The organism is Dysgonomonas sp. 37-18, from assembly GCF_001899125.1.
Taxonomy (GTDB): Bacteria; Bacteroidota; Bacteroidia; order Bacteroidales; family Dysgonomonadaceae; genus Dysgonomonas.
Genome location: NZ_MKVC01000047.1, coordinates 172449 through 230119, shown reverse-complemented (window position 1 = coordinate 230119; position 57671 = coordinate 172449). Strand labels below are relative to the sequence as shown.

Sequence of the window (57671 nt, the reverse complement as noted above, 5' to 3'; positions counted from 1 at the left end):
GAATGAAATTTCTATTATTCCCCCTATTATTATTCGTCCTCCAGTAAATAAGCAAAAATTGATGTATCATAATACCCTCTTTATAGACAAATCAACATTTGTAGACAGCAGTTTTGAGGCGTAAAATATAATTTCGGAAATAAATTAACTAAACATCAAAAGCCATGTCAGAATATCAAGAAATTGAAGAACAGCAAAGCAGAAAACCTCTTATTGAAATTTATAATGAGTATTATATCAAAGCTCCTTTAGGAAAAAGATTCTTAGCGATATTCATAGATATCCTAATAATTACAGGCTACTTTATTCTCTCGTATCTAATTACATTAAGATTGCTTATATCTTCTATACCTTATTATTATACGAATAATTACAGTGCTCTTGAGTTGTATTTCAATCAGGGCAATATTAAAGATAACATTGAAACCAACTGGTACATTGTGTTTATAATATTTGTGTTACTGCCCCCACTCCTTTATTTTCTGATTAAAGATGGTTTAGGGCAAGGTCAGAGTCTTGGTAAAAGAATAGTAGGATTACAGGTAATTTGTCTGAAGAATAATATCCCTTGTACAAAGTCAAAATCTTGCTTGAGAAATCTTATTTTATTACTACTGAGTATAATAGCGCTTATCCCTTTTATGGGATGGTTTGTTGAACTTATAGCAGTTATAGCGAACAAAGAAGGTAAGAGACTGGGAGACATGATAGCAAAGACACAAGTAATCAGTAAAAATCCATAAAGTAAATTCCATGAAAACATTCACTCAATGTGCCCTCTTATTCATAATTCTCCTATTAGTAGTGGGCTGTTCAAAAAAAACAACATCAAGCGAAGATATCGAAAGAGGGAAAAAAGCATTTGCCGAATTTTACCAAATGGACGCAGATACCTGTATTCAACTGGATAGTGTACACTTTTTATTCACGAAAATGTTTGAAAGACCTCGACAGGGTGATGGAGACTCAGTGTATGTTTATATACTTAAGGTCAATAATAATGAATGGTCTCCCTTGCTTTCTAAAGGATTGATGCGGGGCATGTCTTACCCTCCTGTCGTATCTGCCGAGGTTGTAAGTCTTGAAAACAAAGAATATCTATACATGGAATATGACTTTGGGGGAGGAAGTATGGGGAATAATGACACAGACTTTATCCTTTACGATCTTAAAGATACGAATAATGAATACACGCTATCCTTTGAATACTATCCACCCGATGTTGATGGTACTTCATCTGTAGCACCCAGTGAAAATTTGAAACGAGGAAGTACTTTGTTTACATTTCTTTATGATAAACTCCAAAGTAACGAACTGTTTCTAAAAAATGGAGGTATAGCTAAAACTGAAGATACGCCTCCCATGTCGGGATGGAAGTGCTACAATTTGCTCGGCCGTGTGAGGTCCGTGAAATATGCAGACGGTACTTACTTAGAATTCAATGTGGATGGAAATTTGACTAAGAAAACTACCGTGTGGGTCTTCGAAGATGGAAGCAAGCATATAAATACAGTGACCAATATTTATTCAAGTTTGAATGAATATTCCAATGGTGGGGCATATGAATATAAAATCGAATATGGAAAGAATACAAGAAACGAAATAGAACAGGGAGGTGAATATTTTCGTGACAGTTTCACCTTTGACAAACAAGGGCGGCTTAGCAAATATCATCCAAATGTTGGTTTTGACGCTGTAACTATTGAATATAAATACAGAAGCGAATCAGACCTATTTCCCTACAAAGAGGTTGAGAATGCCGGATATGAAGGAGGAGGGGGCTCATCCTCCAAAGTTTCTACCTTCGAATATCTGAAAACAGATATGAATGGCAATTGGATGGAACGAAAGGTTGATTGCAAAATTTCAGGAGTGGACGAAGAGGACAAAAAAAGCTATAATACGACAACTTTCAGTGAGATACGAGAAATAACGTATTTCTGAGAACCAATAATTAAAAAAGATGAAACATATTAATTTATTGATTATCATATTGGCGACAAGTCTGTTTTGCTCTTGCCGACAGGAAAAGAAGGCCGATAATAATCTTATCCCAGTGAAAACAAATCAGGATGGATGGATCTTTATAAATCAGAAAGGAGAAACAGTTATAAAACCTGTACAGAAAATACATAAAGCCTCATTTTTCTACGACGGCATTTCACTTATCGAAATCGCAGATGAGATGTCGCAAACACTATCCTCTCCACTCACCTTTCTTAATATAAACGGTGAACTCATTAATAATAAAAAATACAAATACGCAACAATTTTTAATGATGGAATTGCTTGGGTCGTGGAAGAAAATGGATACCCTTCAGCTATCAATAAGAAAGGTGAAACTCTGTTTTCCTTGAAAAATAGTAAAAAAACAAAAGTCTTTTCAGAGGGACTTGCTCCTGTTTGTTTTAAAGAAGATGACATTGAGACTTGGGGCTATCTAAATAATAAAGGAGAAATGGTTATTTCGCCAATATTCGTTGCTTGCGACCAGTTTAGCGAAGGGTTGGCTTCGGCAACAATTGATGAAAAAGTAGGATATGGGTATATCGACAAAAAAGGCGAGTTTGTTATCCAACCTCAATTTTCAGTTACCTATATGTTTAATGGCGATGGATTAGCTGTAGTTGCAATAGGAGACTATGATAGAAAATACGGAGTAATAGACAAAAGTGGAAAATATGTTATTTCACCTCAGTATGACCGGATTGTACCCGACGGAGATCTGTTCATTGTAGAAGATTCCGGAGTATACGGTTGGCTGGACTCTCAAGGGAAAACTGTGATTAATCCTCAACTCAAAGGCTTGGGGCCTTTCAATGGATCTAATGTCGCTCCAGCATCTATTGATGGGTCTAAATTCGGATTAATTGACAAAAAAGGCACATATATCCTTAATCCTCAATATGGAAGTATATGTTCATTTATAGGCAACATAGCCCCTTTTTTAATGAGTGGAAAATACGGATTTATAGATAAAGAAGGAAAGATTGTTATTAATCCTCAATATACCGATATTGCCATCGATTACATGATGTGGGCTGTGGGATACGACTACACAAAACTATTATCTGTCGAAACCGACTATTGTGATATAGAATCTATTTGCAAAAATTTTGTAATCAATTCTAATAAAGGTACATTCAGAGGAATAGGAAATAATACAGTTTTTGCCAGTATTAAAAACCAATACAATAATTTATCCTATAATTCTGCAACTTCACGGAAATTCGATGATCCAATAGATTTGGGTAATGGAGTTTCTATAAAAAATATCGTTTTTGGATTTTCAACAGAATTATCAAAATCCTCTTACAATTATTATGAAGGAAAATATGAGACAATAGAGGCTAACGATGCTGATATAGAATCAATAGGTTATACTTTAACTATAGACCAATATTCGCGGGCAAAAAATAAAGGAAAGAGTATAGCCAAAGAAATTGCCAAAGCCATAAAGAATACATGTGGTATGACAATCCAAACAGAAGAAAATAAAGGTAGAGAACAAGTCGAGATAAGCCTAGAATCATCAGACATGGATGTTTCGATTACTGGCAATGAATCAAGAATAGCAATTATAGTATCATTTGATAAATAAAAAATAATGAGAATCTTAATAATCACAATACTTACAATGTTTACTCTATCTGCAAGTATATATGGACAGAGAAGGTCTATAAAAGACATAAAAAGTATAGAGGTGACTCAGCCTGAAGCAAAGAGAACACAAGGTTGTGACCAAGCTCTCCAGATCATCAAAATTACAATTGATACCGAATATACAAGAATTGATTTCGTATACAGGCCAGACAATCCGTATGGAGTTAATATTCCTCGACAGCCACATCTGTATCTGCAGATAAAAGCTGATGATGGGAATATATATAAAGCATTGCAAACCGGAGGTATGAAAAATTATGGCAATAATGTAAAACCCGATAAACCGGAATGGTTTTCGGTTATTTTCGAAAAAATGCCTTTTGATATAATTGCTTTCGACTTAGTAGAAGGAAAACCGATAGAAGGTGTATACAAGCTTCCTAAATGGAATTTTTATGATGTAAGGATAAAAACAGAAAAACAAATACGCGCCGAAATTAATCAACTAGAAAAAAAGGCTGAGAAAGGTGACGCAGACGCCGCATTTGAACTAGGACAGAAATATGAAATAGGAAAAGAAGTTGCACAAAATATAGACCAGGCTAATCAATATTATTTGAGAAGTGCTCAAAATGGGAATGTAGAAGCCAAAGAAAAAGTAGCATTCGCTTATTTTACAAGCGAATCAAGGACTATTACTACTCTAGAGTTAGCTACCTCTTATTTAATAGATGCTGCTAAAAACGGATCGGGTTCAGCTCAGGCTTACCTCGGAGGTTTATATGAAATAGGAGCTTCCTTGGAAAAGAATTTGGAGGAATCCGCAAAATGGTATGAGGCATCTGCCTATAGCGGAAATTCCTATGGTCAATTTTGGCTTGCACAAAAAAGCAAAAAAAACGGAGATTATGCATCTGCCGCACAATGGTATGGAAAGGCAATAGCACAAGAAGATTATATAACTCCATACGCTCAAAATTCACTAGGCGAATTATATTACTTTGGACGAGGTGTAGAACAAAGTTATGAAACTGCATTTCTATGGTTTCAGAAATCGGCGAACAATGGTCATTTAAACGGGAAAAGCAGTTTAGCTCATATGTATGAATATGGCTATGGAACCTCTCAAGACAACGAAACTGCCGTTGATTTGTATGAAGACATAATCGCGACTGTCGATAATGATGATTTGAAAAGTAGCTCATTGAATGCGCTGGGTAATATTTACTCACGAGAAAATAGTTTCTACAACTTGGAAAAGGCTGTAAATTATTATCAAAAAGCAATAACATTAAATAGTAATATATATTCTATGTATTCTATAGGTAAAATGTATAACGACGGTAAAGGTGTCCTTAAAAATCCGGCTAAAGCCAAAGAATATTTAGAGCAGAGTGCGCAGAGTGGATATAATGCAGCACAATATGAATTAGGCTTACTATATAAGGCGAGTAAAGACTTACAATCTGCACTCAAATGGTTTGAGAGAAGTGCTGAGAATGATTATGCTGCAGCTCAATACGAATTGGGTCTCATGTACTTTTATGGAAAAGGTGTTGCCAAAAATAATGGAACAGCAGCCCAATGGATCGAGAAGGCATATAATGCCGGAAACGAGGATGCAAAAAAGGTATGGAATGGATTAGAACTTTGGAAATATAAACAATGAAAAAGATAATTCTTGTTATAATTCTTTTTTTTATCGGGGTTATAACAACACTGAATGCTCAAAATATTATTTACAGTCCATCAATATCATCACGAACTGATAGTCGGACTACAATTAATTCAATTGAGCTAAATGATAAAAATAAAGAAATAATTATAAATATTATTTTCTCAAATAACTCTTCAACCTCAACTGGAATATGGATGGATTATAGAAAAGTTGAGCTAATGCAAGATGGGATATCTGTTGCCTGTAAAAGAATAGAAGGATTATCTCAACGAAGAATAATCATCGAAGGAGGAGATCAAAAACCACTTGCTCTAATTTTTGATGCATCATTATTTAAAGAAGACTCAACATTTGATATTATTGAGAGGGAAGCCAATGGTTGGACATTCCGTGGAATTCAAGGAATAAGATTTAATTCAGGTCGAATTGGCGAAGTTCGACGGGAAGTCGAACTTGGCGACAAATATGCATTGAATAAACTAGGTATGATGTATTACAATGGAGACGGAGTTCCTTTGGATTACGATAAAGCTTTAGAGTTATTTAAGAAAGCCGCTGAAAAGGGACTACCTGTTGCATATTCAAATGCCGGCACATCATATCTTTGGGGAGTAGGAACCGATATAAATGCCGAAAAAGCACGGCAATGGTTCGAAGCAGGAAGTAAGCTTGGAGATTCAAGTTCTCAATATTATTTAGCCACGATGTATAAAAATGGAAATGGTGTTTTGAAGAACCCAATAAAAGCAAAAGATCTATTTCTAAGAAGTGCGAATGCGGGACATATTAATGCTCAATATGAACTAGCATTGATATATAAACAGAATAATCAACTCGTAGAAGCTTTTAACTGGTTAAAAAAATGTGCAGGTGACAATAAAAATGCTCAATACGAATTAGGACTTATGTATTATTATGCAAAAGGCACAAATAAAAATAATCAATTGGCCGCATTTTGGGTTAAAAAAGCTTATGAAAACGGAAACAGTGAGGCGAAAAAAGTATGGGATGGATTAGAATTATGGAAATATGAAAATAAATAGCATATTAAGAAATATATAAAATTGCGTTTTGCTCAAACCCTCTTCTAAAGAAAATCAATTAATAATACAAATAGAAATCATAACTACTTATGGCAATAATAGACGTAGTCAGTTGGTCACCACAAGGAAATAAAACAATTTATGCATATTGCTTTCCAGAAACAAATCTGAGTACTTATACTCAATTGCTTATACAAGAATCACAAGAGGCAGTTTTGTTTTCGAAAGGACAGATTATAGGTAAATTCGGTCCGGGAAAACACACCTTGAGTACAGAGAATTTACCCATTCTGAGGAATTTATTTGGTATCCCTTTCGGAGGTAAAAATCCGTTTATGGCAGAAATATGGTTCGTTAACAAATTACAACCTTACAATATTGATTGGCAAACAGATAGCATGTCTATTCACGATGCGGATTATAATACTCAACTTCCGTTAGTGTCAAAAGGACGGTATGGGTTGAGAGTAAAAGATGCCGAAAAGTTCTTGATAAAAATAGTCGGTACAAAAAATGAATTTACGCAAGACGATCTAACAAATCAGTTTTTTGGAGAATTCTCGATCAAAACCAAATCGACGATCCTCCAGTTTATGCTTAAAAACAAGATAGGATTTAAATCTGTATCGGCGCATCTGGATGAGCTATCTCAATATTTGAAAGGCACAATGTTATCATTCTGGGATAATTTAGGCTTAGACCTGACTCAATTCTACATTACAAGTATTGATATTGATACTTCAAGCGAAACCGGACGGAGGGTAGCGGCTGCCATTTCACAACAGAGTGCGATGTCTATTACCGGGCATACATGGCAGCAAGAGCAGATGTTTGGTGTAGCAAACAATGCTATTGATGGTCTAGGAAATGGGGGGCTTATCGGAGGTTTGATGGCTATGAATATGATGGGTGGAATGGGAGGTGCTGCAGGTGGCGGAATGATGAATCCACAATACAGCCAACCCTCTTTCGGCGGTAATAATAGACAGGAAACCCAAGGACAAACAACACAATCCACAAAGCAAGTGCGAGAGGTCTATTGTTCCAATTGTTCCCGTAAATTCCCCAACACATATGGTTTCTGTCCGCATTGTGGCGATACTTACAATCCTTGCCCCAAGTGTGGAACCGATAATGATAAAAATGCAAAACGCTGCGTAAGTTGCGGTACACCTCTACAGTGCGAATATATTTTGTGTCCTAATTGTAATGCTCCATTAGTTCCCGGTAGCACTTTTTGTGGAAATTGCGGGAAACAAGTACAGTCAGATGACAGTTGCGCCCGTTGTGGATCTGCATTAGCTCCAAATGCAAAATTTTGTCCCAGATGTGGAAATAAACGATAAATATAAAGAGCTATGGAGACAAAAAAAACAATATCATGGCTTTCTCTTTTATTGGGAGAAACATTGATTATAACTGCTTTTATCTTATTCAGAGGCAAGCAGACAGATAATATTCTTGCACTGAATATTGTTGTTTCTACAATTATTTATGGGCTGTTTTTTGTTGATATTCTCATTCCGTTAGTCGATTATAACGACAAATCAAGCAAAGCAATCGGATCTATTGGTGTTCGCTGGCTAGCTACGTGGCTATATGCGATTATAGCAGTTGCGGCAATGATTATAAGTAATATTGCTTTAGATGTAGTTTTCTCTACACAACTCATTATCCATGGCATACTGTTCTTCTTATTGTTGCTTGGCTTTGTTGCTGCGCTCCATTCGTCCGATAAAGTAAACGAAGTTTATGCGCAAGAGACAGCTAATAGTAATGGAATCAATGAAATGAAATCGGTTATGCAAGGTTTGAAATACAAAATGAGTAATAATTTAGAACTGCCGGACTACTTTATAAATCGTATTAACGAACTCGAAAAAAATCTAAGATTTGTTTCACCATCTAACAAGCAGGAAGCCAATAATCTGGAAATTTCATTCATAGATACATTGAATAACATTAGCATCGAAATTTACGATTTTGCCATGAATGAAGAATCCATAAAAAAGAATCTCCAAAAATGTGAATGGATCTATCAACGCAGGAAAAATATTTATTCAAAATAAAATAATAAGGATATGACAGGTAAAATTTTCCCCGAATCGAATAATATTTATCAAGACCTAGCAAAAATATTATTCAAATACTATCGCCAAGCTGCCGAAAAGATAGTGCAAGAAGAGGAGCGTATCGAAAAAGAAATTGCTATTCTCGAAGAAGAAAAAAGTTTTAAAGACCAAGAACTTTCGAAAACAATTTATTGGTTGTTTACTATCATTCTTTTCTTCGTTTACTTCATTAAGAAAAACCAGATTACGAAAGAAATTGATGATTTAGATAGTCGGATTAATGAATTTAGGAAACAACACTCCGAAATATTTCGCGACTATAAAGTAAGCAAACTGGGCGTAGCATATGTCCCCGTTGCCGACCAGATAAAGTACGAAGACAAAAGTTTTATCATTGATTATACCGGTAAAGTTAATGAGTCGGAGATCACTTTGCAACTCTCACGCCAGAATGATTTGCTGGTTGAAACGATTGCCGATCTGGAGCAGTTATCCTCAGAAGCCCCGATCGTAGAAACCTCTAAAAATACAGAAACGATTGATACGGATGACTATTCTACGTCTATTCAGCAAATAAATCAACATGATTATTTTGGAAAATTAGAACGTTCCCTGCGAACAATTTCCTATTGCATGGATGATCTGGACACTACTTCGGTGTCGTTGCCATTGGTAGCCGATAAGAGTGATTATCTACAATTATTGAACGAATATGCAACCTCTGATATTCCTGATAATGCTCCCATTGTCGAAGTTTTTGATAAGGGAAAATATGCTGGTAGTATCTCCAAGTTTCAAGAATTAAACAAATTGAAAGATGCGTTATCGAACAAAACTTCTCAGTTTGAAGATGTATTGAAAGGGCTGATGATGACAATGGCTAATTCGGTACAGGCAATTTCGTCTCTGAAAATAGCATCCACAGATAAGGTAGTATTTGAATCAAATAAGGTGCTTTATCAGATTCTGAAATCACCGTACAATCATTATTCTCCGGCACTTGAATTCTCTGAAATTGAAAGAATCCGCAACGAAAAATTTGATTACAGCGAATCGGTACAAGGATATGAACCATTCCAACTAAAGCCGAGTTCAAGGGTTAAATACAATTTGCTTTCGGACATGTGGACAGCCGAAGATGGCAGCACTACTAATTTTCCGTTTGGTGTTCATCAAATTTATGAAGAGATAGTTGCTCCTGTTGTTCAAAACCTAATGCAGGAAAATCGAATTGAACGGTTGAAAATATATAACCATATCAAAGACCAAAAAATTGATTACCTAAACAAATGGCATCAAGAGACAGATAATTTTTATCTTGCAAACCGTGCTGAGAGTGCGGATATAATCAATCTGATGCGAGAAAGCCTACGGGAATATGTGGCTGCATACAATACGTTAGTTTCCTATCAAAAAACGGAGGAAAATATGGAGAAATCAGGCGGTTCACTAGATTCGGCTGTGATTGATGTTATTGATAATTCGAAAGAAACGCTTGCTGCTTTTGAAATACAATCCAAACAGTTCAAGACAGTTCAAGATGATTTTGAAGATTATATGGTACGTTTGAAAGATGATATAGATATTAAGGCTAAGCGGTTTGGACATATCGAATATTACGACGCTAAACTTCGTGATGGACATTCCAGCGAAATTGCCGTTGCAGCAAACGAAGTGCGTGATTTGGACGACCGTAGGAAACCATTAGCTTCAGTTAACGCTTTATTTGCTAAAATATCCGAATTACCTCCTGTACCTCAGGTTGAAGATATCATTTTTGAGCATATATCGCTCAACTTACCCAATATAGCAAAAAGTGCATTACAAGAGTTAGGAGGAGTTCCGATTAAGGAGGAGCCTCAAAATAAAGAAAATAAAGATCATGCTTCCGAAGATAATCATTATACTTCTGAAGAAAAGTCTAATACAGCTTGCTATGAAGAAGTTGTTACAAAAAAACTTGAAATAGAAGAGGTGATCGATAACCAACATCATATGAATACTGAGCATAGTGTGGGAGAAAAAGGTAATTCGGAAATAGAACTCGAAGACAGGGCCCTACATATTTATAGCGAAGAAGAATTAACAGCATTGCCCGATGAAAGATTAAAAGAAATATGTAAAAAAATGGGAATAGAGTATAATGACACCGATTTTGATAAAGACTACTTTATTTCAGAAATTCTTTATGTTCAAGGCAATAATAACGAATAAGAGAGAACAATTATGGCAAGTATAGATTGTGTATTAGATACGACTCCGATGGCACAAGAGATTGGTAGTGTTTCCAATCATGTGAAAGCGACTACGACCGCTGTAGTTGCTATGCAAACCGCAGTGGTACTAGCTGAGAAAAATGCAGCAGAGCATGTATGTAACAATGTAAACAAAGGATTTCATACGCTTATGCTTTCCCAAATTTCCCAGAAAAGGGCAAAGTGTCAAAGCGATGTTGATTCGCTTTTGATGCTACTTAATCAGCAGCAAAAACAACTTTTAGCGATTAAAGGGCGAATGGAACGAGACTATAATATGCTGTCGAATCGTTACCTGAAACTTTTTAATGGATTGAATACCATTTTAAAACAACGGGTTTTTGAGTTAGATAGACCTGTAATTAATTTTGCTATTCGTGATATTGAAAAAGTATCCAATAGGACAAAATATCTTACAGCAACAGTGCCTCTAACTCAATTGGAATCATTGTCAATAAGCCAAAAAATTCTGGCCTCCAATGTGAAATATCGCGGATTAAATGTCATTGATTCTATGACACGATTTCTTGGAGGAATGCAAGAACAGAAAAAACTTACCGATCGAATTTTGCTCAATAGAAGCAAGAAACCAGAGGATTCAACATTACTGATACCTATTATCATTAGTGAAATGAATTATGATAAATCTGATAATAAAAATATCGAAATTACTTTGAGTAATAGAATATTGAACAGACAATCAGAGACTATTCTAAAAAATGCAGTAATGCCCCATGTCGAAAATTTGCAAGGGCAAAAAAACATGAGCATAAATAAAGATGTACAAAGTGAATTCAGTAAGCTGGTTTCATCTTCCAATATTTCGCAACGGGTAAAAGACCTGACGAATAGTCTGTTTGCTACAAATAATTACCCAAATATCTAAAACTAGTTATGAGTTACAAACGATCATTTCGTAAAACGATTCCTGTACATTATTCGGGTTCCAAAACTGTATCGGTTTCGGAAGGAACACGTTCTGTTACTGTAAACTACAGCGGTACTGTTTATGAAGATGTCAATGTAAATATTGATGTTGACACACGCTCTTTTGATACAGGCGTGGCAAGTTGTAACAACAGTGTAAATCTGCTTACCGGAGCAGTTGTAGCGGCCCAAACGGCTCAGATTGTATCAATTGATCTGAATGCAAAACAAATAGGAAATACAATTGTCGAAGGATTTTTCAAAACCATTCGGACTGAAATAAGTCAACAAATAATGGAATTGTCTCAACAAATAAATTCCAATCTTATGCATTTGCGAGAATTGGCAAAAGCGTGTGAGGCAAAGAAAAAACAAATGGAAGTTGACTATAACAGGAAATCGAATCAATATCTCAAGATTTTTGATGATTTGAATAAAGAACTGGAAAATCGAATTTTTGAGCTAAACAAGCCAGCCTTTATATTCAAAAGGAACAGCGATAACCATACTGCCAGGACATCGGGGAATGACTTGGTAAGTACAGTCGCTGTGTTTGGCAAAGAAGGAGGCGAACTTCAAGCCAAGATAAGCACTTCTATTGCAAAAAAGCGAGCATTGGATACAATTAACCAAGTAAATGTGTATTTATGGAAACAGAAAAAAACAGAAAATGCCATTGCTCAAAGTATGCTGAATTCAAATGTCGCAGCCTCCATATTTGCCCCGGTTTGCTTTTTGGAGACTGTGGACGAAAAAAATCAAATCAACAAAAAAGTGTATCAATCCAGTCTTTTGTCACAAATAAATTCCAATAATATTATCGAAAATATAAAAGCCAAGAGTTGGACTAATATTCCAAAAGAAAGTAAAGAAAGCATTCAGCGCTATTTCAATACCGAAATAAGCAATTCTTTTTCGTCAAATGACTTACGTAATAATAGAGTAAAAGATATGGTTGTAAAGCTTTTGGATTTAAGCTCAACTAAAAATATTTAATCGATAAATATATATTAAAATATGAAAGAATTAAAAGAAATTCGTTTCAACGAAAGCAACATACAACTTAAAGATAATTTAGTACGAAGTGCTATTCTACCAGAGAAAGCTGCCGAGCTCAATCGTTCCATCACTATTCAAGGAAATACTGTTGTAGAAGGTGCTGTTTATGCCCACAAACTGGAAATTCAGAATGGTGATTTAGAAATACAAGGTGCTGTTTTCACCCAACTGGAATTATATGTGAATAGTGAAGCAAAAGGTAATATTACTTTCAAAAAAAGTGTAGGCTCAGCTCATTCTATCGTATCGCGCACTCCAAATTGCAAAATTACTTTTTATTCGGATATTAACGCCAAAAGTGTTACTCTTTACAATGCTTTTGTTGCAGGTAGTATTTATGCCGATGAAATTATTCTTGAGAATAGCATCGTTATTGGTGGCGTTTTTGCAACACAAGAAATAGACCTGACCAATTCCATTATCGGAACATTTAACACACCATCTGCCCGAATTGCACAAACCATTAGTTTACTATTGCCTAGTGCATTTTCGATAGAAAAAATAATTGCAACCGCTGATGCTAAATTATTTAATTTGAGTCTGGCCGATCTGGGAGCTTTGTATAAAGGAATCCCCCAATCCCCTAACTCTGGGAAGATAGAAATGGACATCAATACTGATGAGGTAAAAACTACACTTGTGAACGAAGATATCCAGAAAACCTTACATAGCTATACTGTTATAGGGAAAGTTTTAGCTGCCGATTTGATAGATACGGATAAATTTCAAAATCATTTTTTACTTACCGCAGCAAGCTTAGGTTCGCAATTGCTGAAAACATATGATATGGGAGTTGATAATGATGGTAATCCTGTAGCATTAACATTCGAAAAAATCCAGGATTTCTTTTTCAATATTTTGCTTGGGAAAATAGAAATTCAAAGTATTGATGGCAAATTTGATATTTCAGAGATAACCGGTAGACTTTAGCTAGATGGAAACAAAGAAGTGTGATCATTGCGGCAGAACAGTTTTAGCAAACTCAAAAGTTTGCAAACACTGCGGGCAATCGTTTGTGTGTGAAGATATAGTTTTGGATGAGACTGTTAAAACTGAATCAGAACAATTGCAAACAAGCCAATCGATAGAATCAGAGAAAAACGAAGATACTATCCAGCAAAGCATAGATAATGCTCAACCGCTGGAAGAAATAAGAAAACGCAAAAAATGGTACTTATTAGCGATTGTAGGCATTCTTGTCGTTAGTTTTTCTATTTATTGGATAAGCAGAACACATGGAGAAGAAGTTAGTGCAGTCATAAAAATTGAGGAAGAGTCGGAGTTGAAGAATAATGAGGATGAACCTGAAATGAAAGAGAATATTGAATTTATCGCTCCTGAACTTTCATCTGATAAAGAAGAAAAAAAGGAAGAAAGAAAAGAGGATAATGAAATAAGTTTTACTCTTTCAGCACCTAAGGTTACCGTGAAAGGAGGGCAGATTCAGATTCAATATATTTTAATGAATGATAATGAAGCAACCAATATACAAGTACCTGATAAAATAAGCGGTTTTGAAATTAAGTACGGTCCTTCCGTTAGTCAAAATTACACGAGTAGATTTGTTAATGGAGTAAAAAAGACTGAAGAGTCTATAACACACAGCTATGTTTTAATGGCCACAACTGAAGGGGTATTTAAACTACCTGCTGCAACCATAAAATGTAAGGGGCGTATTTATACTTCGAATACAGCTCTGATAAAAGTATTGCCATCTAATGACGGTACTTCATCCAAGAATCATTCATCTTCAAACTCCAAGTATATTAAAATTACTCCTAACGATGTAATGCAAAACTATGAGACTGCTATTGATATAAAAGAATTATCAGATAATAAAAAAACTGAAATACAGTTGAATGATAAGAGAATATATAATGAAGTTGAAGTAATGCCAAGTTTTCCTGGAGGAGAAAGTGCATTAAGCCAATTTATTTCAGCAAACTTAAGATATCCAGTTGTTGCTCAGGAATCAGGAATACAAGGACGTGCGATTATTCGCTTCGTTGTAACTAGGACAGGGTCAACTTCAGATGTAATAGTTGTCCGAGGCTTTGATCCATCTTGTGATAAAGAAGCCGTAAGAGTAGTAAAGGCTATGCCTAAATGGAATCCTGGTATACAGGATGGAAATCCTGTAGATGTTTATTTTACGCTGCCAATTAGTTTTACACTGACTAGAAATTATTGATTATTCAGTAATAATTCTAAATTGGTTGTTCTATAATATTTGATACAAATTTATAATAGAGTTTATATTGAATATGTGATTAAAGTTTATGAGTACAATAATTCTCTAAACGCACTTGTTATGTCATGGGGACAACAAGTGAAGATATATAGCTATAGTGTAGTAAAAAATATTGGTGCGGTAAGGCAGAGTAGGTAACAAGCAAGGTTGACAAACGATTCTAAGGACGGTTAGAAAGCTATGCCCAATATGGGAAAACAAAATATTATGAAGACTTAATAAATAATTATGAAAGAATATTAATTAAAGAAATGGAGTATTTTAAAACTTGATTAAATAATAAGGAAAAGAGTTCGTGTTATTTTTTCTCAAAACTTCAGTAGACAAAATATAACAGCAACCAATGCTTTTGATAAAGATTTGAAAGAAGTCTTAGGTGAAGGCGATTGGTAAATAATTAGACATAATTAAGAGATTATATAAAATTGTATTTATGAAGAACTTATTAATTATATTTTTGTTAGTAGCGTTTGTAGGATGCCACAAAAATAATCCAGAAGATTTGCTCGGAGAGTGGAAAGAAATCGAAGAAATAGAGGGTAGTCCAGGGTGTTATAGATATTGCATTTTTACCCCCGGAATTTATCACATGTCTATGATTTACGAGAATAATAAGATTAAACGACCTGATCAATTTAAGATTGATATCAATGAGACACAATTTGAGATATATGCATGGTATAATGAAATTAAAGATGTATGGGTTGATGGAAAGAGAAGTAAGTATGATATATTCAAATACAAAATAACTCATAAGGGTGAAAACGTATTTCTCGATTTTGGAGGAAATACTTACAAAAAAATAAACAGATGACTTATATATACAGATTTATACAGCTTATAGATCTATATAATCGGTGTTATCAAAAGTAAAAGACGAGACAACGACCTTACTGACAAAAAAAAATATGAGAATACGGTATAACATATAGTATATTCCTGATATATTCTGGAAAGACAATCCTATTTATTTTATTAAGACGTTTATCAGATGAATGGAAACCTATATGGTAATATATTAAAAAACCACTCTTAGTATTCTATTTTAATTTTTATAGAGGACACATGTCTTTTAATATCGAATCAATAATATGATTAATTAACGAAAGCATATTAGTACAATTTACGTATAAAAATTTAAACTATGGAAATTACAGTTTGGGGTATTCTTAAAATTATACTAGGTATATGGCTTGCTATTGGTACTTTTCGCTTCTGTCTTAGTACTGTTGGTATGATATGGGGTAATATTATGTTTGGTGTTGTAGGTTTTATTTTGGGAGGTGTGATTGCTTTTCTCTCAAAGAAGTTCCTAATCTCATTTCTGCCAGTTTGGTATATCACAATTCCAATCGGGATGGCAATAGGAGTCTCTATAGACAATATTATAAGACTAGGTTTTGTGGAATATATAAAGACTAATTTATTAGGACTAGGCGAGGCTTTTTTAGACTCTTTCTTCTTTATTCATAGCAGTAGTTCGACTTCTTCTTCAAGAAATGTTAAAGAATCGGATAATCTCTATGAAAGAACAAGTAATTTTTATTCGGGACGTACCTGTTCTTCATGTAGCAGTTGGGATAATAATAGTTGTAGATGCACTTATCATGGTGGTTTCCGTTCTTCGACTAGTTTATCTTGTGATGACTATAGATGACTCTTTACGTAATTTGTAAAAAATGATAATAACTATCTTTTTCCCCACAAGACAAAGCAAGAATGACTAATGATTTTATGGTACTGTTAGCTAAAGAATATATGCAGGAGATGGGTATTAAAATCCCCGATATATTATTGTTAGACATCATAATACCGAGCATGAGCATTTGCATATTGTCTATAATTACATCAATAACAACTTAAAACGAATCTCAGTCAACAACCATTACAAGCGAAAGGAAGTTAAAGAATAAAATCACCTGACTTATGGTAAAGGTAAAGACAGGGTGAAACTCAAGAAACTAAATGTTCCAATAAGGTAAAGTATTATATCTATGATGCGATAAAAGTTGTTTTACCCAACTGTAATAATCTCGTCGACTTACCGTTCGGAATTAATCTAGAATATAAATACAAACCGACAACCAACCTGATTGAGAGAGTATCGTTCCGGTATAAGATTATCACTTTCAAAGGTTCACAGATTGATCGGAAGTTTAGCTTTGGTAACCTCAAAAAAGAGTTTCTAAAGAATATTAAATTATTACAGGAACAGGCAAAGAAAGATCAAATACAAGTTCCAAACAAAAAACAACAAATGCTAAGAGCGCCGAAAATCCCAATTATTAGTGGCATTGAACTGACAGCTGGCCAATGGCAAACACTGAAAAATGGAGGTTTTATGTATCTAGAAAATAGGATAAACAATGATACAAAAACTCAGTTTTCATCTTATGTATTCTTCAATGAAGAAAAGAACCAAGTTTTTTTGTAGAGATAATCCGGACGGGGTTGTCTAATATGGCAAGTATGATAGACCAGAGAATATTTTATAAAAAACAGCAGCCAGTGTTGATAAGAGTTGGTCATATAGTGATATTTATTTACCTTTACATTTATAAGTCGCTCTTTGAGTATTGCAGAATAGTAAAGCGAATCTACGAAGTCCGCTCGTTTCTAAATCGTTACCTATTGAAAGAGGAAGACTGTTTAATCAATTGATTAGTAGTTGATAAGAGTTTTTATTGTGTCTTGAGCAATATGTGCTTACATTTTCAGGAAGATGCTTTTCTTCGGGTAAATTATCATTTATAGACTTGATAAGTTTTTTAATATTACTATTAACAACATAAGTAATATTCTTTGTCAGTCTTATTTCATCAGCATATGACTCATCACCTTTCAGAAATGAAAAGACATAACTCTCTTTATTCATATTATTACCCCACTCTTCAATAATTTCTTTCATTTTTGGAAATAAAGGAAAAGATATATACAGATCCTCCGTAGCGGTACTCTTTGTCTTCTCTCTAATAAACGTAAACTCATTTGTCTTTCTGCTATAGTCAGACCATTTTAAACGAATAAGGTCGGCAAAATTCATTCCATTAGCCCAGAAAGAAAATAAAAATAAATCTCTTGACATTTTACGATTCCTTTCTTTTATAGAAACATTTGCTATTATTTTAATATCATCCAATGTCAATGCTATTTTTCTGCTACCTGTTTTTTTTATGGTATATGATTTTTGAGAGCCTTTTTTAAAACAATAATCACTCGGTCTTATTGTACCATCACTTAAAGCAATATTGCAAATTGTCCGCATGGCACGCATACGCATAGCAATAGTTGTTTTCGTATATCCATGTTCTAATGCTTCTTTCTCAAATCGTTGCATTTGTTCAGCAGTAATATCGTGAAAAGTTAATTCTAGAATATCTTTACTACATTTCTGCATTTCTTTTCGTTTACACCACTTACCACATTTGAAACAAACGAAAGCATTTAAAGCACCCTGATAAAACTCAGCAGTATTTAGTTTGTCTGCATCAATTAGTTTCTGAATCTTATGTTTAAAAGCTGTATTAACACTCTGTTTATCTCCTCTACCTAACAATGTTTCTAATCTGTCGAAGCTAAAGGCATTAAATTCGCAGAGCTGTTTAACTGCATTAAATATTACTTGTGATGACGCTTCTATACTTCGCCTAGCCTCTACAAGCTTAGATTCTCTAGCTTTAGGTAACCGTTGCCAGTCTTGAATAGTCATAGCTATTCCTGTAGGGTAATATTTTTGCTTTTTCACCAAAGTAACCCTAGTTCTGACAAAATACAACCCATCATAATTGGCTCTTCTTGTATCTAAAAAGCTTGCAATTTTTACATTGTCTTTTTGTTTTTGGTTAATGGTTTCTATTTTTTCTTTCATATGGTTGTGTCTATTAATGTACATACTAACTATCCCTTAATAGCATTCAAGTCCTTTATTTAAGATAAATAAATGTACATACTATGTACATACTACTCGTGCAAATATAGATAAAAATACATATATATAACAAAAATAAACTCAAAAAATATTCAATTAAATTATTGATAATCAATTATTAATAAACAAAAAGTAGAAATATGAAATATCAGAAAATAGGTTGTTTTATTTTTCATAATCATGAGGTCCCGAGTTCAATTCTCGGTCCCGCTACAATGAAAAAGACTTACAAAGAACTGTAAGTCTTTTTTATTTTTGCTGTACATAGATTGTACATAACAATTTAGGGTCAAGTGGAATACTGAGTTGGTGATTATTATCGAATAATGGCGTATTCCTGTTTTAAGGAAATCATGGTCTATTTTTTGTTTTGTGCTTTTATCACATATCATTACTCTTCTATCCGATATCTAAGATAAAGAATCTTTAGTTTCATAACTTAAAAGGAGTTTTCTTCAGATATATTTTATAATCCTTAATCATTCCTGGTTTATCAGACTCAGGACGAGGTAGATAAGAGAACCCCGAGACAACTTTATTTTCTCCCAGGTCTATCACTATATGATGAGGGTATTTCGCTTTTGTAGTAGAGTAATTCGTATGCCAGAAAGTAGATTCCTGCAAATCAAAAACATTACTGGCTATATTATTTGCAACCTCTGTCTCTTCACTATCTGCATATACAATCTTCCAATGCTGGCGCGATATCGGTTTCCCATCCTCACCTAATATTTCCAACTCTGCCATAGAGGCATAATTGTCTCCTCCATGCGAATTTAAAGCCTCCAAACAAAAGTAGCGAATTTTATCCAGCTTTCCGAAAGATATATGCTGCCAGCCATTGCCTCTATCAAAGTTACCCTCGAAAAAAGGGATCTCATTACTCAAATCTACTTCTTCTCCAAGCTTACGATGAGCATAAGCGGCAGAATCACCTTGCAACACATCTAAAATAGGCTGACGAAGTCCTTGTGATATACTTTTTTTCGGGGATGCCATATCTAAAACAATAACTTCATTAATACCTTTTTTTAACCAGCAACCCGGAACATACAATGTCTGTTGAGGGCCTATTTCCCAATAACGCCCTATCGCATGTCCGTTTACCCATAGCATTCCTTTACTCCAGTTACTCATGTCCAGAAATGTATCGCCTGTCTTTGTCAGGGTGAAAGATGAACGATAATAGGCAGGATGTTTTTGTTTATTCGTAGATCTTTTATAGTTCTTATCCTTTGCAAAAGAATAATCTACCGGAATAGTATAGACTTGCCAGCCTTTCAGATTTTTTATCTCTCCTTTATCATTTTTAAGTTCAACTTTCTTTGTAATACCTTTCCAGTCATAAATTCCTTTCCCAAAGTTCATCCGTCCCATGGCTTCCACCAGGATATCCAAAATAGCCCCCTCTTTTACCGGAGGCAGTAAAACAGTACCTTCACCTTTAAGCCGACTAAGGGTTGCTATCTTCTTCCCATCTATATATACCTGAGTCCAATCGTGTGCTTCTGTAATAATGAGGCTTTGCCTGTCGTCCGATTTTGACAATTTAGTGCGGTACAATATGCTACCCCACCCCTGGTCGAAATATTCCATCGATTTAATATCTTCAGAATATTTAGCCTTCGGTAAATTATCGAAGACCGTGGCGACCTCCTTAAATTCGAACCGGGGAATACTGATAGTCGGAATAGAATCGGGTATTTCGCTTAAGATATCGCCTTGCATCAAATAGTTTTCTAACAGATTACGTACTTCAAAATATTTAGGAGTTACTTTCCCAGATTCATTTATAGGTGCATCATAGTCATATGAAGTTGTTGTGGGAGAGAAATTAGGAAAATTTGCTCCGCCCCAATGTCCAAAGCTTGTCCCCCCGTGCGTCATATATAGACTAAACGATATATTCTGATCCAACATCTCTTTCAATCCTTCCACTAATGCCTCAGAACTGCGCGTTTCATGCTTTGCACCCCAATGATCAAACCATCCAGACCAAAACTCACTACACATCAATGGTGTATCAGGCCGTAATTTTTTCAGCTTTCTGAATTGGTCTTCGATATTGGCCCCTGTTCCAAAATTGACTGTCCATACTAAATCATCCAAAGCATTATTCTGAAAATTGGAATTCCAGTCGCATTGAAACAATGGTACTTCGGTAAAACCGGCATCTTTGACAATATCACGAACAGCTGCAACATAAGGTTTATCTGTCCCGTAGGCTCCATATTCGTTTTCAACCTGCACCATTATTATGTTTCCGCCTTTGGAAATCTGCAAATCTGAAAGTTGTTTTCCGACCTCGTTCATAAAAAGACGGGTTCTTTCCATATAATAGGGGTCTTGGACTCTCAATCCAATATCGTCTTTATTCAAGAGCCACCATGGCAGCCCTCCCATTTCCCATTCTGCACAGACATAAGGCCCCGGACGTACAATTACGTACAGCCCATGTTTTTGAGCCAGACGACAAAATTTTGCAACATCATTATTTCCGGTAAAGTCGTATTCTCCTTCTTTTTGTTCATGTATATTCCAAAAGATATATAAACAAATAGTATTCATACCTAAGGATTTACACATCTGTATGCGATGTTCCCAGTAGGCTGCGGGTATTCGGGGATAGTGAATCTCTGCTGCTTTTATAACGAACGGCTTTCCATTCAGGAGAAATGATTTATTGCCAATTTCAAACTTTTCACTAGAAGATTTTTGTCCATAACTATTAGATATACAAAAGATTAGAATATATAATGATACAAGTTTTTTCATAAATAGCAGATAACGATATTACCTTATTTCACATCTATTTCTACTGTAGCTGTTTTCAGACCTTTTGCTTTTGCTTCGAATATCAGTTCCCCTTTTTCTTCGGCGGCTTGAGCAATTGCGGTTAATTGTCCGTTAAACAGAGGCATCTTTGGCAAATGGAATAAATCTAGGTTGGTAGGATCTCCGTTGGCAGCAGCTCTATACTTGCCTTTTCCTTTTACTGAGAAATTAATCATCCGTTGATCCAAAGGACACAAATTGCCATCCTTATCTACTACTCTGACATTGATATAAACAAGGTCTTTCCCATCGGCTGATAGTTGGGTGCGATCGGGTATAAGCTCAATGCGATGAGGTTTTCCTGCTGTCTTGACTGTTTTTTCATCAACAGCATTACCTTTGTTATCATAAGCCACTACTTTCACTTCACCCGGTTCGTATATGGCATTCATCCACATAAGGCGATATCTATTTTGTACGGTTGAGTCGTTTTTGGTTTGCTTCCCATAACTTCTTCCATTGATAAATAGTTCTGCTGTGGGATAATTAGTATAGACAAACACTGGTGTTTCTTTACCTTCTCTCCCTTTCCAATTCCAATGAGGTAGAATATGTAATGTCTTCTCCTTCTTATTCCAGATACTTCTGTATAAATAATACCTATCCTTGGGAATACTTGCGAGATCTATAATACCAAACATAGAACTATGATTGGGCCATGCATCTGTATCGTATGGAGATGGTTCTCCTAAATAGTCGAATCCAGTCCAAACAAATTGTCCCATTGTCCATTCATAGTCATCAGCCAGAGCAAAATCATCATCTGGAACGTTCGACCAGAAACAATATTCCAAATCGTAAGAAGATGATTGATGATCGTCATAAATTGCATCCGCTTTTTTCTCTACTGGAAACTTATACACTCCGCGTGAGCTTACAGCCGAAGAGGTCTCTGAACCTAATACCAAGTTCTGAGGCAATTTCTCGTAAGCCTCGGTGTATCTGTGTGTACGATAATTGAGTCCCGGAACATCCAGCATTGCCGCAAATCCATTGTTTAGTACGCATGTAACCTGATCCATTCCACATGTAACAGGCCTTGTCGGATCCTCATGGTGACAAATGTTTTGTAGAAAAGATGCCACTTTATAGCCTTCGTCGTTACATTGAGTGGGTACTTCATTACCGATACTCCACATTACTACACTAGTATTATTCCGATAGTTGTGTAGCATGTTCAACATATCTTTCTCGGCCCACTCTTTAAAGTATCGGTGATATCCATTTTCGCATTTTGCAATATCCCATTCATCAAACGGTTCTATTATCATCATGAAACCCATTTCATCGCATAGTTCCACCAACTCGGGCGCAGGCATATTATGCGCAGTGCGTATGGCATCGCAACCCATATCTTTGAGCATAGTAAGCTGGCGACGTAAAGCTGCTACGTTTACAGCCGCACCTAATGGACCTAAATCGTGATGATTGCATACTCCTTGAAATTTTCTTTTTTCTCCGTTCAGGAAGAAGCCTTTATCTGCTATCAGTCTGATATCCCGAATTCCAAAACGGGTTATATATTCATCTGTTAATTTACCTTCTGTGTAAACTTTAGAAACAGCCTTATATAAATAGGGCGCTTCTGGTGTCCATAAATTAGGATTGTTTACAATGAAATTCTGTTCGAAGGGTTTACCGTGATTTATTCTTTGCGTATTATCCTTTGTCGAAACGACATTTCCTTTTGCATCTGTTATTTCAGTTACAATTCGAATATCATTATTTTCGGAGTTTTTAATTTCGGTCTTCAAATTTACAGATGCATATTCTTTTGACACAAACGGAGTGGTAATATATGTTCCCCATATAGGAACATGAACCTCATTTGTAATAACAACATGCACATTTCTATATAATCCTGCCCCGGGATACCATCTTGATGACTGAGGCTTGTTTTCAAGACGAACAGCTACAATATTGGAATTTCCATCAGAATTAAGAAAATCTGTAATATCGCAATGGAAAGAGTTATATCCAAAAGGCCAAAAGATAGCCTCCTTACCATTGACATATACACGAGCTTCACTCATAGCACCATCAAACAGGAGAGACACTCGCTTTTTACCTTTATCGAAATTTTCGATATTGAACGTATTCCTGTACCAACCGGTACCTACGTAAGGTAGACCTCCGGTTCTTCCGGTTTTAATTGTAGCAACAGTTTCCCCATTTTGTGTAATAGCAACTTCCTGTAAGTCATGTTTGCGATCAAAAGGTCCGTATATAGCCCAATCATGGGGAACAACAACAGACTCCCAGTTTTTATCATCGAAGTTTTTATTCACTGACTCCGGATAGTCACCTTTTGTAAATTTCCATCCTTTTTCCAGTAGAAATTCTGATCGTTGGGCGTAAAGATTACAAAAAAAGATAAAAAGAAATAGCGTAAATATAAGTCTTAGTTTCATAGATTTTTAGTAATTGAGTATGGGGCTATCACAAAGGACGTCATTGAGAAGACTAGGTATGAAGAGAAAAATTATAGACTTAATATTGTTTATACAATTTTGTATCTAAATACCATTTCTCCTCTCAATGACGTCTAAAGATCACTTTAGAACACCCTCATAAAATTTATTTAAAAGCGTCCATAATTACAGTGGGATAACCATCTTCGGTAAATGCTCCCAACCTGTATTTACTTGGCTTACATTGTGGTTCCCAATAGAAAACACCCTTGCAACGGCCATTTGTATTTTCTTTACATTCCTTTATGATACGGCTCAGCATAGTTTTCCCTTCGTCCAGAACTGTGGCGCTGACCAACTTCCCATCGTCATCCGCACACTCCATTCCGGTTTCTACAATCATCACATCACAATCATACTTTGTGCTTACTTTTTTAATGTTTTCGATGCAGTCCGTGATAACCTTTTCGGAGGATGTTTCTTGTCCATTGACTCTTGCCCAATAAGGATATAGTGACATCCCTATCATATCCCATTTAGCCCCATTGTTTTTCAGAATGTCTAAATTCCAATTATAAAGATTATTGTCAGAGCCGCTATCTAGATGCACTATTACAATAGTTTCCGGAAAAACAGACTTTGCTGCTTCATAACCCGCAGCGAATAATCCGGCATATTGGACTGGATTCTTATCGGCCTGCCCCATTTCCCATAAGAAACCATTACTGATTTCGTTGCCTACTTGTACCCATTCAGGAGTAATATCTTTTTCCTTCAAAGCATTCAGCACCTCTTTAGTATGGTCGCTAACTGCTGTTTTCAGTTCCTCGAAAGAAAATTCTTCCCATGCAGCAGGTATATTTTGTTTACTCGGATCAGCCCAAGTATCACTATAATGAAAGTCAATCATTACTCTCATGCCCAGTAGTTTTGCACGCCAAGCCTTTACAAGTACATCGCTTTTGTTGCACCAACCATCAACTGGATTTACCCACACACGCAAACGGATAGAGTTCATCCCTAAATCACGCAACAATGTCATGCATTCGGTTTCATGTCCCAAAGAGTTATAAAATTTATTTCCGACTTTTTCCATTTCCGTAAGCCAGCTAACATCGGCTCCTTTGGCAAAACCAGTCATGTCATAGATCGGCTTTTCTGGAAATGTAGGTTTGTCTTCGTTGACACAAGCAGCAAATCCTAAAGAGCCTATTACTATTGTTAATATAATGTTTTTTAGTTTCATATCTTTAGCTATTGAGTGATATTATATGTTCCATTGATAAGATTTACTGTCATTTGATATGTTCCAGGAGCGAGAGATGTATCATCGGTGATGTTACTACCTTTATAATACAATTTTCCTTGTGAGCCTCCGAAGTAATGATTCCATGATGTATCCAAGTGTATCTGGAATCCCCATGAAGAAGCTTTATTAATAGTTATTGAGCCTTTATATATCCCAGTTGTAGATGTAGCTGTCAGAGGTACATCGAAGTTCCATTGGTCATTTAACCCGGAAACATATATCTGAGCTCCGACAGTAGTCAAGGCATAAGTTAATTTCTTAATGGATGTTTCTATCAGATAAAGCCCTGCAGATGGAGCTGGAATATTTGTATTTCCCTTGAATACAAGTGCACCCGCTTCGGAATTTCCTTCAGCCAAAGTATATTTGTCATCCCAGTTATCCTTCTCGGTGTAGAATCCATAACCATATTTTGAATCAACATTAACAACTCCCGCATAAGCCAAATCGTCCTCATTAAATATGGTCAGGTAATTCTCGAAAGTCCAATTTCCACTTATGTTATCGTCAATTCCAGGCAGATACAGATAGGGATTTACTTCAATAGGATCAACTGAGCCTTTAACAATATTACATGTCCAAGCTTTAGGGTTGCTCAGGTCTACCACTAATGTATATTCTCCGGCTTCAGGTATAGTAATTGCTATGTTGTCAGCTTGCTTTGCCAAAGATATATTCTGTCCGTTCTGTGCAAAAGCTATATTTGTATTTATTGCTTTATCATCATCGGTTCCCGTAGCATAATCGTATTGTTTCCCTGTCCCTTGTAGTTTAATATTCAAAGTACTTGATGAAGAGGCATTGAATACAGTTGTCCATTTTACTTTAGAGCGATCAAATGTCATTTCGGCTTGAATGTCTCCACTTACACTCAATGTAGGTATCAGCAGGGCCGACCATAATTTTTTGATCGTATTGACCTCAACGTAATAACATCCTGCTATCCCAGGAAACCAGAAATTCCATCGTTTACTTGCATCTTCTTCCGATGAAAGTAGGAATGCGGAGCCATCCACAGCATCGTTCCCCCATGTAGTGCCATTGCCTTCTTGTAGGAAATAATTGTACCAGCCAGTGACTCCCATAAAACCAGTATAATTACCATCAGAAGCTGCTGAATAAAGCGTAAATCCGGTATCTTCAAGGTTGGCATTGAGAATATGACCTGTGCTCATGTCGACCGAATAAGGAGTAATAGACACCATTACTGTATTTGAATATACAGGCTGCATATTATTTCCTGTTTTTGCTGCAATACGGAAATAAACCTTGTTTACCTGATCCGAAACGGCACCTATATTCTTAGCCATCGCATTGAGTGCAAGACCTGTATAAGCTTTTGATAAAGAAGCCTCCACACTCTCACTTACCACGCCCGAGAAGTCAGAGGTGATAGAAGCCTGTAATGTCTGGATAGTCACATCAATAGGAGACAAGTCAGGATCACTTATCTGCAAGGCATCCTTGCTCCATGCCAACGACAAAACAATATCTTTGTTATTTTCCTTCAGCAAGACAACATCACTCTCTGTTGCGATCAATTCGCCCGGTGCAATACTACTCAAATATATCTTGTCTTCATCCTTTTCACAAGAGGCAAAACTCAAAGCTACTGTAAGAAGGAGAATGAAATTTTTCATTGTATTCATATATAGTATAATCTGTTAAATTAATAGTTCTCATTATAAAGGTTCGGATTAGCGGTCAGTTCGGTAGACGGGATAGGATAAGTATTATATTTGCTATCCACAGCCCTACCATCTTTCGTCCCCCCTTTCCATTGCCATCGATAAGAAGATGTAGTAAACTTACCATAACGTATGAGGTCTGTACGACGTACACACTCCAGATATAATTCCCGGGCTCGTTCATCGAGAATAAAATCAGCAGTCATCTGTCCTTCAGTGATGTTACCCGAGTTATCACCATAGGCTCGCACGCGCAATTCGTTGACATACCCTAAAGCAACCGAACGGCTACTTCCTTCTCCACCTTTCACAACAGCCTCAGCCAACATCAGGTATACATCTGCCAAACGGAAAACAGGAAAGTCTGTATTCACACTAAAGTCGCTGAAGTTGGAGGGCATCTCTCCGGCATCGGTTAGATTAGTCCATTTCTGTGCAAGATATCCATAACTCTGGTTTTCCACTATATCTACATCCTTGGTCTGACCCTCAGTGTAGAACATAGCACGACTATCACCACCATTGAAGAAATCGGAAAACTCGCCACGCAAACGGAAGCTTCCCCATCCTGATTTTACACCATAATCAGTAGGCAGCTGACTCTCCGAGGTATTGCTTATAGCACCACAAATGATGTAGGTAGTCGCTCCCCAAGATGCAGTATGTGTAGCATCTACAGGAAAAGCGTAAATGATTTCATTTGTACGATTATTGTTATCAGCATTAAATAGTTTGAAATAGTCATTCTCCAGTGTATAACCAGCTGCTATAACAGAGTTACAAGCGGCAATGCAATCGGTCCAACGAGCAGTTCCGGTATAAACCTCAGCATTCAGATAGAGACGAGCCAACAGTGCCGATGCAGCCTGCTTACATGCACGCCCATATTCAGATTCTGTACGATCCAGCAAATCAGTATCAATATCCTTCAATTCTGTCTCTATATATGCAAATATCTGATTAGAGGTATAGCGTGGTGGCAGGTAACTACCCACGGGGTCATTCTCAGTTACGAAAGGGATGTTTCTATAAAGGTCAAGTGCATGATAGTAGGCCAAAGCTCGGAGGAAACGAGCCTCTGCACGATAATGACGGATCTCCTTTTGGTCGCTCTCGCTGAATTGCCCTATTTTCCCATCAGTAGCATTGCGCAAAAATTCATTGCAAAGCGCTATCGTATAATAAATACGGTAATATGTATCAGAAACCCATATGTCATTGACATCCCAACTCAAGTAAGTAAGTCCTCCCATTTTGTCACCTTCCTGCCAAGTGTAGATAAACTCATCTGTACCAGCTTCCTGCATATTGAAATAGCAGCGCATATAGTCATAACCAGTATTACTACTCATATCGCCATTTCCACCACCTTTCTCTTGCCCGGTAATGACAAAAGAAACATAGAGTTTTCCAAGAACGGATTTATAGTTAGTAACCGATCTGTAAACATCAGCCGAGGTAGTTTCAGTATGTGGATACTGGTCTAAATCACCTACGCATGATGTCGCAAAAAATATACTGATAAGAAACGGTATGGTATAAAATATTTTTTTCATACGATATATCTTGTTTTAAATGGTAAAGGTTAGAATTCGAATCCTAAGTTAATAGAATAAGTGCGTGGGCGAGGATAGAAAGAAGCGTCCATTCCACTCGGTATTTCCGGATCTACACCTGAATATTTAGTAATACAGAAAACGTTTTGCATCAGAACGCTAGCATTCAGGCTGAACCAACGACAGACACGACCGAAATTATAGGACAGCGATAAATTGTCCATCTTCAGGAACGAACCATTCTCTACATAATAATCTGAGAGATGCTGGCGGCTCTTAAAGCCGGTCGTCAAGTAGCTACGATGCAAATTGTTCAATTGGTATGAGTTGTAGCTCATTGTTCCCATAGCACCGGTGTTCATAGCCATGCCATTGTACACATAGTTGCCTACACTAGCTCGAAGGCTTGTACTCAGCATCCATTTCTTATAGTTTAACGAAGTACTGAAGCCGAAGATGAAATCCGGAGCAGGCGACTTGTAGTGATATAGGTCACCCGAGTTTATCTCGCCATCATCATTCAAGTCTGCATAAGCTCCTTCAATGGGTTTACCTGTTTCGGTATCGTAAAGCTGTTTATAAACGTAAAACATATAAGGCGCGTAGCCTTCGCTTAATACTTGTACATTTTGTCCATCAATCCAAGCACCGGCAGATAGGTTGGTAGTAGCGCCACCTTCGACCAGAGAGAGATTCTTGACTTTCATTTTCTGCCAAGTCATATTGAAGCTTACATCCCAGTTCCAATCTTTACTTTGTATAGGACTGGCACTTAAGGTAAACTCAATTCCCTTGCTGTCCACATTACCCACATTGGTTAGAATATTCTTATCGAAATTAGTCCCGGCAGGTGATGCAACCGTTGCCAATAGATCTTTTGTTTTTCGTGTATAGAAATCGACACTACCAGAGAGGCGTTCTTTTAGAAATCCTAAATCGAGACCGAAGTTCCAAGAAGAAGTTGTTTCCCATTTCAAGTTTTCTACATAAGCCTCAGGACGATATGTATAGTACCATTGATTCCCAAATTGAGCTTGCGCTCCATCCTGACTGTATGTATATACTGGAAGGTAATTATAGTTACCTATTCCTTCTTGTTGTCCGGTTACACCATAACTAGCTCTTAATTTTAAATTACTCAACACTTTATTATCTTTAAGGAAAGCTTCTTCGGATAATCTCCATGCCAATGCTAAAGAAGGGAATGTTCCCCAGCGATTCTCTTTACTAAAACGAGAGGTTCCGTCTCTACGGATAGTAGCTGTCAACATGTAACGCGAATCGAAAGTATAGTTCAGACGAGAGTAATAAGAAAGAAGTACGTGGCGCTGATCCGATGCGGCTGTAGTACTCTGCGCTTCTCCTAAAGTATTTAGTTCACTATATAGGGGCGAAGTACTCTTCCAATATTGGTAATCGTATCCCACAGTAGCATCGAGACTACTCTTCCATGAATCTATAAACTTATTGTAATTGAAATATGTTGTCAGCAGACGGTTTGTATTTTTTTGTGGACCATATTTGTAATCACGACCATTCGACGTTTTATACTGGGCTGCTTCGGCAGGTACATATATCCGACCCTGTCCTTTGGCATAATCATAACCCAACGTAGTATGAAATTTCAGTTCGGGCAGAAAGTGCATTTTATAGTCTAAATCAAAGTTTCCAATTAAACGTGACACTCGACTAGTAGACTTATATTGCTTGAGAGCTCCCAGCGGATTGATTGTACCCCCCGTTACAAGCTGACCTGCGTTGTCAAGAGCTTCTGTATAGCCACCAAAGGTGTCGTTGCCTGAATAGACTGGCAGGGTCGGATTCCAGGTAGCGGCATTCCATATGGTACTTGAATTGGCAAAACGATTGTTGTTATGGGAAGCTTTTGCATTGACGTTCAGTTTTAAATGGTCTTGGAAGAAGCTAGGAGACAAAGAAAAACTTCCTGTAATGCGCTCTGCATTATCAGTCCTTACTAAGCCGTCTTGATTATAGTAGCCTAAAGATACACGAACCGGAACGTTTTTTGCCAAGCGTCCAGATAGACTGAGATTATTATCTGTGCCGAAAGCAGTCTGATAAATTTCATCATTCCAATTTGTCGCACTGCTACCCAACAAAGCTTTTTGAGTATCTGAACCTTCACTGTTGACTATGTTAATGAATTCTTCACGTGAGAGCATATCAGTCAGCTTAGTGCGGGTTTGTACTGAATTGGTAGTGGTAAAATTTACTTTCAGACGGTCTCCGCTTCCCTTTTTAGTAGTAATGATAAGAACTCCATTTGATGCACGTGAACCGTAGATAGCAGTAGATGAAGCATCTTTCAGGATAGTCATACTCTCAATGTCGCTTGGGTTTATAAGAGCAAGAAAGTTGCCTGAATTACCGCTGATTCCTCCTATTTCCAACGGCACACCGTCTAATACGATAAGCGGATCGTTACTGGCATTCAATGAAGCTCCTCCACGGATACGTATCGTACTTCCTGATGTTGGTGATCCACTATTCGACATAATCTGTACACCTGACACTTTTCCATTGATCAATTGTTCGGGTGAACTGATAAGCCCAGTGTTGAAATCTTTACTGCTAACACTGCTAATAGAGCCTGTAAGGTCTCCTTTTTTCTGGGTACCGTAGCCGATTACAACTACTTCGTCAATGTCGAAAGATGTTGGCTGCAGGCGTACATTAATTTGGTCTCGGCTATTAACCTCTATTATTTGTTTTTCGTAGCCCAAAAAAGAGAATTCCAGTTGGTTCTTCCCTTGTGGCAATTCGATGGCGTATTGTCCGTTTACATTGGTCATAGTGCCTAATGTCGTTTGTGGGATTTTTACCAAAGCGCCTGTGATGGCTTCTCCTGTTTCGTCAGTAATGATTCCTGTCACTTTTTTGGTTTGTGCAGCTACCATTAGTGGGAGCAAGAGCAATACCACAATTGCGACGAAGCGGAATTGGATAAACTTTTTACAATAAATGCATTTGTTCATAATTTAGATATTTAATTAAGGTGATTACTTGTGGAGTACTATCTGATTATTCGATCCATATCTTTTCTAATTCCAGCGAAGCCTCCTCTGTCGGACTATCGGCTGTTGACAGTTCCAATATTTCTATATTCTCTATATTGAAAGGGATTTGCATATCAGGAGAGAAATACCTGTCAAGAAACACTGGATATGGAGCAGGAAGAAGAACTGTACGACTTTGTTCCAGATCAGATAAAGGTATCCGGTATCTTTTTTGATCCTTTTCTATGACAAATTTTGAGGTATAGGTAAATCCATCAGTAGTAACAAAACCTATTCTTAACTGTTTGATGGCATTTATATTCCCTATATTCAAACAGAGATATTCAGCCTTTTTCAGAGCTTCTTCTCTGCGAATAATATAATTTTTAATATATTTTCTCCAGAAAAATAAAGCATTTGAATCTTTCTTAATGAATTTAAAATTCAGAGATTTTCCATCCATCGATTCTTTTATTGTTCTACTGATATAAGAAGATTCGGGGATTCCGTAAGTATCGAGCCCACTGTATTCGTCTATTATCTTGACAAGTTCTATTCCAGACTCTTTATTTACAATCTTAGTCTCCCAATACTTTGTCTGATAATAGTCCCAATCGAGAGGGCTACCTTCGACATTGGTAGGAGAGGTGAACTTTTTACTTCCATAACAGACTACTATATTGTATCTTAATATTCCCTCATTGATTGCTTTTGCAGGAAATTCGGCCGTGTATATATATCCGTTGCTATGCTTCATCTTTATGTATGGATTGACTTCCGACCAAAAAGAAATCTTATCTGTATAAATCAGTACAGAATCGGGAAACACAGGACCTACTATCTGCGCCTGTACCTGCAATGGCTGATCAGCTTCCGCTATTTTTGCAGGTGTATGTACAACGGAGAATGTTTTAGCGCAGGCTTCGGGAGACACAAATTCTCCCAGAGTGATATTGTTCCATCTTGTCTCAGTTTGCCAATTTCCGGTGGGAGTATAACCTGCTTTCTGAAGGAGATAGACTCCCGGTCTGATAAATATGTTGGTACCAGAAGAGACTTCGTTATAAGTATTTCCTTTATTAATAGCGGTTACTGTGAAATTTTTATCTAAACCCGGCAATTCAACCTTCATTTTCCACATATTCCAAGCAATAGTAACGACTTCTTTTTTTAAAGACGTTTTTTCAAAAGGGTCACTAATGCAGACTGCATCGGGCATAACCTCTAATCTCCAAATCCCCTCCTCTAACTTGTCCAAAAAATATGCTCCAGTCCCTTCATATTCGATCACTGCCGAGTTACCATAACCTATTATTTTTTTCAAATTATTTAAATTTGTCGGCTTTGTAATTGTACTGTTTGAATAATAAAATCTGTCCGAACCGTTCAATTCGCTCAGATCTTCCTTATAACTAACACGGAAGTTCTCGAAGATAGTATCGTTCGGGTATTTTTCATATTTTTTGTTCATGGGAATATTGTAAGCAACTTCCGCCGCTATCGCCATACTGATCGCTTTTTCGGGAGTATATGCCAGATTCAGAAAATGAGTCTGATATTCTGTATTGGCCCATGCTATATCGATGGGATCATAGGCAAATTGCGTGATCCATTGAAAACCTTGAGAGCGGAACGTGCGGGCCATAGCCGGATACATATACGAATATATAACATCGGCCGGATCAAATTCATATACAGCTTTTGCTTTATTGGTAAAGCCTTTTATATTATCGAATGGAATATTGTAACTATCGACATATGGAAGGAAATTGCCCTGACGAGTATGCCCTGCAACTAATCCGATAGGATACCATTGATAAGTAGTACCTTGTACTGCTGTATTGAAATAAGCCTGAGTATGATCCATATTGTGGCTTACATTATAGAATATAGGCTTTTTGTTCCCTGTTTTCCCTATAGCTTTTAACATTCTGTTGATATAATTTTCTGTTTGTTCAGGTGTGCCAGCATGACAAGGCTCATTGTTTATCTCAAATCCAACAATACAAGGATCGTCTTTATATGATAAGCCAGTGTAGGGATTTATATGACTTATAAAGTTTCCTATATAGTTTTCCTGTGCTTTTATGGCTTTTTCATCCTCATGTACTTTGCATTTATCGTATAGATAAGAGAACCCCCCGGTATTAATATTCTTTTCCGGATAGCCGTTACCAAAGTTTGTCATGGTAGTAATCAATACATATATATTGCGTTCCCGAAGTTTCGCTATCAGGTAATCGAGTAAATCCAGATGGTTGTTCTTTATCAATTTCCCTTCTCCATCAGAGATTTCCACATCCCATACATGAATACGGTATGCATTGAATCCTAAACGTGCAAAGTGATAAACATCTTTATCAATCGCTTCTTTATGATTTTTGTTTGTATAACGAATGGCCCGATAAGCATGCGCAAATGGCAGTGTATAGTTTACCCCGTAAAAAGAAGCTTCTTCATTGCTCCCTGTCCAGCGCATAGTTCCACTTTTGTCTATATATATCATTTTGTGCCGAAGCTGACAAACTAAAGAACAAGCATATTATTACTAATTTCAATTTCATGGTATAACGCATTTCTGGTTGCACAAATATACTATGGCCCTAGATTTTGAGCAGGTGCAAATTGGACAGATATGGATAGAAATTGGACAATGAAAAGTTTTAACACCTCAATAAATGGATTATAGCCTATCGTCTATAAATTGCCGTGGTGTTTTTCCAAATTCAGAGTTGAAACATTTGGAAAAGTAAGAGTGATTGGAAAAACCAACCATATACATCACTTCCGAAACTGTAAATTTATTTTGACTAAACAGCATTGCTGCCTTTTTCATACGTATAGATCTGATATATTCTACCGGAGACATTCCGGTAAGCTGCTTGATTTTTCTGTATATTTGTTTTGAACCAATACCGGAAATAGTGCTCAGCGAATTTACGTTGAGATCAGAGTCGGCAACCTTATCCTCTATTATCTCTGTAATTTGTGATAAGAATTTTTCATCTGGAGAAGTGGCTTTAATTGGTTGAGGTGATGCTAGGGCCTCAAGCCGTACCTTATTTTCTAATTGTTGTTTGCTGTTTAGCAGTTGTTCTATTCGGGATAAAAGTATTTCGGGCTCGAAGGGTTTGGATATGAAAAAATCAACATTCAGGTTGATGCTTTCCATTTCTGTCTTTTTATCATCCTTCGCTGTGAGCAAAATAATAGGGATGGTTGATGTCGGTATGTTCTTCCTTATATGAGCAGTCATTTCCAAACCGTCCATAACAGGCATCATTACATCTGCAACAATAAGATCGGGTTGTAGGCTTATACATGCGTCTAGTCCGTGTTTTCCGTTGTGACTGACTTCACACTGGTACTTTTCTGCAAGTGTCTGATAAATAAAGTCGGCAATCTCAGGGTTATCTTCCACAATTAGTATCTTAGGACGGTTACTTTCATGGACTATTATCGGAAGTATTTCTTCTGTTGTTATATTTTCAGGAATAGGTAAGGAAATATTAATTATAGTGCCTTTATTGTCTTCAGATTGTATTTCCACTTTTCCATTGTGCTGCTCTGCATACGTTTTTACCAGATGTAGTCCAATGCCTGTACCCTCTTTATCTTTTGCTGTTTTTGACGACTTAAAAAAACGTTCGAAAATGTATGGAATCTCTTCAGACGGAATACCTATACCCGTATCACTGACCTGTATCACTAACCTCTGTCTATTTTCCTGATAGTTCAGAATTAAACTCACACTGCCTTGCTCTGTGTATTTACAGGCATTAGCAATCAGGTTGTTGAGCAACGATTCTATTTTCAATATATCGATATCTATATAAATTTTGTCTTTATTTGTCGTGAATGTGAATGTGAGACCCTTTTCTTTATAGCCATCTTCATATATAGAGAACAGGCTTCGAGCAAATTCTACAAATTCTACTTTAGACAATATCAATCCTGAGTTAATACTGTCATTTCTATTAAAATCAATAATCTGGCGTATCAGTGAATTTAGCTTTAATGCATTTCGCTGAATCAGTTCGAGCTGTTTCTTCTTATACGAGTCTTTTGTCTCATGTAGCAATTTACTCACAGGTGCGAGGATCAGGCTCAATGGAGTCTTAAATTCATGAGAAACATTCGTGAAGAAATTCATCTTCAGGTTGGATAACTCCAGCATTTTTTCCTTCTCTATGCGTTCTATTCTTAGATTATTGCGCACCCTTAAAAAATTTATAATCCATAGAATAAAGCTCAAAATCAATAATACATATACGATTTTAGCCCATATTGTATAGTACCACGGAGGAGAAATGTTTATGATAAAAGACGTAAATGCCTCAGAAGGTTTTCCGTACGAGTCGAGCCTACTTATCATCAGTCTGTGTTTTCCGTATTCCAGATTCGAATATGAAATTCGGTTTGTGTTTTCTTTCAGAATATTCCAGTCTGAGTCTCGATGATCAAGCTTGTAGACAAACTTATTGCTCTCTTCCTGAGAGTATATCAAATCTGAAAATTCAAAGATCAGATTGTTTTGATCATAATTCAGATTAATTTCATTTACATAACGAATGCAGTTTTGCTTAGGATTAGGATTATATAGCTTTCCATTAACATATAGTGATGTTAAAATTACAGGAGGGTTCTGTTCTGCATTTTTAAGAACCATCGGAGAAAGTAGTACTAATTCATCACTGGATCCTAAGTAAATATTGGCAGAAGATTTATCATAAAATCCCGCAGTGAAAGATTTGTTAATTATATTCATCCTCTGCACTTCAAATGTTTTTTTATCCACAACCCATACGCCTTCTATTGTAGATAACCAGATGTGCTGCTCTTCCTCTGTCATCGAAAGAACTTGGCCGTTTCCGAATTCATTAAATTTTGTCAGAATCGTTTCATTATTATTCGGATCAACTCGTACAAGCCCAGCCGGAAACCCCATCCAGATATAACCATCTTCATCGCAAAGCATATAATTCGGTGTCTCATCTTGCATTCCATGCCCTATTAAAATTTTAGATATTTTGTTCTGCTTTAAGTCTATCTTATTGACCCCGTCTTTGTAAAGCAACACCCAGACATTATCGTTTTTATCAGGCATTATCTGATTTACAAACATGCCGGATAGACCGTCCTTGATTGTGTAGTTTCGTTCAGCGACATATGTTCCCGATGTCTGTTTCAACTTTTCTTTGTTAACAACAAATATTCCGCCCAAACATGTTGCTATCCACAAATTCTCCTGTTTGTCTTCGAAAATGCAATATGCCCAATTAGAATTATAGGTACGTGTACTGTCAACAATGGAGTAATGTACAAACTGTTTTTGATTATAATCGTATCGGCTTATACTCCCGTCTGTAGCTACCCATACATTTTTTTCTTTATCTTCGTATATGTACCTGATGCGGTTATGAGATATCGGAAATCTTACATTATCCATGCGATACCATATAGAAGCGTCAGAACTCTCGAGAGTAGGAGAAAATATCAATCCATTTGTTCCGCCTAGCCAGTAATTACCACGCGAATCACGATATATTGCATGAAAACGGTTGCCGTCGCCAATTCCCGTTATCTGAGAGATTGGGATAAACTGAAAGGCCTCATTATAACGGGATAGAGAAACATTATAATCCGTACCTAACCAAATATTTTTTTCCTTATCAGGAAAAACACTCCATATTATATTATTAGATAGTGATTTGCTATTCCTTGAGTCGTGTACAATATGTTGTATATTCGCCGAATATTTATTGTAAATATAAAGTCCGTTATCAGTTCCTACAAGCAAATTATTGGATTGGTCTAAGGCTAATGACTTCACAGAGTTGTTAAGAAAAGAGTTAAAAAACTCTACTTTCTTCGATGTCGGAGTATATTTCAACAGGTTTCCTTCCATACCTATCCAGATACAGCCGAGAGACGTATCTTCTAAGAGGGTATTTACAAACTGATTACTCCTTTTAGAATCTAATGGAAGATTAATTTTCTCAAATTTACCCAAATTTGGTATATACCTGCACAAGCCATTATATGTACCTATGTAAATATTCTCTTGTGATTTTATTATAGAATAAATAGTTTTGTGAGGGATCTCCGATTGTTCAATCGGAATATTTTCAAGTTTTTTGCTGGCGATATGGTATCGGAATAATCCATTAAGGGAGCCTATCCATAAGTTTCCATTATCTAAGTACATCGCACGAACATCGGTAGGGAAATTCTCATCCGAATTTTCATACCGGTCTTTTTTATAATTGTAAATGAGTACTCCATTATCAGTGCCAAGATACAAGTATTCTTTATCTATAACGGTAATGCAGTAGACCTGCGTATTTGTTTTTTCCGATATATGAGGCTGAGCAGAAAAACCATCATAACTATACAATCCTCTGTTTGATCCCATCCATATCATTCCCAAGCTATCTTGTGCAAAACAATTAACTCCGCTACTCTCCACACTGAGCATAATATTGTCAAATACCCTATAAGTCATTCTTTGTCCATAGCTTGACAAAGATGACAGAAATAAAAAAACAAATAAGAGCCCCCTATACATATGTATAATATAATTTAAAATTAGTTCACTTAGTAAGTGAAAAGTATACCAATAAGTGTCTCTATTGAGATTGGTTAAAGATATTTATTCTTTATTAGACTGTAACCTTTTTTTAGTTTCTTTAACCCTGTAGGATTGTCCATTCATGTTGATAAGATAGGCTTTATGCGTTAGCCTGTCTGCCATAGCTACTACGAGTATTTATCCTTTAATATCCAGCTCGATTGATATATGTGTCTTACCGGTCCGGGATTATCGCAAAATACGATATTACGTCCCTCTTTAATAAATTTCAGCGTTTCAAGCTCGGGTAATGCTGTTTGTGTACTCTTGGCAACTCTTCCCTTACCAGTTCCTGAGGGATTATTAAAGATGTTTTGTCCTCATAAATAGTGATATGTACTATATCACCTGCTTGCTTTTTTATCTTTTTCCTTATTTCAGGTCTAACAGCCAAACCCACATGTCCATTTCCAATAGGCATTAGGTGTGTATTGGAAAACGCATAACTTTACTTTTAGCATTCCGAAAGATGTTTTAGGCATAGGTATTTCAGGTATTTCAACAAAAGTCCAAGCTCCTTTACCTTCAGTTTTTAATAATAAATAGTCTTTGTCTACTAAGGGTGTTTCTGTTCCCATCTTTTAAAGATAATATAAAAATAGCTGTGCTAAACATATACTACACAGCTATTCTATATATTGTTATTTTGTTGTGAAGGTGTTTATTTCACAGGAATGCGCAATTCTACTATCCATGGGGCATTGGGATCTTGAACATCACCTTCGCAACTCACATATAACTCATAGTGGTCTCTTGAGTCACATTCATATCCTTTTTCGTTAATGTCAACATATACCTTCTTCCAGACTTCATCATATTCGGACATTGTAACCTCTACCTGCATAACGAAATACTTGCCACCAGTTATTGTATAGCGTTTCATCCCATCTTCGGGTTCGATGTCCGAAAGATCTTCCAAGCAGGCTTCCGAACGTAATTTTTCGACAGGGGTATTCATTGGATCATCATGATAAACTCCGGCCATTTTAGGAGAAGCCTCCCAAAGATTATTGGCTCCAGCCCATGCGGCTAATTTCTCAAATACGTTTCCAATACCTGAATAATCTCCTGCATGCGAAATTGCAATTGTCTTTATCGGTTCGAGATTTTTTATCTCTGTGCTATTTATTTTCATAAGTCTAATTTTTCAATAATTTGTTTAATAATCTCTTTTATTTCAACGGGTTTAACAACCGTTGTTGTATCGGCATTTGCCAACACCCATCTAGCTAGTCCTTCGAGCGAGTAAGCCATGTAGGTTTGTTCTATCCGTCCGTCTGCAAGTTCTTTCTCTTCGGTCAGTCCCATAAAATAGCATCGGTCGGCAAAATGTTTAGAAACCTCTTTACTTGTACGTAAAACAACTTCGGTCAAACATTGAGGATCATCACATCCGAGAAGCGATTCCAGAGCAGGATGAACTTTTGTATGTTTATCTTCCGTTGTTTTTATGTTGCCTATACGATCAAGCCTAAATATTCGGTACTTTTTTCGTAAGTGACACCAAGCGGATAGATACCAGCGAGGGTATGAATAAGTTATGCCCACAGCTTCCAATGCTCTTCTGGTATTACTTTCGTCTGCATTCGTGTAGTCTACTTCTATGACCAACTTGTCGTTTATACTATTTAAGATCGTTTGCATTATATTCGGTAGACTTTCTCCCGCATTCCGACTTTTATATACCGCTATACTGTCGTCCATATCGTAGAGATATTTCTTGTCCACAGATCGTAAAGCAGCACGTATTTTATCCATTCCCTGACGAAAGTAGTTACTGTTTTGGGTATCGGTAAGTTGCTCGATAATTTTTTCGGCTGTGAGGAAAGCAATCGCTTCCTCTTTGGTAAACATGAGCGAAGGTAGCCTGTAGCCTTCTATTAAAGAATAGCCAACTCCCGAATTTCCGCATATCGGCACTCCAGCTTCAGACAATGTATGCATGTCACGATATATTGTGCGCAGGCTCACGTCGAAGCGTTCTGCCATTTCAGACGCTTTAACAACGGGGCGTGACTGTAATTGTATCAGTAATGCCGATATGCGGTCAAGTCGGTTTAATTCTTTATTCATGTTCTCATTTTACTCTATAATCAATGCCCAAAGTACGCCAAATTTATCGATAATTTCGGCATAAAGTTTAGCATAAGGTGGTTGGCTAAGTTCACATTTTATTTGCCCACCTATGCCTAATTTAGTATAAATGTCTTTCAGTTGTTCTTCTGTGTCACAAAATATAGTGAGTGTATGTCCCAAAGAACCAAAGTTAGCCTTTGTGTCCGGTAAAATATCGGCCATGCTGATAGTACAGCCATTAAAGTCAAGATCGGAATGGATTATCTTATCTTTGTATTCGGCAGGACTTTCCATTGCCTGATATTCTCCATAGCGAAAAATTTCTTCGACAGTACCATTAAATACTCCGGTATAAAAGTTAAGTGCTTCTTCTGCATTGCCATTAAATGACAGGTAAGGTTTAATTTTCATAATTCTGATGTTTTAAAATTTAACTACAATGCAAATGTATCATCCCATTATGACAACAGTATGTCAGCAAGTTTTTTCAATTGTAAAAAATATACAGGTATAGTAAAGATATAGAAGAGAACACAATACTAAAAATTAGTATTTATAATCTTTTGAATTCACTAACAGTAAGTTACATGAATGATAAATGTTTCTATGAAACATTGTATTAAAATTCACGTTTATTTACTAAATAATAGTTAATTTTGTGCGATTTAAAAAAATAATCTTGGATTAAGATCCAATAATTTATAGATATAAAGTTAACTACTAAATAATAAATTCTAATGAAAAATATAAAAGTTAGTTTGTGTCATTGTTTTGTGTTAATTCTTACCGTTTTTACCTTCTTTTCATGCAGTGAAGATAACGCTCCGGAGCAAAAGGCGGATTACAATTTACTTGGCATAACCTCTGTTACTATTAACGGTAGCCGCATTCCTGTCAAAGCTGATGGAGTATTACTAGACTTAACTGATTCTAAAAATATAGCAGGAATAGGGTCCCTCAGTGAACCGTATAAAAAACATTTTGAAATAGAATATGCTATATTGACTAAAGATTTGTCAGCGTCTTCTGTGGAGATACAGAGCAAATATCCGGACGTATCTATAGATATATCTCATGTAGTTACTAGTCCATCTGTAATTACATGGATCGCTAAGATTACAAGAGAGGGTTACTCAGAATCTGTTATATATAATCTGTCTTTTTTTGATCCAAGTTTAAATAAGATGTTTTTAGAATGATTTAGGAGATATAGAGCTTTTGGGAGAAAACCTTTATGCTGTTCACTCTATTGAGTCTAAACGTATCGAAGAATATTATTTTATTTTCGCCGCGCGCCAGATGGTTAAATGACTTTCATGGGAAGAAGTGATGTTTTATGCATCAATATTTGATTTTCCTAGAGTCCCCGAGTTGGAGTTGTCTCTCGCAATATTGGAGAATATCCCGTTTCGGAATTCATGCATAATGTTTTCAAATACGTTCGCAAAGGTCATGTGAAAACTGATAAGCACTGGATTCGCAATCGGAAGCGGGCTAAGTTGGTATGGGTGCAGTAGCTTTACAATAAAGATGTACTTATTTCTTTTACTATGAAAGATATTAAGGATTAAAATTATGATAACTTTGTTTTACAAATCTGTTGTGGATAAATATCAGTTAAAAAAGATATTTTGTCTTCAAAGAATAGCATAACCATCATCATCAATTGATATTAAAAGAGAAAATGACAGATTATATTTTGACGACTGATCGGTTGAGATTAAGATATTGGAAAGATTCAGATATTGAGCCGTTTGCAGCAATGAATATGGATAAGGAGGTAATGAGGTTTTTTCCTAAGACTTTATCTTATTCAGAAACTCTGGATTTTATACATAGAATTAAGTTACACTTTGAGAAACATAATTTTGGACTGTTTGCAGTTGAGGAAAAATCTACGGAAGAATTTATTGGATTTACCGGATTTTCCATCCCTACTTTTGACTCTTATTTTACGCCATGTGTAGAAATAGGTTGGAGATTTAGAAAGGAATTCTGGAAGAGAGGATTAGCTGCTGAGGCTGCAACAGCATGCCTTAATTATGGCTTTGATATTTTAAATTTCGATAAGATTGTATCATTTACCTCTGTTCTAAATATTGATTCTGAAAAAGTAATGAAACGAATTGGTATGCATCTTCAAGGGTATTTTGATCATCCCAAAATAGAAAAACAGAACCCTTTGTGCAAGCATGTTCTTTATGAAATTAAAAGGCCAAATAACTAGTATCGTTTAATTGCTTATCATTTAAAAATGGATAATATAGTAGAACAGGTTCGTCAGTCATTGATAATGTGTATTGATGAAAGTACACTTAATACTAGCTCTCGATTTTTCAAAGAAGGGGAAGCTGCTAAGGTACATGGTGTGCGAATGGGGGAAGTCACTAAAATAGCGAAGGAGAGCCTTAAACAGATGAAGGGACTTTCTAAACAGGAGATATTCGACTTGTGTGAAGAGCTGTGGCAGTCCGGCTACTTGGAAGAATCGGTTGTTGCTTGCATTTGGGCAGAATCTTTACATAAACAATATGAACCTGCTGATTTTGAGATTTTCGAATATTGGTTACACAACTACGTTAATAACTGGGCTGATTGCGATACTCTCTGTAATCATACTATCGGTACATTCGTGATGATGTATCCCGAATATATATCAGAATTGAAAAAATGGGCAAAATCTTCTAGTCGTTGGGTAAAGCGGGCAGCAGCCGTTACATTGATTATTCCTGCCCGTAAAGGCCTGTTTTTAGATGATGTGTTTGAAATTGCTGATCTATTGCTCTTAGATAAAGATGATTTGGTACAAAAGGGATATGGTTGGATGCTGAAAGCAGCCAGCGAAACACAGAAAAAAAGTGAAGCCTATCAGAAAAGAGTGTTTGATTATGTGATGAAACATAAATCAGTAATGCCTCGTACAGCCTTACGTTATGCTATAGAAAAAATGCCCGCAAATATGAAAGCAGAAGCTATGAAAAAGTGAAAATGATATTGAGTGAGATATGAAGGAAATAAAAGTAAAGTCATTGAAAGATATACACTTCGACGTAATATATGAAGCATTTGATCAAGCTTTTGCCAACTATGAAGTACAAATCAATAAGGTACAACTCCAAACTATGCTTAAAAGGCGTGGATTTGATCCTGAATTGTCATTTGCTGCATTTGATGGAGATAAAATAGTTGCTTTTACTTTAAATGGAATTGGAGACTTTAAAGGAATACGCACAGCATACGATACGGGAACAGGAACTCTGAAAGAATATCGAGGACAAGGTTTAGCTACTCAGGTCTTTGAATATTCTATACCATTTTTAAGAGAAGCCGGGATTAAACAATACTTGCTAGAAGTGTTGCAACACAATACGAAAGCTGTTTCCGTATACAGAAATCTTGGATTTGCAGTAACTCGTGAATTCTATTATTCGATGCAAACAAATGAGCATATAAGCAATCTTATAAAAGAATCAGATACTTTATATTCTGTTAAACGGATAAGTACCGATCAATTGGATTTGTTTACTGAATTTTGGGATTTTACTCCTTCGTGGCAGAATAGTTTTGAATCTATACAGCGGACTGTTGATGATTTTATTTGTTTGGGAGTATTTGTCGATGGACGAATACTCGGATACTGTGTTTTCGAGCCTATATCGGGAGATCTTACTCAAATAGCTGTTGACAAAAAATATAGAAGGCAAGGGATTGCATCTTTATTACTAAAAGAGATTTTAAATTTGAATAAAAATTCGATTCTGAAAATTGTGAATACAGATGTATCATGTGATTCGATTACAGATTTCATAAGAGCAAAGAATATTGAAGTGAAAGGAAAACAATTTGAAATGATCAGAAAAATCTAAAATCGACGATTTCCTTTTATAGATTCAGTTTGCTTATAAATGTCCCTTTTTTACAATTCATCAAAGTTGAGGTTAACTATCTTTGTACGATGGACTCTTTTGAAATTGTACAGCCCAGTATTGAATTGTCGCCTTACATTAAGAACTATTGGTTCTTAAAAGCAAATGCGGCAAATGATGTGCAAGGTATAATACCAACCGGGAACATCAATCTATTCTTCCATCGGGGAAGCCCCCTGTCAATAGAGTGCAATAATAGTCCTTTACCTCAGATGTTTATTAGTGGACAATCTACTACATATTCCAACCTCGTTCAATCAGGTATTACTGATATGATTTGCGTTACGTTTCATGCATTTGGAGCACGCATGTTTTTCAAAGAGCCGATGCACGAATTTAAAGAACAGTCTATTGCACTTGACTTACTCGACAATATTGAAATATTGGAGCTGGGTAAACTACTTCTCGATACATACGATAATAGAGTGTGCGTCCAAATGATTGAATCATTCTTGAAGAAGCAATATTTTTATTCCAAAGAATATAATTTGAGGCGAATGCAAGCCGCAGTAAATGCTGTTAATATAGGGCATGTAGGAATTGAGTCTTTGGCTGGTATCAGCTGTCTAGGTTATAAGCAATTCAAACGTATCTTTACTGAATATGTAGGGTTGAATCCTAAAGAATTCCTGAGGGTAATTCGTTTTCAACGAGCACTATATATTTTACAAACCAAACCTTCTACAAATCTAACAGAGCTTGCATACATCTGTGAGTTTTACGATCAATCGCATTTGATAAGTGAATTCAAACATTTTTCGGGATATACTCCGGGTGAATATCTTGCGATATGTGATCCATATTCCGACTACTTTTCTCTTTAAAAGATAGATGTCCTTTTTTTCCAAGTATAAGGGAAATGCAACTTTTAGCTTTGTATTGTCAATATTTATTCACTAAAAATCAAAAATGAAATGAAAAAGCTAGTTGCATTTTTTGAAATTCCTTCTGTAGATTTCAATAGAGCTGTAAAATTCTACGAATTGTTACTGGGCATAAGTTTTAACGCTATGGACTTCGGTCATGAGAAAATGGCATTCTTTCCCGAAGAATCAGGTAAGTGTCCCGGAGCTATATCTTACGCGCCGGACTTTAACCCTTCAAAGGATGGGGTTTTGATAAGTTTCTCTGTTGAAAGTATCGAAACGGCATTAGATAATGTAGTGAAAAACGGAGGTAAAAGGATTATCCCCAAAACAAAGATTGAAGCCGAAGGGGTAGGGTACTTTGCTACATTCATCGACAGTGAAGGAAACAGTATAGGTTTATACTCGGATAAATAACTGAAAATATAAATCTTTATAGGAGAGAACTGGTAAGATTTTATATTCTGCCAGTTCTGTTTATTTATAGTTTTCAACAAAATTAAAAACTACTAAAAAGTATCCTTATCTCTCTTTGCTTTTCTGAAGAATATGCTTATCTATACTATCAAAATGAAACCTATTTTTTGATTATTCATGCAAATCCTTTCCATAATTATAGTTTTTTGTTAACTTTGTCGCCAGTTAGGAGAAAATCTTCTAATAATCTAGAGTTGACTATTTAATAAAATCAAGACCGAAATTCTTTGGTATACAGTCGTATCTATGCTCTGGATTCTATTTATTAATATCGCATAATGTAGTATCAAGTCGTTTAAAAATGACTTCTAACTAGTAGCGTTATGCCCCCTTTGTTTTGCAAGATAGCATTTCAAAAATGATTATTTTCTTTGATTATTTCAAAGAAGGTATTCTTATGATCAATCCGTCAGATAATGAAAAGGATATTATTTATTTGCGCTATAACCATTTTTGTATCTTCTCTGAGAGCACAGGGAAAAAAAGATTTTTTCAAATTGGGTGGAGCAATTCGTTTTAACACATCAGTAGAGAATTATGAAAAAAGTAATAAAGCTTTAAATACCTATATAAAACTCGATACGTGGTATTTGTCAGCCGATGCCAATAAATCAGGATTTGATTTAAGCTTTCAATACCGTTTCTATCCCGATTCTAAAGCCCACTTCTTACATCATGGTTATATCGGATACCAAATTGATCAGAGCCTGTATATTAAAGGAGGTGTATTTCAAAAACCTTTCGGAATAGGAGATTTTGCGTCCCATTCGTGGTGGTTCCAGATTCCCTATTATATGGGATTGGAAGATACGTATAATACGGGAATAGGCTTATCATATCAATTAAGTCAATGGCGCTTTGATTTTGCTTATTTCAGACAAGCAGCTCCAAAGGGTTCTATCTCGGATAATACTTTGGATAATGATGTTGGCAATGGCAGGTATTCTTATGCTGTGGTTCCTACTACAGGTTATGCCGGTAATACCCTGGTGGATGCAAATATCAGAGAATTGGATCACTTCAATTTAAGAGCCCGATATAAATTGAATGAAAATATTGAGTTCGGCGTTTCCGGACAACTAGGAAGTATATATAATAAAGAACTCAATAGTCGAAAATGGGGAACTAGTACTGCATTACATATAGTCGCTGATTATAATAAATGGAATTTTAAAGGAGAGTTTATCTCATATAATTATAATGCTCAGGGTAATAATAAAGAAAAACTGGACATCCTCCAGATGGCTGCTTATGGTGCAGCTTATGATGTGGCTACGAAAGGAAATATTTATATTCTAGGATTAGCATATATGATACCTATTAACAGAAAATTTATAAAATATATACAACCATATATAGACTATTCGATAGTCGATAAACATAAAAAAGAATATTTTAATATACAACACCTTATTCCCGGAGCACTTTTCTCTATGGGGCCCATATATACGTATGTTGATTTCGCTTTGGGTAAAAATCAACCGTGGCTGACATCTAACTTTGGAGAAGGTCTAGGTAAAGGGACTGCAAATGCCAGATGGAATAGTCGCTTTAATATAAATATAGGATATTATTTTAATCAATAATAAATATGAATAAAATAGAAATGAAGAACTTGTTTCTGATATTTGGAACAGCCAAGAAGCAAGCTCTAAGAATGCTGAGAAGCGGAAAATCAAAAAAAGAAATTCACCAAAGAACAAAGTGTACAATTGCAGTGAATAATGTAAGTCTTTCGATTAAAGAAGGTGAAATATTTGTTGTAATGGGTTTGTCGGGCAGTGGAAAATCGTCTTTACTCCGTTGCTTTAATATGTTGAATGTACCTACATCAGGTAGCATTTCTATCGATGGAGAAGATATCACAAAAATGAATAAAACGAAGTTGTTAAATCTTCGCAGAAAAAAAGTAGGAATGGTGTTTCAGAATTTTGGACTTTTGCCTCATAAGACAATAATAGACAATGTTGCTTTTGGCCTCGAGATTCAGAATATAAATCTGAAAGAGCGTTATGAGAAAGCAAAAGAAATAATAAATATAGTTGGTCTGTCAGGCTATGAGAATGAATACCCTTATCAACTGAGTGGTGGAATGCAGCAGCGTGTTGGAATTGCCCGAGCCATAGCAACCGATTCTCAGATTCTTTTAATGGATGAAGCCTTTAGCGCATTAGACCCACTGATCAGATCACAAATGCAAGACGATCTGTTGGATATTCAACAAAAACTTAAAAAGACCATCATCTTTATTACACACGATCTTGATGAGGCTTTAAAGTTAGGAAACACTATTGCGATTATGAAAGATGGGGTGATTGTTCAGCAAGGTAGCCCCGAGGATATCTTGATGAACCCTGCCGATGATTATGTAAAAGCTTTTATCGGAAATGTTGATTTATCTAAAATTATAACAGCTTCTACAATAATGGAACCATTTAGAGCAAGAGTGCAGTTAGGTAAGGATGGTTTGGCATCGGCATTGAGGTTGATGGAGCGTCACACTTTACGATTTGTGGCAGTTATAAGCGAGGATAACAAGTTTAAGGGCTATGTAAGAAAAAAAGATGTTGAACGTAAAATTGCTGCCGGAGAAAAGGGATTGGAATCTATATTGATGGATATTCCTAAAGTAATGGAAGATCACTCTGTATCGGATATGCTCCCATTGTTTATAAATCAAAAATATCCTTTGGCTGTAGTTGACTGTAATGAGAGGCTAATAGGCTGTATAAGATATTCTGATGTAGTAGCTATGGTTACAGGATATGACGAAGAAGCTGTTAAAGAAATAATAGAAAATGCAAGTTAAATATGAATAAACTAGATATAGGTAAGTATATAGAACGTTTTGTAGATTGGTTGTCAGATACAGCAGCACCGCTCTTTCGTCAGATAACCATTATGATAGATAATAGCGTTAATGTGTTACAAGAATTACTCGGGTATGTTCCGTTCTACATGATTATTGCTATTGTGGCACTGATCGCTTTTATTATTAAAAAGAAATCCTTAGGAAACCATAAATACTGGCAAAACAATATAGCAACACTGATAGGATTCCCTCTCTTTTGTGTTTTAGGGCTTCTGCTTATTTACTGGATGGGCTTTTGGGAACAAACAATGGATACATTTATCTTGGTATTGGTAGCAACGCTTATTGTGTTAATGATTGGCATACCTCTAGGTATATGGTGCGCATACAATAAAAAAGCCTATGCTATAATTCGCCCATTACTAGACTTTATGCAAACAATGCCCGCTTTTGTTTATTTGATTCCGGCAATTTTATTCTTTTCGGTAGGTAATGTGCCGGGTGTTTTGGCCACGGTTATTTTTTCATTGCCTCCGGCTGTTAGGATGACAGCTCTGGGAATAAAGAGTGTACCGAAAGAGGTTGTAGAAGCTTCTGTTGCCTTTGGTTGTACAAGACGTCAGACTTTGTTCAAAGTGCAAATGCCATTAGCCATGACGACTATTTTGGCTGGTATTAATCAGGTAATTATGTTGTCTCTATCGATGGTCGTTATTGCCTCAATGGTAGGAGCCGGAGGACTGGGCGAAAGTGTATATGCAGGTATTCAGCAGGCCGATGTTGCTTTAGGTTTCGAAGCAGGGCTTTGTATTGTAATACTAGCGATTATATTAGATAGAATGACACAGCTTTTAGGTAAAGAAAAGGAGGAACAGAAATGAATAAGATAATATACATTCTACTCTCAGTCTTATTGCTCGGTCTTACATCTTGTGAGCCTCGTCATAAGCAAGATGTCCTGATACTATACCCCAACTGGGCGGAGGGTATCGCTATTACATATTTGGCAAAGGTTATGTTAGAGGATAAAGGATATACGGTAACCTTAAAGCGTATAGAACCGGGTCCAATTTATACAGCTCTATCTCGTGGTGATGCCGATATATATATGGATGCATGGCTTCCTCATACACAAAAAGATTATTGGGCTAAATACGGGCATAAACTAGATGTATTAGGAACTGTTTTTGACGATGGTATAACCGGGCTTGTTGTTCCTGCCTACGTTAATATAGAGTCTATAGAAGAGTTGAATGAAAATAAAGACAAGTTTGACAAGAAAATTTATGGAATTGCTTCAGGAGCAGGAATCCATGCTAATACAGAAAAAGCAATAACCGCTTATAATCTCGATTACTCTCAGATTTCCTCTTCCGAAACGTCTATGATAACAGCTTTGAAAAAGGCAGAGAAAAATAAAGAGTGGATTGTAATAACAGGTTGGAAACCACATTTTATGTGGACTGAATTTGAACTCAAAAAATTGAGTGATCCAAAAGGTATATATCCTACAGATAATATTCAGGTTATATCTCGGCGCGGGTTTAAAGAAGACAAGCCCGAAATTGCTGCTTTTTTTGAGAGTTTTAAATTAGAAGACAAGCTATTACACGAACTGATAATTGATGTAAGTATGGATAAGAATCCTGAGATTGGAGCTAAAGTGTTTTTTGAAAAACACCGGACTTTTCTGTACTAAAAACGATGGGTGGAGGAGGGAACTTTTACATATACAAATAAGAAAACTACACTATACTGCAAAATGAGCATTTCCTATTTTCAAAAACAATTAATGATTAATGGTAAATGAAAATTAATCATCCTTAACAACAATTATGTAAACGAGCCGCAAAGACATGTGAGATGCTAAAAAATGAATACAAACTTACTGATAGGCCTCAAAAAGAAATCTTAAAAAGCCAAAAATAAACCATCCAGACAAGGGAATGTATTAAATTTGCGATTCGAAAAAAAGCTGTTCTGATGGGTTGTAAAAAGCCTTTTGACTTACGGTTTAATCTTAAAAAATCAGAGATTATGTTTGATTATAAATTTAGAGATGTATAAATAAGATTGAATGAGTACCGTTTCTTCGAAATTATATTGTACCTAATGTTTTACAAATTGAAAGAGATTTCAGTTATAGAGACATCAAAAAGACTTTTATAAATGTATAGAATTATTATCGGAGTAAGCAAAGATATAGTAAGAACAGTAATAAGAACTGCCTTCAAGAAACATAATCGCAACAGTATGCCAATCGCGAATTTAAACTATCCTTCAAATTCAATTAAAAGCTAAACTGTGAGGAGCGTTATAAAAAGAAACCAAAAGTTTTCATCCTATACATTTTTGGATGAGGAAAATAGCAAAATTTCCTTTTCCAATATGTGAACAGTGTCTTTTGGTGAAATATGACAAGTCTCAAATAGGTATATCGGATAGTATAGAAATATACTAAGATTCTATTATTGGGATTCAAGTCAATAGGCGATTAATTTTTAGCCTATTCATATTTGTTGAAAGAAAACAAAGCAAAGTAATATAAATAATTAGTTTTCAATTAGTAAATCATGACATCAGTAAAAGTGAAAATCAGACCTTCCATTGTCGAAAATAGGGAAGGTGCGCTCTATTATCAACTTATTCATAATCGAGTAACCAGGCAGATAAATACAGATTATAAAATCTTTCCTGGTGAGTGGAACAAACGTGGTGCAAATATTATCCTGCCTCTGTTTGATGAAAATAGAAAGAATTATCTCCTGTCTATAGAAGAAAAGATAGTATGGGATACAAAAAGGCTTGCAAATATTATAGACGTATTTAGTAAAAAGGAGTTTCTTATACGGTAGATGAAGTTGTCTCAAGTTTTGAAAAGCAGATTCGAGGGACTTCCTTTTTTGTCTTTATGCAGCAGTTGATTGTCCGACTCAAACAATTTGGTAGAATTAGAACCAGTGAGACGTATAAAACTACCTTAAATAGTTTTATGCATTTTAGAAATGGAAAGGATTTATATCCTTACGACATTAATTCGGAGCTAATGACAGAGTATGAAGCTTACCTAAGATCTAATGGTGTAAGTCAGAATAGTTCATCATTTTATATGAGGATACTTCGAGCTGTGTATAATCGTAGTGTGGAGAAAGGTTTGACAGAACAGAAATATCCATTCAAATATGTATATACCGGCATTGAAAAAACCATTAAAAGAGCAGTTTCTTTTAAAGTCATTAAGCAAATCAGAGATCTGGATCTGGCCCCTTACCCAACATTGGATTATGTGCGTGATATGTTTCTATTTAGTTTCTACACAAGAGGAATGTCGTTTGTGGATATGGCTTACCTCAAGAAGAAAGATCTTAGTGGAGGAGTGCTGTCTTATCGTAGAAAAAAAACAGGTCAGCAACTATTTATTAAATGGGAGCAGTGTATGCAGGATATTGTAGATAAGTATCCTCCTAATGAGTCTTCATACTTACTCCCCATTATTAAAAGTGCCGAGAAAGATGAAAGAAGTCAATACAAGAATGCGTCTTGCCTTATAAACCGTAATTTGAAAATTATTGGAAGTAAATTAGGACTATCTATTCCTTTAACTATGTATGTGGCTCGTCATTCATGGGCTAGTATAGCAAAAAGTAAGAATATTCCTGTTACGGTAATAAGTGAAGGAATGGGGCATGATTCAGAAGTAACCACACAGATCTATCTAGCAGCATTAGATACATCTATAATAGATAGGGCTAACAATATGATACTTAAATCCCTATTGTAGTATTAAAATGATTCTTAAATATAGATATCTCTTGCTAAGAGATATGTTTAATACTGCAAAAGTATACAAAATATTGAAAACAAGAAGATAGTTCTGAAGCTTTTTTTAAGGAAATTATTTAAAATATAAAAATGTTTAGTGAAAGCTTTCTATCCGTTTGCGTATATACTTGATAAATAATCTAATACAATAAAAACATATCTCTTAGCAAGAGATGTGCATACAGCGAGATCATAACTACTTATTGAGAATTTTTATTTAACACATAAGTGTGTTGTAAATAAATAAAAAATCTGCTGTATTATACACTTTATATCTATAACTAATTGGAATACATTATATTGTAATATTTCATGGAACCAGAGCTATGCTCATATCTGAAATAAAACCTTATAAAGTTCCAGATAATAGCACACTATTCATTCTTATGTACAAGCAAGAGATTCCGAGTTGGTACGCTATGCGTGCGATATTCCGCAAAGAAATGGATACAAAAAAATTATTGGATAAGGAATGCATTCGGAGTTTTATTCCTATGCATTATACACTCACTATGAAAAATGGTCGTAAAGTAAGAGAACTGGTTCCTGCTATTACGAATCTGATCTTTGTTCACGCCACGCCAACAGCTATTAAACAGGTCAAGTCAAAAACCGAATACCTTCAGTATATTATTGATTCGAGGAGTAAAGAAAAAATTATAGTTCCTGATGATCAAATGAAACGCTTCATTGCTGTAGCGAGTATTTGCCACGAAAAAATGACTTACCTAAAACCAGAGGAAGTCGATTTGAGAAAAGGAACTTTAGTGCGGGTTCTTGGTGGTCCTTTTGATGGCGTTGAAGGTGTTTTTGTGAAAGTGAAAGGTGCGCGAAGTAGGCGAGTGGTAGTTCTTATACAAGGTATTGCTGCTGTTGTAACTGCCGAGATAGAAACTGACCTGATTGAAGTTATATCATAAGGTGGAATAATTAACTAATTTAATTTTCATAGAATGTATTACTGGATTATAAATATCGGTTTGGTTTTCTTTCTTTGCATGTTTTTTGCATGGATACTAATTCCAAATATTCTGCTTATTGCTTTTCGAAAAAAGTTGTTTGACCTACCGGATGAGAGAAAAATTCATCATGGAATGATCCCCAGGCTTGGAGGCCTAGCTTTCAATCCTGCTATCTTCTTTTCTATTTCTTTATTGCTTGGTCTTGATTTTATTTTAGGGGAACCGGATATTCTTAAGCAAGAAGGAAGTAACGTTCCTGAATTATTGTTTGGCTTCTGCGCCAGCACAATACTCTATTTAGTTGGAATTGCGGATGACTTGATAGGTGTTCGTTATCGTACTAAATTTATTATTCAGATACTATGTGGCGTTATATTAATTGCCGGAGGAGTATGGATAAATAATTTGTATGGTATATGTGGCATTTATGGGTTGTCGGAATGGGTAGGATATCCTTTAACTATTTTAGTCATTGTATTTGTTATCAACTCAATCAATCTTATTGATGGTATTGACGGTCTGGCTTCCGGACTGAGTGGAGCAGCTTTGCTCTTTTACGGACTAATTTATATCTACCTCGAACAGTGGCTTTTTGCGATGCTGGCTTTTGCTGCATTGGGAGCTCTCATTCCATTTTTTTATTACAACGTCTTTGGCAATGTTAATCATGGGAAGAAAATATTCATGGGAGATACAGGTAGCTTGACAATAGGAATCATTTTATGTATTCTTAGTATAAAGATATTAAACCAACCCGTAGATATTGCAGCTTCGTTCAATCCCGCTGTATTGGCATTTGCTCCTTTAATAATTCCATGCTTTGATGTAATGCGAGTTTTTATAAGTCGCATACGTATGAAAAAGCATCCTTTTATGCCAGACAAAAGTCATATACATCATAAGCTTCTGGCGGCAGGAATCTGTCAGCGAGCAGCAATGATAATTATAATTTCAGTATCGTTAATATTTACTTTGTATAATATCATCCTATCGCAATATGTTGACGTAAGTTTACTTTTGATTATCAACATCATTTTATGGATGCTGGGTAATATGTGGCTGGCATTCAAAATAAAAAGGCACGAACTAAAGCTCTCTATAGTCGAAACAGACAATAATCTCAAAAAACAATCCATTTATAAATTATGAGAATAAAACATTTCTTATTTGTGTTGATGGCTTCCATCATCTTAAATTCTTGTGGATCAACACAAAATATTAGCTACTTTCAAGACTTACAGCAAGGTGTACCGGGGGAAATACTGAACCCGATAAAAATAACAATAAAGACAGATGATAAGATATCAATAGTGATAAGTAGCAAGGACTCTCAGTTAGCAGAACTATTTAACTTACCTATCGTGGCACATCGTGTAGGACAGTCGCAAAGCCCATCACTGAATCAAAATCAGCAAATATCAAGTTATACAGTAAGCTCATCGGGTGAAATCGATTTTCCGGTATTAGGCAAAATACATGTTGATGGAATGACTCGAGAAGAGATTGCAAGTTATATAAAAAATCAGCTGTTATCAAATAACCTGATCAAAGATCCGGTTGTGACTGTAGAGTTTGCCAACCTTTCTATTTCAGTTTTAGGAGAGGTCAATACTCCAGGACGGTATAACATAGAACGAGATAAAATTACTTTACTCGATGCTCTGGGAATGGCTGGAGATCTAACAATTTATGGAAAACGTGAAAATGTTCTCGTTTTACGGCAGACGGCAGGTAAGCAGGTTCCTTATAAAGTGAATCTAAATTCGGGACATGATATGTATGCCTCACCTGTCTATTATCTGCAACAAAATGACGTAGTTTATGTGGAACCTAATAAAACACGGGCACGTCAGTCAACCGTTAATGGCAACAATGTTATATCCACTTCTTTTTGGCTGTCAGTGGCCTCTTTAATAACTACACTCACTGTACTGATTGTTAAATAAAAAAAGAAAACATAAACATAAATGACTCCAGTTCAACATAATAAAACAGAGCAGAAACAGACGGAAGATCTTATTCGTCTACAAGATTTATTATACTTATGCCTTTTCAGGTGGCGTTGGTTTGTAATATCTCTTTTTATAACAATTAGTATTGCAACTTTTTATATATTAACAACTCCCCCAATATATATTCGTTCAGCGTCTATCCTTATCAAAGAAGACTCGAAAAGTCAATCCATATCGAGTGATGTAGCTTCTATGTTTGCTGACTTTGGACTGTCTCAACCCAATACTAACGTAAACAATGAGTTGATCGCTATACAGTCACCCTCTATTATTCTGGAAACAGTAAAGCGGTTGCATTTGGATGTAAACTATCAGATTAAAGATTCCTTTTACAAAAAAGTCTTATACGGTCCAGATCTTCCAATCACAGTTTCTTTTGCCGATTTGGCAGATAATGAATCTGTAGAGCTTGTTATAAAATTATTGGCTGATGGGACATTTGAGTGCTCTGACTTTACATCTGATAATAAGGATATTGCTAACAACGTAATCAAAGGCAAGTTTAATGATACGATCGACACCCCATTAGGGAAAATAATAGTAGTCCCAACTTCGTATTACACTAAAAATGAGATGCCTCTGATATATATTTCCCGTACTAACTTATATAGTGCTACGGATTTATTCAAACAGAATCTGACAGCATCTTTAAGCGAGGAAAAAGCAACCGTTATCGATCTCTCGTATAAAGATGTTTCCACACAACGGGCAGAAGATGTATTGAATACATTAATATCCGTTTATAAAGAAAATTGGGTGAAAGACAGGAACCTTATAACAGTTAGTACCAGCCTCTTTATCACAGATCGTTTGAGTGGAATTGAACGCGAATTGGGTGATGTGGATGAAGATATCTCTTCTTACAAAAGACAAAATTTGGTGCCGGACGTAGAAGCCGCCTCCAGCATGTATATGGCACAATCGAGGGAGACAAGTAATCTTATGTTGGATTTAAATACCCGATTATCAATGGCTCGTTATATGCGCAACCATTTGATGACTTCTACAAATAACAATCAATTGATTCCTGCAAATTCAGGTATCGAGAGTGCTAGCGTTGAAAATCAAATAACGGAATACAATACCATTCAATTGCAGCGGAACAATTTGGTCTCTAATAGCAGCGAACAGAATCCTTTGGTCGTGGACTTAGATCAGTCTCTTCAATCTATGCGTAAAGCAATTGTTTCATCGATAGATAATCTGATTGTAACCTTAAATACTCAAACAAAGAATTTACAAAGCAACGAACAAGAAACAACAGCTCAAATAGCAGCCAACCCTGATCAAGCAAAATATTTGCTTTCTGTAGGACGACAACAGAAAGTAAAAGAAGCTCTTTATTTATTTTTATTACAGAAACGCGAAGAAAATGAATTATCTCAGGCCTTTATTGCATACAATACACGTATGATAACCTCTCCTTATGGTAATTTGAACTCGATAGCACCTCAGAAAAGAAATATATTATTGGTTGCCTTTGTATTAGGTCTCCTTATTCCGGTAGTGATAATATTTATTCGAGAGAATACGAATTCTACAATACGGGGACGGAAAGATTTGGATAATCTGATCTTGCCTTTTATCGGAGAAATTCCACTTTTCTATCCACAGAAACGTGGCTGGCGATTCTGGAAAAAACAACCTGAAGAGAGTAAAGTGGTTGTAAAAGAAGAAAATAAAGATGTCATCAATGAAGCATTTCGTGTTTTACGTACCAACCTTGAGTTTATGACAGCTAAGAAAGATAATTTGAATGTAATTATCTTGACATCGTTTAATCCCGGGAGTGGTAAAACATTCCTGACAATAAACATGGCTATCAGTTTGGCTATAAAAGGTAAAAAAGTATTGGTTATAGATGGTGATTTGCGCTATGCTTCTACTTCCTCTTTTGTTAATTCACCGAAGCAGGGTTTGAGTGACTATCTGGGGAAACAAATCGATAATATATATGATACAATTATTGTCGACGAGAAATATACGAATCTTAGTATTTTGCCGGTGGGCACCATTCCTCCGAATCCTACAGAATTACTCTTTGACGAACGTTTAGAAACATTGATAAACGATATGCGTAGTAAATATGATTATATATTTATTGACTGTCCACCAATAGATATTGTAGCAGATACCCAAATTATTGAAAGGCTTGCAGATAGAACTCTTTTTGTTGTTCGTGCAGGATTGTTAGAACGAAGCATGCTCTCCGATTTGAATAACATCTATAAGGAAGAACGTTTCAAGAATATGGCTCTGATCCTGAATGGTACGACCAGTGGTATCGGATACCATAAATATGGATATCGTTATGGCTATCAATATGGTTATTACGGATCCAATAATCAAACAAAGAAAAGAGATAAATAACGATCTGACTTATATATACACATAATAGAAAATTAATAAAAAAAACTTTAAGATGAAAGGAATAGTATTGGCTGGTGGCTCGGGT

At 35.9% G+C, this 57671-nt stretch carries 42 protein-coding genes and 3 pseudogenes (2 of these 45 cut by a window edge); 32 read left to right on the top strand and 13 right to left on the bottom strand.

Annotation, left to right across the window (positions count from 1 at the left end; genetic code table 11):
- From BGO84_RS18085 to BGO84_RS18015, 15 genes are all read left to right on the top strand, one after another.
- A protein-coding gene (locus tag BGO84_RS18085) for a hypothetical protein (protein ID WP_291031267.1) crosses the window boundary here: on the top strand, positions 1-124 show its 3' portion. It extends 89 nt beyond the left edge of the window; only the last 124 of its 213 coding nucleotides appear in the window; the start codon falls outside the window, past its left edge; the stop codon is at positions 122-124.
- Between the two features lie 40 nt (positions 125-164).
- Complete coding sequence (locus BGO84_RS18080; protein WP_291031264.1) at positions 165-743, top strand: RDD family protein; 579 nt, start codon at positions 165-167, stop codon at positions 741-743.
- Between the two features lie 10 nt (positions 744-753).
- A complete protein-coding gene (locus BGO84_RS18075; RefSeq protein WP_291031262.1) occupies positions 754-1944 on the top strand; it encodes a hypothetical protein in 1191 nt (396 codons plus the stop codon).
- Between the two features lie 19 nt (positions 1945-1963).
- A complete protein-coding gene (locus tag BGO84_RS18070) occupies positions 1964-3601 on the top strand; it encodes a WG repeat-containing protein (protein ID WP_291031260.1) in 1638 nt (545 codons plus the stop codon).
- Positions 3602-3607: 6 nt separating this feature from the next.
- On the top strand, positions 3608-5272 hold the full coding sequence (locus tag BGO84_RS18065; protein WP_291031258.1) for a tetratricopeptide repeat protein: 1665 nt from the start codon (positions 3608-3610) through the stop codon (positions 5270-5272).
- Positions 5269-6324, top strand: a complete 1056-nt coding sequence (locus BGO84_RS18060; RefSeq protein ID WP_291031256.1) for a tetratricopeptide repeat protein — start codon at positions 5269-5271, stop codon at positions 6322-6324. Before BGO84_RS18065 ends, BGO84_RS18060 begins: the two co-directional genes overlap by 4 nt.
- Before the next feature lie 89 nt (positions 6325-6413).
- A complete protein-coding gene (locus BGO84_RS18055; protein ID WP_291031254.1) occupies positions 6414-7670 on the top strand; it encodes an SPFH domain-containing protein in 1257 nt (418 codons plus the stop codon).
- A gap of 12 nt (positions 7671-7682) precedes the next feature.
- A complete protein-coding gene (locus BGO84_RS18050) occupies positions 7683-8393 on the top strand; it encodes a hypothetical protein (protein WP_291031252.1) in 711 nt (236 codons plus the stop codon).
- A 12-nt stretch (positions 8394-8405) separates the two neighbouring features.
- Positions 8406-10610 (top strand): hypothetical protein, encoded by a 2205-nt coding sequence (locus BGO84_RS18045; protein WP_291031250.1) that lies wholly within the window; start codon positions 8406-8408, stop codon positions 10608-10610.
- A 12-nt stretch (positions 10611-10622) separates the two neighbouring features.
- Positions 10623-11537, top strand: a complete 915-nt coding sequence (locus BGO84_RS18040; RefSeq protein WP_291031248.1) for a hypothetical protein — start codon at positions 10623-10625, stop codon at positions 11535-11537.
- A gap of 8 nt (positions 11538-11545) precedes the next feature.
- The gene (locus BGO84_RS18035) at positions 11546-12574 is read left to right on the top strand and encodes a hypothetical protein (protein ID WP_291031246.1); all 1029 of its coding nucleotides are present in this window, start codon (positions 11546-11548) and stop codon (positions 12572-12574) included.
- 21 nt (positions 12575-12595) lie between these two features.
- A complete protein-coding gene (locus BGO84_RS18030; RefSeq protein ID WP_291031244.1) occupies positions 12596-13567 on the top strand; it encodes a hypothetical protein in 972 nt (323 codons plus the stop codon).
- Positions 13568-13571: 4 nt separating this feature from the next.
- On the top strand, positions 13572-14828 hold the full coding sequence (locus BGO84_RS18025; RefSeq protein WP_291031241.1) for a TonB family protein: 1257 nt from the start codon (positions 13572-13574) through the stop codon (positions 14826-14828).
- 493 nt (positions 14829-15321) lie between these two features.
- A complete protein-coding gene (locus BGO84_RS18020) occupies positions 15322-15702 on the top strand; it encodes a hypothetical protein (RefSeq protein WP_291031239.1) in 381 nt (126 codons plus the stop codon).
- Between the two features lie 330 nt (positions 15703-16032).
- Positions 16033-16545: a hypothetical protein gene (locus tag BGO84_RS18015; protein ID WP_291031237.1), complete on the top strand. Its 513-nt coding sequence runs from the start codon at positions 16033-16035 to the stop codon at positions 16543-16545.
- Positions 16546-17541: 996 nt separating this feature from the next.
- Here BGO84_RS18015 and BGO84_RS18010 read toward each other — a convergent pair.
- From BGO84_RS18010 to BGO84_RS17950, 13 genes and pseudogenes are all read right to left on the bottom strand, one after another.
- Positions 17542-18756 carry a phage integrase SAM-like domain-containing protein gene (locus tag BGO84_RS18010; protein WP_291031235.1) on the bottom strand — a complete coding sequence of 405 codons (1215 nt, stop codon included), beginning with the start codon at positions 18754-18756 and terminating at the stop codon, positions 17542-17544.
- A 492-nt stretch (positions 18757-19248) separates the two neighbouring features.
- Positions 19249-21591: a beta-galactosidase gene (locus BGO84_RS18005; protein WP_291031233.1), complete on the bottom strand. Its 2343-nt coding sequence runs from the start codon at positions 21589-21591 to the stop codon at positions 19249-19251.
- Positions 21592-21614: 23 nt separating this feature from the next.
- Positions 21615-24062 (bottom strand): DUF4982 domain-containing protein, encoded by a 2448-nt coding sequence (locus BGO84_RS18000; protein ID WP_291031231.1) that lies wholly within the window; start codon positions 24060-24062, stop codon positions 21615-21617.
- Between the two features lie 166 nt (positions 24063-24228).
- Positions 24229-25308 (bottom strand): glycosyl hydrolase 53 family protein, encoded by a 1080-nt coding sequence (locus BGO84_RS17995; protein WP_291031228.1) that lies wholly within the window; start codon positions 25306-25308, stop codon positions 24229-24231.
- A gap of 8 nt (positions 25309-25316) precedes the next feature.
- Complete coding sequence (locus BGO84_RS17990; protein ID WP_291031226.1) at positions 25317-27011, bottom strand: DUF5114 domain-containing protein; 1695 nt, start codon at positions 27009-27011, stop codon at positions 25317-25319.
- A gap of 29 nt (positions 27012-27040) precedes the next feature.
- Positions 27041-28615 carry a RagB/SusD family nutrient uptake outer membrane protein gene (locus tag BGO84_RS17985; protein ID WP_291031224.1) on the bottom strand — a complete coding sequence of 525 codons (1575 nt, stop codon included), beginning with the start codon at positions 28613-28615 and terminating at the stop codon, positions 27041-27043.
- A 29-nt stretch (positions 28616-28644) separates the two neighbouring features.
- Positions 28645-31533: a TonB-dependent receptor gene (locus BGO84_RS17980; protein ID WP_291031316.1), complete on the bottom strand. Its 2889-nt coding sequence runs from the start codon at positions 31531-31533 to the stop codon at positions 28645-28647.
- Between the two features lie 124 nt (positions 31534-31657).
- The gene (locus BGO84_RS17975) at positions 31658-34138 is read right to left on the bottom strand and encodes a cellulase family glycosylhydrolase (protein ID WP_291031221.1); all 2481 of its coding nucleotides are present in this window, start codon (positions 34136-34138) and stop codon (positions 31658-31660) included.
- Positions 34139-34315: 177 nt separating this feature from the next.
- Positions 34316-38137, bottom strand: coding sequence for a two-component regulator propeller domain-containing protein (locus BGO84_RS17970; RefSeq protein WP_291031219.1), 3822 nt, complete (start codon positions 38135-38137; stop codon positions 34316-34318).
- A 147-nt stretch (positions 38138-38284) separates the two neighbouring features.
- Positions 38285-38841, bottom strand: a pseudogene (locus BGO84_RS17965) (ATP-binding protein).
- 83 nt (positions 38842-38924) lie between these two features.
- Positions 38925-39398, bottom strand: a complete 474-nt coding sequence (locus tag BGO84_RS17960; RefSeq protein ID WP_291031217.1) for a GyrI-like domain-containing protein — start codon at positions 39396-39398, stop codon at positions 38925-38927.
- Positions 39395-40336 (bottom strand): WYL domain-containing protein, encoded by a 942-nt coding sequence (locus BGO84_RS17955; RefSeq protein ID WP_291031215.1) that lies wholly within the window; start codon positions 40334-40336, stop codon positions 39395-39397. The genes BGO84_RS17960 and BGO84_RS17955 overlap by 4 nt, the downstream gene beginning before the upstream one ends.
- 9 nt (positions 40337-40345) lie before the next feature.
- Positions 40346-40750, bottom strand: coding sequence for a VOC family protein (locus BGO84_RS17950; RefSeq protein ID WP_291031213.1), 405 nt, complete (start codon positions 40748-40750; stop codon positions 40346-40348).
- Positions 40751-41076: 326 nt separating this feature from the next.
- On the opposite strand from BGO84_RS17950, the gene BGO84_RS17945 reads away from it, so the two are divergent.
- The 17 genes and pseudogenes from BGO84_RS17945 to rfbA form a co-directional block, all read left to right on the top strand.
- The gene (locus BGO84_RS17945) at positions 41077-41538 is read left to right on the top strand and encodes a hypothetical protein (protein WP_291031211.1); all 462 of its coding nucleotides are present in this window, start codon (positions 41077-41079) and stop codon (positions 41536-41538) included.
- Positions 41534-41856, top strand: a pseudogene (locus tag BGO84_RS17940) (RNA ligase family protein); the annotation flags it as partial. The gene BGO84_RS17945 and the pseudogene BGO84_RS17940, both read left to right, overlap by 5 nt.
- Positions 41857-42023: 167 nt before the next feature.
- The gene (locus BGO84_RS17935; RefSeq protein WP_291031209.1) at positions 42024-42566 is read left to right on the top strand and encodes a GNAT family N-acetyltransferase; all 543 of its coding nucleotides are present in this window, start codon (positions 42024-42026) and stop codon (positions 42564-42566) included.
- Between the two features lie 27 nt (positions 42567-42593).
- Positions 42594-43325, top strand: a complete 732-nt coding sequence (locus BGO84_RS17930) for a DNA alkylation repair protein (protein WP_291031207.1) — start codon at positions 42594-42596, stop codon at positions 43323-43325.
- 19 nt (positions 43326-43344) lie between these two features.
- The gene (locus BGO84_RS17925) at positions 43345-44205 is read left to right on the top strand and encodes a GNAT family N-acetyltransferase (protein ID WP_291031205.1); all 861 of its coding nucleotides are present in this window, start codon (positions 43345-43347) and stop codon (positions 44203-44205) included.
- A gap of 89 nt (positions 44206-44294) precedes the next feature.
- The gene (locus BGO84_RS17920) at positions 44295-45089 is read left to right on the top strand and encodes a helix-turn-helix domain-containing protein (protein ID WP_291031202.1); all 795 of its coding nucleotides are present in this window, start codon (positions 44295-44297) and stop codon (positions 45087-45089) included.
- Between the two features lie 90 nt (positions 45090-45179).
- A complete protein-coding gene (locus BGO84_RS17915) occupies positions 45180-45548 on the top strand; it encodes a VOC family protein (RefSeq protein ID WP_291031200.1) in 369 nt (122 codons plus the stop codon).
- Between the two features lie 476 nt (positions 45549-46024).
- Complete coding sequence (locus tag BGO84_RS17910; RefSeq protein WP_291031198.1) at positions 46025-47194, top strand: hypothetical protein; 1170 nt, start codon at positions 46025-46027, stop codon at positions 47192-47194.
- 5 nt (positions 47195-47199) lie between these two features.
- The gene (locus BGO84_RS17905) at positions 47200-48417 is read left to right on the top strand and encodes a glycine betaine/L-proline ABC transporter ATP-binding protein (RefSeq protein WP_291031196.1); all 1218 of its coding nucleotides are present in this window, start codon (positions 47200-47202) and stop codon (positions 48415-48417) included.
- Positions 48418-48419: 2 nt separating this feature from the next.
- Complete coding sequence (locus BGO84_RS17900; RefSeq protein ID WP_291031194.1) at positions 48420-49301, top strand: proline/glycine betaine ABC transporter permease; 882 nt, start codon at positions 48420-48422, stop codon at positions 49299-49301.
- Positions 49298-50119 carry a glycine betaine ABC transporter substrate-binding protein gene (locus BGO84_RS17895; protein ID WP_291031192.1) on the top strand — a complete coding sequence of 274 codons (822 nt, stop codon included), beginning with the start codon at positions 49298-49300 and terminating at the stop codon, positions 50117-50119. Before BGO84_RS17900 ends, BGO84_RS17895 begins: the two co-directional genes overlap by 4 nt.
- A gap of 874 nt (positions 50120-50993) precedes the next feature.
- A pseudogene (locus BGO84_RS17890) lies at positions 50994-52201 on the top strand (site-specific integrase).
- Positions 52202-52628: 427 nt separating this feature from the next.
- A complete protein-coding gene (locus BGO84_RS17885; RefSeq protein ID WP_291031190.1) occupies positions 52629-53162 on the top strand; it encodes a UpxY family transcription antiterminator in 534 nt (177 codons plus the stop codon).
- Between the two features lie 33 nt (positions 53163-53195).
- On the top strand, positions 53196-54353 hold the full coding sequence (locus BGO84_RS17880) for an MraY family glycosyltransferase (RefSeq protein ID WP_291031188.1): 1158 nt from the start codon (positions 53196-53198) through the stop codon (positions 54351-54353).
- A complete protein-coding gene (locus BGO84_RS17875) occupies positions 54350-55150 on the top strand; it encodes a polysaccharide biosynthesis/export family protein (RefSeq protein ID WP_291031186.1) in 801 nt (266 codons plus the stop codon). Before BGO84_RS17880 ends, BGO84_RS17875 begins: the two co-directional genes overlap by 4 nt.
- 21 nt (positions 55151-55171) lie before the next feature.
- Positions 55172-57586, top strand: coding sequence for a polysaccharide biosynthesis tyrosine autokinase (locus BGO84_RS17870; protein ID WP_291031184.1), 2415 nt, complete (start codon positions 55172-55174; stop codon positions 57584-57586).
- Between the two features lie 52 nt (positions 57587-57638).
- Positions 57639-57671: the 5' end (the start) of a glucose-1-phosphate thymidylyltransferase RfbA gene (rfbA, locus tag BGO84_RS17865; protein ID WP_135105964.1), read on the top strand. Its footprint extends 852 nt past the window's final position; only the first 33 of its 885 coding nucleotides appear in the window; its start codon is at positions 57639-57641; its stop codon lies beyond the right edge, outside the window.

Coding starts and splice junctions, on each gene's coding strand:
- BGO84_RS17970 (WP_291031219.1), bottom strand. CDS start 38,137: ATGACTTATAGGGTATTTGACAATATTATGCTCAGTGTGGAGAGTAGC.
- BGO84_RS18025 (WP_291031241.1), top strand. CDS start 13,572: ATGGAAACAAAGAAGTGTGATCATTGCGGCAGAACAGTTTTAGCAAAC.
- BGO84_RS17920 (WP_291031202.1), top strand. CDS start 44,295: ATGGACTCTTTTGAAATTGTACAGCCCAGTATTGAATTGTCGCCTTAC.
- BGO84_RS18045 (WP_291031250.1), top strand. CDS start 8,406: ATGACAGGTAAAATTTTCCCCGAATCGAATAATATTTATCAAGACCTA.
- BGO84_RS17915 (WP_291031200.1), top strand. CDS start 45,180: ATGAAAAAGCTAGTTGCATTTTTTGAAATTCCTTCTGTAGATTTCAAT.
- BGO84_RS17955 (WP_291031215.1), bottom strand. CDS start 40,336: ATGAATAAAGAATTAAACCGACTTGACCGCATATCGGCATTACTGATA.
- BGO84_RS18050 (WP_291031252.1), top strand. CDS start 7,683: ATGGAGACAAAAAAAACAATATCATGGCTTTCTCTTTTATTGGGAGAA.
- BGO84_RS18075 (WP_291031262.1), top strand. CDS start 754: ATGAAAACATTCACTCAATGTGCCCTCTTATTCATAATTCTCCTATTA.
- BGO84_RS17925 (WP_291031205.1), top strand. CDS start 43,345: ATGAAGGAAATAAAAGTAAAGTCATTGAAAGATATACACTTCGACGTA.
- BGO84_RS17900 (WP_291031194.1), top strand. CDS start 48,420: ATGAATAAACTAGATATAGGTAAGTATATAGAACGTTTTGTAGATTGG.
- BGO84_RS17875 (WP_291031186.1), top strand. CDS start 54,350: ATGAGAATAAAACATTTCTTATTTGTGTTGATGGCTTCCATCATCTTA.
- BGO84_RS17885 (WP_291031190.1), top strand. CDS start 52,629: ATGTACAAGCAAGAGATTCCGAGTTGGTACGCTATGCGTGCGATATTC.
- BGO84_RS18015 (WP_291031237.1), top strand. CDS start 16,033: ATGGAAATTACAGTTTGGGGTATTCTTAAAATTATACTAGGTATATGG.
- BGO84_RS17980 (WP_291031316.1), bottom strand. CDS start 31,533: ATGGTAGCTGCACAAACCAAAAAAGTGACAGGAATCATTACTGACGAA.
- BGO84_RS18020 (WP_291031239.1), top strand. CDS start 15,322: ATGAAGAACTTATTAATTATATTTTTGTTAGTAGCGTTTGTAGGATGC.
- BGO84_RS17905 (WP_291031196.1), top strand. CDS start 47,200: ATGAATAAAATAGAAATGAAGAACTTGTTTCTGATATTTGGAACAGCC.
- BGO84_RS17870 (WP_291031184.1), top strand. CDS start 55,172: ATGACTCCAGTTCAACATAATAAAACAGAGCAGAAACAGACGGAAGAT.
- BGO84_RS18010 (WP_291031235.1), bottom strand. CDS start 18,756: ATGAAAGAAAAAATAGAAACCATTAACCAAAAACAAAAAGACAATGTA.
- BGO84_RS18005 (WP_291031233.1), bottom strand. CDS start 21,591: ATGAAAAAACTTGTATCATTATATATTCTAATCTTTTGTATATCTAAT.
- BGO84_RS17880 (WP_291031188.1), top strand. CDS start 53,196: ATGTATTACTGGATTATAAATATCGGTTTGGTTTTCTTTCTTTGCATG.
- BGO84_RS18030 (WP_291031244.1), top strand. CDS start 12,596: ATGAAAGAATTAAAAGAAATTCGTTTCAACGAAAGCAACATACAACTT.
- BGO84_RS17995 (WP_291031228.1), bottom strand. CDS start 25,308: ATGAAACTAAAAAACATTATATTAACAATAGTAATAGGCTCTTTAGGA.
- BGO84_RS18040 (WP_291031248.1), top strand. CDS start 10,623: ATGGCAAGTATAGATTGTGTATTAGATACGACTCCGATGGCACAAGAG.
- BGO84_RS17895 (WP_291031192.1), top strand. CDS start 49,298: ATGAATAAGATAATATACATTCTACTCTCAGTCTTATTGCTCGGTCTT.
- BGO84_RS17930 (WP_291031207.1), top strand. CDS start 42,594: ATGGATAATATAGTAGAACAGGTTCGTCAGTCATTGATAATGTGTATT.
- BGO84_RS17910 (WP_291031198.1), top strand. CDS start 46,025: ATGAAAAGGATATTATTTATTTGCGCTATAACCATTTTTGTATCTTCT.
- BGO84_RS17950 (WP_291031213.1), bottom strand. CDS start 40,750: ATGAAAATTAAACCTTACCTGTCATTTAATGGCAATGCAGAAGAAGCA.
- BGO84_RS18055 (WP_291031254.1), top strand. CDS start 6,414: ATGGCAATAATAGACGTAGTCAGTTGGTCACCACAAGGAAATAAAACA.
- BGO84_RS18065 (WP_291031258.1), top strand. CDS start 3,608: ATGAGAATCTTAATAATCACAATACTTACAATGTTTACTCTATCTGCA.
- BGO84_RS18080 (WP_291031264.1), top strand. CDS start 165: ATGTCAGAATATCAAGAAATTGAAGAACAGCAAAGCAGAAAACCTCTT.
- BGO84_RS17975 (WP_291031221.1), bottom strand. CDS start 34,138: ATGATATATATAGACAAAAGTGGAACTATGCGCTGGACAGGGAGCAAT.
- BGO84_RS18035 (WP_291031246.1), top strand. CDS start 11,546: ATGAGTTACAAACGATCATTTCGTAAAACGATTCCTGTACATTATTCG.
- BGO84_RS17960 (WP_291031217.1), bottom strand. CDS start 39,398: ATGAAAATAAATAGCACAGAGATAAAAAATCTCGAACCGATAAAGACA.
- BGO84_RS17935 (WP_291031209.1), top strand. CDS start 42,024: ATGACAGATTATATTTTGACGACTGATCGGTTGAGATTAAGATATTGG.
- BGO84_RS18000 (WP_291031231.1), bottom strand. CDS start 24,062: ATGAAACTAAGACTTATATTTACGCTATTTCTTTTTATCTTTTTTTGT.
- BGO84_RS18060 (WP_291031256.1), top strand. CDS start 5,269: ATGAAAAAGATAATTCTTGTTATAATTCTTTTTTTTATCGGGGTTATA.
- BGO84_RS17990 (WP_291031226.1), bottom strand. CDS start 27,011: ATGAAAAATTTCATTCTCCTTCTTACAGTAGCTTTGAGTTTTGCCTCT.
- BGO84_RS17945 (WP_291031211.1), top strand. CDS start 41,077: ATGAAAAATATAAAAGTTAGTTTGTGTCATTGTTTTGTGTTAATTCTT.
- BGO84_RS18070 (WP_291031260.1), top strand. CDS start 1,964: ATGAAACATATTAATTTATTGATTATCATATTGGCGACAAGTCTGTTT.
- BGO84_RS17985 (WP_291031224.1), bottom strand. CDS start 28,615: ATGAAAAAAATATTTTATACCATACCGTTTCTTATCAGTATATTTTTT.